Raw genomic sequence first — 54,824 nt, forward strand, 5'->3', positions numbered from 1 at the left:
GACACACTCACCAAACGTCACTGTACGCGTGTCCAGGTTTTGGATTTTCCCAGGAAACTCAGCCCCATTACATAACCACGTAAATCAATGGCGTTTGGACCTTTGAGCGACACTTCGCAACTATAGGTCTTGCCATCTTCAGGGTTATAAATCTCCCCGTCGCCCCACTGGTTATTGCCTTTATAAGTCAGGTTCGTTAACAATACTAAGTGCATAAGCGGGCGATTTCGCAGTTTTTCGTCAGGATTTTCTTTATCGACTTTTGGTTTTCCGGTGCCCGGCTCATTAGGTTCCAGCATCCAGACTAGTTTGCCATAGTATTTATTACCCTGTTTATAAATCTGAACCTGATTTCTCTTTTTGGAACTGAGCCATTTGCCTAAAAGCGCATCGGGATCGTCGGCTTTGGAAGCGAAGGAAGCCAATGAAAAGCAAACAATCAGGAGCAATGTGGTTAAGCGTAACGGGTTCATACGTGAGTGATTTTAGTATACAGGACTTTGGCAAAAAAAACGGGCCACAGTTTAATGAAGCGGCAAGATTAATTATCTCTCGCCGTTGCGATGGCACGGCTTTTTGCCAAAGTCGTGTTATATAAACGTATGAAAAGAGGTTTTGTCGATTGGCACGTTAAATAATTCGTTTACATACGCCATATCTTCAAGATATGGCGTATGTAAAACTGCCCCAAAATCGACTAGAATTAATGCATTTCCTTGAGTGAAATCCAGTATAGTCCGGCGAAAATTATACTAAAAAACGCACCGAAGGACGTATTTAAGGCAACGACACCTCCCAGAATTATCGGTAGAACAAGCCCAACAACGACTCCTGCCACATAAATCCAGAAGCCTACTCGTTGAAGCCGAAACATAAGTACAGCCCCAATGAGTGTGAGTAACGAATAACCAAACTGTGCAATGGCCAGTGACTTCACCTGAACAGGATCGCTGGGCGTGGGTGCATCGCCCGCCGAGCGATCTTCATAGTACGTGTCGACCTTTTTTTCTTTCTTAGGCTCTTTGCTGGAACCTTCCACGTAGGTCGTTTCAGATACGGCATCGGTCTGAAAGAATGAAACGGCCGAGTCGACTAAACCCCAGGCACAACTGAGAAATGTGAGGATGCAAAGGAGAGTTAAATATTGAGAACGCATAAGTAGCGCGGGTGGAAACCCGCTTTATATTCATCAAGCGCGGGTTTCACCCGCGTTACAAAAACCTTATTTTCGCGGCTGAGTTTCTTTTCAACAACGAAATCCAAATCTGATGACTCTGCAAGAACTAACCGAGCAAACTCGGAACAAAGTTACACACGCCGACAGTATCAATGCTACAGTTAAGCTTGTAACTGATCAGGGAGTTGTTTATATCGACGCTACTCAATCGCCTGTTACGGTCTCAAATGACGATAAACCCGCCGATTGCGAACTGCAAATAACGATCGATAATCTCGTTAAAATGAGCAATGGTGACTTAAATCCAATGATGGCCGTCATGATGGGCAAGCTCAAAATCAAAGGTGATATGGGCATCGCCATGAAAATGGGTCAGATTATGGGCTAGATTAAAGAGCGAAAGAGTGAATGAGTGAAAGAGCGAAATGAAGCAGTAGTAGATCTGATTTTATGACTTACTGCACTATAAAAGCTTGACAAATCGCTCTTTCACTCTTTCACCTTTATGTCTAAACCCTCTCGTCGTAAATTTCTGGAAGGTAGTGCAGTAGCCGCTGCTAGCTTCTTTATTGTGCCGCGTCATGTGCTGGGTGGAAAGCTGGCGGATGGCTCGCGGATTATTCCCCCGTCTGATAAGCTCAATATTGCCGCTGTAGGCTGTGGCGGTAAGGCCGATGTGAATATCCGGTTGGCCTACAATAATGGGTCCGATAACTTCGTAGCCTTGTGCGATGTCGATGATCGACAGGCGAAAAAATTCCGCGCTAAGTTTCCCAACGCTCCCTATTTTCAGGATTACCGCGAAATGTTCGATAAGGCGGGGAAGACCTTCGACGCCGTAATTGTCAGTACGCCCGACCATATGCACGCACCCATAGCAATGGCGGCTATGAAAATGGGCAAGCATGTGTACGTTGAAAAGCCGCTGACGCACGACATTTACGAGGCTCGGATGCTGACCGAAGCTGCCCAAAAATATAAAGTCGTGACTCAAATGGGCAATCAGGGGAGTTCGGGCGATGCTACACGCATCATCGAAACCGCTATCCAGAACAAAATGATTGGGCATGTGCATACGGTGTATTGCTGGACCAATCGACCCGTATGGCCGCAGGGCGTTAAGTCGCCGAGAGAGAAAGGCGAATCGCAGCCCATTCCGGCCGAAGTGAACTGGCCACTTTGGCTAGGTACCGCTCCAGCCCGTGATTATCACGAGGCCTACATGCCTACGCGTTGGCGCGGTTACTGGGATTTCGGAACAGGTGCGCTTGGCGATATGGGCTGCCACTTTATGGACGTTCCCTTCCGCGCGCTGAAACTCAAATACCCAACGTCTGTTGAGTGTAGTGTCGGTTCGGTTTATTCCGATTTTTTCAAAGAAGCATTTTATGACGATAGTTGCCCGCCCTCTTCAGCCATTCACCTAACGTTTCCATCGGAAGACAAGAAAGTGAAAGAGATTAAATTTTCGTGGTTCGATGGGGGTATTCGCCCGCAACTGCCTGAAGGCATAGACTATAACGATGTGTTCCGGGAAATTGACGGAGGCATGCTGTTTATTGGCACCAAAGGAATGCTGACGGGCGGGCTCTTTGGAAATGATCCTAAGTTATTGCCTGCCGACAAGTTTAGCGGTAAAGAATTGCCAAAGCCTGAAAAGCCATTGGTAGAGGGTAAAACAGAAGGCCATCAGCAACAGTGGGTAAAGGCCTGCAAACAGGGATTTGGGGCATACACATCCTCGTCATTCGATCAGTCAGGACCACTGACCGAAACCGTGCTGATGGGCAATCTGGCTACGCGCTCCTATCTGGCTCGCGAAGGAGGGAAATTCACGGGTCGTAAAAAACTGTTCTGGGACGGCGACAACATGAAAATCACCAATTTCGACTACGCCAATCAGTTTGTTCGGCGTCAATATAATGGTGGGTATACATTGTAAAGAGTGAACGAATGAATGAGTGAAAGAGTGGCTAGCGCGTGACTTTCACCGCACAGTCACTCTTTCACTCATTCATTCGTTCACTCTTTAAATAAATTCATACATTAGTGGTACCTCGGATCACTGATGAGACGCTTTCGCCAATTTGTATTTTCATTTCTGACCTGTTGTTTACTGGCTTTCCGACTAACGGCACAGCCATTGAGCAATCAGCCTGTCATTGCGCTACCTGAGCACGATGAGCGGGCGTCATTGAGTGGACGACTGGCTTATTTACACGATTCTTCACATACCCAGACCATCGCCGATGTTATCAAGCTGGCTGCTGGACCTGCTTTCCAGCCAATAACGTCGCCAGTTCCTAACTTCGGTATTATTACGGGTACAAAGTTGGCTGAACCAATCTGGATCAGATTTCGGCCCCAGAATCAATCGCATGAGGAGCAGAAATGGCTTACTGAAATCGATTTCTGGTGTTTCGATGAGCTTCAGCTTTTTGTGGTTGACGCCAATAATCAGGTGTTATCGACCTCACCGATAATGGGCTGGAAAGTACGGGCCGATCAACGAATCCGCTCTCACCGTCATTTCTGGTTTCCGTTTACCGTTCCTGCCCAGCAAAACGTAACCGTTTATTTGCGCGTTCTGAAACATCGGGGTACGCAAATTGTTCCCATCGAACTCGTTCGGGAATCGGCCTATAACTCATTTGTACAGCGTAGTTATTTATATTGGGGAGGAGTGCTGTTTACGCTGACGTTTGTGGCGTTTATGAGCCTGATTTTTTTTCTGACGACATTCGACCAAATTTATTCGAAGTATATTTTTTGTCTGTTGGGCCTCGTTGGATTTTTCTTTATCAACGACGGATTCATGAATCAGTTTGCGTTCGATGCGCAATTCTGGATGCCCAGGCAGAATGTTTACTTTTTGTTCCCGCTAATTCTGTTTTATTCCCAGCTGACCTTTGTTCGTACATTCCTGAGCCTTCGTAACACGCCATCACATCGTTGGCACATAATCGGGACGTGGGTTCTATTTGGGGGTGTCGCTTGCCTGATTGTCTTAACGGCGGAATGGTTTATTCCGCTGACGCCCACCCTGGAATTGATCATGATCCGGGCGTTTTCGGCACTTTACTGGCTCCCACTGCCCATTATTATCGCCTACATCGTCGTTAGCATCGTTCGAGGATATCATGTCGGCGAAGCCTGGTTGTATTCATTGGCTGTGTTGCCGTTTTATACGCTAAACCTCGCGCAGGTTTTTTCCAATTTTGGTGTATTGCCCACCTACGAGCCCGTTGCCAATTTTGCCTATTATGCACCAGCCGCTTTGTTTGAAGTGCTCATGTTAACGGTTGCCCTGGCTTATCGTTATAAAATGGACCGCGATCAAACCGAGCGCCTTGTCAAAGAAAGTATCGTTCAGCAGCAGCGGGCGTATCAGTCTGAAGTGCAGACGCTGGCCTTGAAAAATAGCTTGCTCGTCGAAAAAGAGCGCATTGCCCGTGATCTTCATGATAATGTGGGCGCGCATCTGGCGTTTATTGTAACAAACCTGACTCAGATTAGCGATCAGGCGGAGAAACAGTCGGTTAAAGATGGCAAGCAATGGGCGAGTCGACTACGGAACATTGTGATGCACACCCGTGAAGCTGTCAAACTCCTGCGCGAAACCATCTGGGCAATCCATCAGGAAAGTTTTACGGTCGAAGAGTTTGGCGAGCGACTTGATCAATATATCAATCGCTACTTTCATCAGGACGACGGCCTGAATGTTGATGTAGTGGTAACGGGTTCGCAAACGCAACGACTCTCCTCCACGCAGGTGCTGAATCTATTTCGAATTGTGCAGGAAGCATTGACCAATGTTGTCAAACATGCCCAGGCATCTACAGCTACGGTTCAGTTGCAGGTTAGCCCCAGTGGCCATATCAATCTACAGATTCATGACGATGGTCAGGGTTTTACGTGGGCTAATGGAACGGTTTCCAGCCACCATTATGGACTGCAAAATATGCAAACCCGCGCACAGGAACTAGGGGGTACATTCCGGGTTTTTGTGGATAATGGAACAACGGTCGAGGTCGAAATATGACGCCTGCATCATTTGCCTGCTGGCATTTCTTTAACCAGCACAAAATCCAGATAAGCCAGGTTTGAGCCTTTGTTATAGTGTAAGGTTAGCAGGTTAGGCCCGGCAACGGGGAAAGTAATCTCGCCTACTGTTGCCTGTGTCCAACGATGATAGTCGCCTGTGTTTTCAGGCATAACCAGATCAACCGCTTTTTGATTATTTAGCCATAACGACGATTTATTGTCTTGAAAACCGTAGACGGTGATGATTCGGTACTGGCCTGGCACTTGTACGTTAACGGTATAATTCGTCCATTCGCCATCTTCCTGCCAGCCAATGTACAACTGGTTCACTTTAGGGTCGACTTTGTTGGGGTGATTGAAATCGGCGAAGTCTTTCGTGAACGAAATATCGACACCTTCGTTTTCTCTAAAATGCACCAGGTATTCCGGAACACCTGGCCGTTGATGATCGGGTTTACGATTTAGCTCGCCACTGCCCTTATTGATCGGGTCTGTGTCATGATAAGCAACACCTTCGCCCCCCAGATCATAATATGCTAACTCAACCCGACCAGGGATTAACTGAGCACCCTTGGTATAGTCGGCATCTCGAAATGGCTTTCCTTTATATGATTTCGGGATTTGAGCTATAATCGATGACGTCGCGAGGAGCAATAGGATTGCTGTGTATAGGACTGCCCCATAGCGGCTCGTGGTATTGAACTGGCGTAAAGGCGGTAACTGGTCGTATTTCATGTGTAACAGAGATCAGTCTGGAGAAAAGGGCTAGTTTTTGCTGAGTGGCTTTACCGATACCTCCTTGAAGAAAACAACATCGTGCTCGCCGTGATTCTGTAAGCCTATATAGCCTTCATTGGGACGAAGACCACGGTAAGGCTCAAAATCGAATTTGCGCGCCGGAACAGGGTCGCCTTCTTTATAATCGGTCACTTTTACCCCGTTGACCGAGATGATAGTGCGCGGCCCGTCGAGCGTAATATCCATTGTATTCCATTCAGGACCAGGTTTTCCGGGTTTGGCGAGTGGTTTGTTTAATGAATAGAGCGTTCCTGTTATGTGGGTGTCATCTTCCTTAGAGGTTTCGGGGTGGTTGTCAATTTGCACTTCATAACCATAGTGAACGGGCATCCATTCTTCGCGAGGTTCGAGGGGTATTCGTATATAAACGCCCGAATTGCTATTCGTTTTCTGCATTTTGTAAACCACCCGAATGGTGCAGTTGCCGAATTTTTCTTTTGTCCAGTATAACAAACCCATACCACCATGCCCGCGAATGAGGCCATTTTCGACAGACATACTGCCTTTACCTACATGTTTCCAACCGGTTAAATTGATACCGTTAAAAAGCTGCCGCCAGCCGTTGGCTGTAGCGGGTTGGGCTTGCTGGCTAATTCCGGGTAATTCGCTACGAGTGGGTAGCGTAGCGGCCAGACCATAGCAAGCAGCTAAGAGTAGATTACTAATAATTAGCCACTGGTTGGCGATGCGGGTTTTCGTAGTCATAGGTAATAAGGGCTTTCTAATTTGTTGCTATCTACCAATGCCGGTTGATAAAAACAAAACCGGAAGCGGGCTCGTGGGTATAATCTACTCACATACAGACCTTACGTAGAGCTAACACCTTGAATGATAGCAACAAAAAGGCCATGCTTCAAGGTGAGCATGGCCTTCACGTTTTCTTAACCTAAACTCCATTGCAATGCTGCTATCCTATGAATTAGTACTGGCTGAGTGCATTAATGGAAACACAATGGTGTTAAGTCAACTACTATACCAAAAAGATAAGTAGTTGATATATAGGTAGATGTCGTTATTTGGTCGAAGCTGAAGTGTACGATTGTGGACACGGAACGTCCATTTTAGTACATGTGGAAGTACTTGGCTTTCTGAACTTATTTTTGCCTGACTTCCTGAAGCAATAAGTAGACTTCGGGCGGCCTTGCTGGACGGCCAGATGAGGCATATGTTTATGCCTGATTTGTTGTCAATTATACCATTTAATAAATCTATAGTGACTGATAAGTGAATTGCAGTCTAAACTAGAGAAGCATTCCTCATAATTAACTGTCATGCACACACGTAGTAGGCACTCAACTCTGTTAAACTACATTATCTATACACTGCTGGCTATGGCTATTATTACATTAGGTGTAATTGCCGCAATATAAGCCGCAGATTTTGATTAGATTACTTAGTAATTGATTGATTATGAGTATCTAATTATAATAAATTCAAGCGGCTCATTAGCTCAGACTTATTGGCGCGGCTTATAGGAATCACTTTCGACGCTACAACCAGGTTACTTTCTTCAATATCTACAATTTTATCCAGGTTGATGATGTAGGACCGATGGACGCGTAGAAATTGGGTGCCTAGTTTTTCTTCCAGCGATTTCATAGTCGTATAAACCACAAATGGCTGGCTATTGGTCTGGATTTTCACGTAGTCTCCTGTATTTTCAATGTACATGATGGAGTCGTAAGGTACGCGAACGTAGCGGCCATCACTCTTTACGTAGATGGCTTTCTTGTCGCCCATCTGGATTTGCTCCTGTTTTTTCTGGGCGGCCAGGGCCTTTTCAACGGCTAGTTTGAAGCGAAGCTGGGCGATGGGTTTTTTTAAATAATCGGTAACCTGATACTGAAAGGCATCAAATGCATAATCGGTTTTGCTCGTTGTCAGGATAACTTGCGGCATAGTGGGAAGCCGATCCAGTAAGTCAAAACCAGACAATTCTGGCATTTCGACATCCAGCCAGAGCAGATCGATTTCCTGATCGGCTAATACAGTCAATGCCTGAGTTGCGTTTTCACAAATAGCTATTATCTGCAATGACTCATGTTGCTCACAGAGTCGTTGCAATGCTTTACGAGCCATTGTTTCATCATCAACAATTATACATTTAAGAATCATACCTTATTAGTTGTCAGAAGGCGCTCCCACTCGATCTGTACCAGCGATTTTTTACTGAGTAGACTGTTATAGAACAAGCGCCAATAATTCCGAACCTGCTCGGGCTCGACTTTTGTAATGATTAATCTCTCCAACTGAGCCAGTGCGGTTTCCAGATCCGATAGACCAACCATACCCAGTGTAGGTCTTAATTTATGGGCCAGTTGGCGTCCTTCTTCCCAGCGTTGCTGCTGCATTAACTCATTAAATTCATTGAATTCGGGCAATATATCGTCTAAAAACGTCTCGAACATGCTGGTGGCATAATCTGCATCATCGCCATACAATTCGCTTAGTCGAGCTGTATCCAGCGTACTCGTAATCTGTATTGCTACATCATTCTGATCCATATGATTTAGCCTAATACTTGTAGTAATGATCATAAGTCTGCAATAAATTCATTTCCTACATTATAAGTATAATATTAGATACTAATGTAAATAATTATTGAGGTTGGGATGTGTTTTTAATGAGAATATATTATAAAAAATAGTGACTACTGGTTTTATTCCTGACAATCCGCTGCCACTGCGGGCAGTGGAAAAATCTCAGTTGAGGTATATTGATCGAGCGAAAAGAAACCAATAATTACCCAAAAACCGCCGATTTGTGCTATTCATCGAATACTAGTCACTAATCGATTACATAACTAGCAATTTTATTCCACTAAACTACATGTCTACAACTACAAAACGCATTTATGTCCACTGCATTAACCGACGAAGCGCTGATCCGGCAATACATGCCAGAGCATCCTAATCAATGTTTCGAAACCCTGTATAATCGGTACGCCAATAAAGTATATCGTCAGTGTTTATCTATTACTAAAGACACCGACAATGCCCATGACTTTACGCACGACATCTTTATCAAGATGTTCAGTAAATTAGATACTTTTCATGAACGGTCAACTTTCTCTACCTGGCTGTACTCAATTACATTCAATTACTGTGCCGGACAACTTCGTTTAGCCAAACGACTTCCCCTCTCGTCACTTGAAGAGACGGATGGCCCGGATACGGCAGTCGATAATCAGGAGACTCAAAATCAGGAACATTCGCTTCAAGTGCTTCAGCAGGCTATGACCAGTCTGTCAACCAATGAGCAGACGCTCCTAAAACTTAAGTATGAGCAAGGCATGCGGATTGAAGAAATTGCTGAGTTATACAATCTGAAGATCAGTACCGTTAAAATGAGAATTAAGCGAAGCCGCGAAAAGGTTTACCGATTGTGTGCGTACCAATAATTGCTGAGTAATTGGTTTGATTTCGGTGATCCATTGACAAGTAGTGAACTCAAGTATAGACAAGAACCACTGATAACAAGTACCATTTTTTATCAGAAACCCCTGTATTTCCAACCTAATGGATGTTTTCTGGTTAATACGAGAAACATAACGCTCTTTTTCTATGGCAAAACGTAAATTGGCTGCTAAGCCTACCAACGATGAGCCAATGGCTCATTTCAATGATGTATTTGCGCTAGATAATGTTATCCAACTGCGGGTAGCCGTTGACCAGGCAGTATACGGAGAGACGCCGGCAGATTTGTCTGACGATGTAAAGAGGGCTCAGGTTGTTGAAGGATTAACCACCCTTGGCCAGATGGGTCTTTTAACGGAGACTGATATTGAAGAGGCCAAGAAGAGCTACTTATAAGCTGATTAAGGCAAGGAGTATATCCTGTTTTTGGTACGGACTTTGCTTGCAATGGAGTATTTCCATGTTCCATTGCTGTTATGAAAATACGTATCATTGTTACCACTGATATTACGAAAACTGACCTGACCAATATAGGGGCCTGGGCGCTTTTACTGCTGCTTACAGGTCTGTTCTGGTATGGCATTGGTCAGCTTTGCTTCAAAGCCTTGTGGCTGTAGTTAACCTTGACAGCCTATAATCTTACCTGATATAAGCAGTATCCCATACTGTACTTTTGAGCAATAGACGCCTGGCTAGTAAGCATGTACACTGCTTTGCGCTATTGGGTGAATACCGCAATTCGCCAATTAATCATCTACCTGAGCCCAAAAAAACACTACATAAAACCAATTTCGTCAGCCTATACTGTATTACGGTTTGGTAGACGGATTGGAAAGTAGACTACTTTTTGGGGTAACAAACCGTTTTAATTGTATAATCGTAGGTTTTTATTGTAAGTTTTATTAATGTATTTGCGTATTCGGTAACTAATGTTTTACTTCAAATCGAAATAAATACTGCTACCGTACTACTACTAATAACTTACTATCCTAGAAATTATCTTAGTAAACCAAGTCCCTGCTAGTAATTGCTAGTGGGGACTTTTTTACGTTACGGCTGGTTATCAGCTGATTACAAAACCGACAGTCTAACTGTATAGTCAAAATTGAAGCGATACATAAGTGCTGCCTGTTGGGCTGTCTGGGTGAATACTGTGGGGTACTTCTGAATCAATAAAAATAATATCCCCAGCCTGGACTTCTTTTTCCCGTCCTGCAATATGCATTTGAACGGGATTCTCAAGAATAAGTATGACTTCAGCGGCTCGGTGCTGATGAACTGGTGGATGTTCTAAGCCAGGCTTGAGGGTCATCAACTGCATCGCCATGCGACTACTCATGATCGTAGGATAGGGGACCAGCTGCTGTTGACTGCCCTCACTGGTAGGAGTGGCGTCAATTCCCTGCCAGTCGACCCAGAAGGAGCCGCCCGCCAGCCGATACAAATCCAGGTCCGGAACTTCGTTGGAGGTGTACCTGAGTTGGTAATAAGTAAGCGGTTGGGCCGTTTTATTTTCCACTCGGTACTCATCACCAGGCATAACGATAGCCAGGCTGCCGGGATTTAGTGCCTTGTGTTTATCGCCCAACGATAGAGTAAGTTCACCCGATTTGACGAGCAACAGTACTTCTTCATCGAGCTGTTGGATCGGTTGTGCAGGCTGGTTGGGGCCTATTGTTATGGATTGAATGAGGAAGTGGGAGTAATCTCGGGTGGTTCCTTCGAATAAGATTTTCTCCTGATAATCAGTTGGTAAAAGCGTATACGAATAGACGTTTGATACGCTAGCCTGCGGGAATGCTGGAAAGTAGGCTAAAACACTGACCCAGAAAATCAGAAAGAATCTCATTGACAAGGGAACTACTGAAATTATCACCCGAAGGTACTACTCCTCTTCGTGTTTCTTCAGTAGTTGCACCACCTTTCCATTCTCAACAAGCTTGGTTTTCAAAATGGCCTGCTTCGGAATAGAAAATAGCAACATTGGCTGACTTGTAAACGATTGTGGATTGTGCGTTAGCGTTGTATCTGCCATACGAATGTACCGAATGGTTAGAACCGAATCCTGCACAAATACTTTACTGACAGACAATTTTGGTGGCTTGTTCGTTGGCGAAAGGGCGATGCCTATTACCATTTCTTTCGCGAAATTCACTACATCGGGGCGCTTACTGGTAGCGGCAGGTTTGAAAACCTCATCAAACGTTTCGGCCTGTTCAAATACAAACAAGGTGGGTTTTCCTTTATTGATAGGAGCGTCGTTACTCAGGAAATAGCCAGTAAGCAGTCGGTAAGTGAGATTTACCTGAGCGAGCGTAACTAAGCTAAAAATCAGACTGATAAAAAGAAAAATAGATAGGCGAAGAGGACGCTTAATTGATGGAAAAAGAGGCATGATAAGATACAAGCTTTACGGAAATCCTATTTCCTATTAACGCTCGATCGCTGTATCCGGTACATATATGAACAAAAAAAGATAAGTACTTTTTTCTGAGAAGACCTCATAACCAAAGGAAACCCAGGAAATGCCTTGGTCGGTGAGCAAACGGTGTAGGTGTAAATTGCTTCTTCCGAGGTCTATATCGATAATAAACTGAGCCAACCCGAAGTGTTGTGGATCGGGATAAGCGGCTGGGAATGAGGTCGTCTTCTAAGGTGTGCAAACTTCCGTGGGTCTGGCTGGCAATCGTGTAATAATCTGGTTGAAAAGCTAGTGTTGTATCGCTGCCTGTTGTTCCGCAAAGCACTACATGAACAGGTTTTCGAACGTTAGCCAATAAGGTCATGTCTTTAACGGCGCTCATGTTATCGGCAATCAGAATCAGGTGCTTTGCTTCGGGAAATGCCTGTTGGGCCTTTAAGAGCGCTTCTATATCGTTTTCCGCATCGTCTTTGTTTTGAATTGTATTTCGGGCAGTTTCTACCAAAACGGGTAACCCTTTCGTGGGGTTGAGTTCATGCGTAATGAACATACGGCCCGCTGGTCCACCCGGTCGGGTTTGCTGGCCCAGACTATCGCAGTCTGTAAAGAATACCAGCCCCTTTATGGCCGGATTTCGGGCATTTTTCTTAAACCAGGCGAATAGCTGAGTCGTGTAGGGGTACATGCTGGTTGTAAGATCGCAGACAACTACGGCCTCAGGCCATGCGTGTAGATTACGAGCCAATGCCTGATACGATGTTGAATCCGAGCCAAAATCGCCCGTTAGCATTTGTTGTTTTATCGTTGTCTCTTCCGGGCTGAACGCAACAGGTTGGCTATAGCGAATCTTGTCAGTTAAGTTAGTCGGCTGGCTTTTTAAGGCTGAACGGCTCAGAGGCAAATCGGGTAGGTGAACCGCTCCCGATTCGGTGCTCTGGATGGCTTTGGCCGGATTACTCTTCGATACGGTTAGTACTAGTTTGTGTTGAGCTAAATCATTTGGTAAAGAGCTGGCTGCAAACGGTATTGTCGTCGCTTGAGCATCCTCACGTTTCGTTGTTTTGTTCGTGCTTGTTGCCTTGTTTGCATCGGCGATTTTATCTGTTGGTTGCCGAAGAATAAACCAGCTAAGAAATCCCAATAGCAACAAACTCCCGCTTCCCCACACGCTCCAACGCATCCATCGCCGACGACGTAACGTGCGCTGTAACGCTACCCAATCGGTTGGATTGTAGTCGGGACGATAGGCATCCATTGACTGACGTACCCAGTCATGGAGCGGTTTATCGGTTTGTTCGCTCATGGGTAGTGGGAAGTTGGTTAATCAATGCCTGACGTAATAATCGGTTTGCTTCGGATAGGTGTGCCCTTGATGTGCTTTCAGCAATGTTGAGTTGGTCAGCAATTTCACGGTGCGAATAGCCTTCAAGAACGTATAAACTGAAGACCATACGGTATGGAGTTGGTAATTGATGCAATACAATTAGAATGTGTTCGACCGAAAGCTGCGAAAAAATAGCTTCTTCATTTAGATAAGGTTCTTCAAGGCTGTAGTCAACCGAATCGGTTGAGACTTCCAAAACCCGTTTCCGGTTTCGGCGGTAATAATCAATAGCCGTATTGACCATAATGCGCCGTAACCACGGTACAACAACGGCTTCATTTTTAAGTTCATCGATATGCCGAAATGCCTTCAGAAAACCATCGTTCAGCATTTCACGAGCGTCTTCCCGATCGCTGGCATAGGCCAGACAGACCGATAGGGCATAGCTGTAGAAGCGTTCATAAAACGCTTGCCTGGCAGCCTCCCGACCTCGTCGGCAGCCTTTGAGAATATCAGCTAATGGACGTTCTGTCAAGTCGAAAGAACCGTTGAGTATGAATTACTGGCAACCCAAATACGTATAGGTTTCGATAGTCGTTTCGTTCTGATCGCTGGCCGATGGATAGTTAACGACTTTGGTGACGTTTGTTGCATAGCCTTGTGCATTGGTTTGTACGGTCGATGTGCTTTGGGAATAGGGCTGCATGGTCTTGCTAACCGAATTCCAGAACGAGGTGTTTTGAGTAGCGGTTACGCCAGCTTGCCCTGAAAATATAGTGTCCGGGTCGGGAGCTGGAAACCCTTTGAAAAGCGGTAGCGACGATGACGCTGATTTGGCGTCGGTCCAGGTCTGGGTATCCGTTTGATTCAATTGCCCATCAATTACCTGATCCCGTTTAATAACCCGGTTTTTGCCATCGAACGATGTGCTTATAATCAGTTCATTGGTGCCAGAAAAGACCATTTTTGTAACGAGCCCATCTTGAATAGTGTACGGGTGATGGTCGCCCGAACTTGTTTTCTCGATGTAGTCAACAAGCTGATTTTTCTGGTATACGATAATTTGCTGATACCCATTTCCACCAGTAGGTTCGTTAATTATCCGCGTCAAATCACCATCCGAATCATACTCATACCGCATCGTTGAGCTGCTGTTTGACCCCGTATACGAGCCTTTGTACGTTTGTGCTACGCTAACGAGTCGGCCAGCGGTGTACGAGTAGCTTTTAACAATAGATACTAATTCGGTGGTTGACTGGTTATTTACCCCAATGCTTTTCGTTTGTCGTTCAGAATTCATGGCCGTCAAATAGCCATCCGCATTGTAGGTATACGTTTCGGTCGTGGTTCCATTCTGCGTCCCAATTGTTCCGGTCGTCGGTTTCCGGTCGATCGTTGAAACCACTTTGGCGAGATTCCCCGATTGGTCGTACGTATAGGTATTCTGCATCACTGTAGTGTAAAACTTGGACGATGCATTCGATGTGTATTGTTCGATTCGGCAACTGCTTTGCGGATTGGCGTCGCTTGAACTGTGGTTGCAGCCAGCACTTAACCAGCCGATAAATACGCTGGCCAGAAGCGTATACGAAACGTGAAGAGTCGTTTTCATAAGGGTTTAACGTTGTCTGTCCAAGAGAGATAGGGTCAGTAGCTGACCTGTAAAGGCATAGACGAACAACTCGTAGAAAACGCTGGCAGAAAATTTATTTTTTTATTGGATTGGGAAGGTAGACACATCCTTTCGTGGTGTCGGTTATAAGTAACCGACACCACGAAAGGATGTTGAAGAAAAACTAATTCTGAGAGGCTGTTGGCGTAAGCGGGTTATGGATATTCATACCGGCTACGTTGAAACAGGAGTTTTGATTATCGCTTTTACACTCAAACAAATCGAAGGATTCCACGCCCTTATCCAGCCGCTCGAAGTACAAGACAAACGGGACTTTTTCGTCGTTCCTAATCTCGCGGGAGTCGGGCGTCATGGGTATGCCTTCTGTTTTGAGGAGGGCATACGTCTTTTTCCCGTCGGCCGAAGCAAGCACTGCTTTGGGGTTGAACGAAATACTACTGGTTCCGAAGTAATTATTGTCGCGGGCGGTTCGGTCTTTGCCGAATGTCAGATATAAAACGGTGTAGCTGGCCGTCAACTTTATATCCGTCACCCGAATATCGGGGTCCTGCGAGTGCCCAAGACCACCCTGTGGGTCCGGATATAGCCGAGACTGCACAACCGCCATAGGCTGATTGGGCTGATAATATTCGGCACCGTCGGCAGGAGCATTAATTGCCGATGGTCGATTCGAAATGCAACCAGAAACGAGCAGAACGAGGGCGTAGAATGCTTTCATACAGGTAAATTACTGGCTTTCGACTGAATAACCAAGAACTCACTGCATCTGTTTTTCAACGGTTTCCATTGATAAGGCGTCCCAGATTCGATCATATACATCAATGGCCGACAAGGACTTGCCTACGTTTTTGCTACTAACAAATACCGGATGATATTCGGGTGGAGTATCCATTCGCCCGTGCGATCCTTTAACGAGTGTAGCATCCAGCGAAATTACATTCATCAGATACCGGAAGCCCAGCAATTTACGGCCAAGCTTATACCCCGCTTTGAGTTTGATAAACGGATTCGTTTGATCCATAAACATCTCAACCGGATCGTAACCTGGCTTTTGGTGGATGGCCACCAGCCGGGCATAATCTGGGGCACGAGCATCGTCGAGCCAGTAATAGTACGTAAACCAGCTTTCGGCATCGGCAACGGCAACCAGATCGCCCGAACGTTCGTGATCGATGTGGTATTTCTTCTGTTGCTCTTTATCCAGAACCAGTTCAATACCCGGCGTTTTTTCCAGTAATGTCCGTACTTTATCAAAAACCGACGGGTCGTTGATGTACACGTGAGCAATCTGGTGATCCGGGGTGGCAAAGGCAGGAGACGCTCCCGCATCGAACATTTCCAGACCGCGCTCTTCACGATAGCGAATCATACCCGCTTCGCGCAGAATTCGATTGATGTGAATGGGCTTGCTGACGTTCGTAATGCCGTATTCCGAAAGTACAATTACTTCGGCGCCTTGTTGCTCATAATATTGAATCAGATCGCGACAAACGTCGTCGATTTCGCGGAGGTCGTTTGCAATTTTTGAGAAATCCTGCCCGAACTTTTGCAGACAATAGTCCAGATGAGGCAGGTAGATAAGCGTGAGCGTTGGATTATGCCATTTATCGACCAGCATCGACGCATCGGCAATCCAGCGCGAGGATTTGATGGTTGTTGCAGGCCCCCAGAACTGGAACAAGGGGAACGTGCCCAGTTCTTTCTGAAGTCTGTCGCGGAGGTCGCCGGGATGGGTGTAGCAATCGGGGATTTTCAGACCATCCGACGGGTACTGTGGGCGAGGAGTTGCCGAAAAATCGGCGGTAGAGTACATATTGTACCACCAGAACATCTTGGAAATCGTGAAATTGGGGTCGATCTTTTTGGCGCGTTCCCAGATTTTCTCACCCGCTACCAGCTTGTTCGACTGTTTCCAGAATTTCACTTCCGAATCGGTGCGATCGTACCAGCCGTTGCCAACAATACCCGTTTCACTCGGCCATTTGCCCGTTACGTATGTAGACTGTACCGATGTGGTTAGCGCCGGTAGCATAGGATCAATGGTCGCCTGGTGTTTCTTAGCGAACCACTGTTTCAGAAAAGGCGTGTGTTCGCCAATCAGCGAATACGACAGACCAACAACATCGAGTACTACAGTCTTTTTCATAATGATAAATGATGAATGATGAATACCGCAAGGACATTCATCATTCATCCGCACGGGCGGCCCCGATTGATTTATACACCCATTTCATTTCCCGATCAATTGAGTCAACTAGACCAAGCTTTAAATCAGCTGGTAAAACGTCCCAGGTGTAGGTTTCTACTTCCATCTGGTTCGTGAATTTATTGGTGGCCTGCAAGTTAAGAACAGCCTGAATATCGTCCTGCGTCGATTTCAACACCCCATATTCCGAAATGAATATCGGTACGTGGAAATGGGCGCGCCATTCTACATGATTGTCATCAAAAGCAGCCAGCGCTTCGGGCAAATCAGCAAAACGTAACAACTCGCCCGACCGCGTACGCGCCACTACCTGATGCAGATAAGTTGGTTCATTGAATTGCGCAAAGGCTTGTTTTACCGTTTCGCGTCCTTCGGCATCGTCTGGGAATTCAGCTTTCAGGGCGGCACTGATCTGGACTTTGCCAACGCGCAAACCGTATTCCTTCAACTTGGCCAACACTTCGGCTGGTTTTTCATACCCAACAGCCACATGGCAAACATCGAAGCATAAGCGAACATGTTCGCAAATCGCGGTTTCGGCCTGTTCATCGGTTAGCCCAAACTGTTCGCTGATTTGATCGATGCCCATAGGCAACAGGTAATCGGTAAACCAGGTGATGAACTCGTCAGTTGTTTCGATTAAGCCGTCGGGTTCGGGTTCCAGATCAAGGTGCATCAACCGATCTGTTTGCTGGCGTAAGCGCATCAGATCGGCCACTACTTCAAGTATATTCTGGGTTGTTTGCGAAAAAATATAGTCGCGGGCAGCAGGCTGGTCCCACTCGAACCAATAGCGATACGAAAGGGGCGAGGTCGAAATGCCGCCCTGAATGGCATTGCCCAGCTCATCGACAGGGAGCAGAACCGATAAAATCCGAAATAACCGTTTGGTGTACTCAACCCGTGCTTCGGTTGTCCAGTCGGGGGCATGCACCTGATCTTTAACGATCGTATTGTGAAACCCACCGAACGGGAAACCGTTCATGGTAAACACATAACACTCGTTATTCGCCAGCCAGTGCTGAAAGGCAATTAAATTTTCGGGCAGTTCCAGTTCTTCACTGGCTATGTTAGACAAGCGTAGGCCAATTCCAAAAGGGGCGTCTGGCGACAACCGTTGCTTTAATTCTGGAATGGCTTTCTGTAAAGATGCGAAATGATCGGCCCACGTTTCGCCTGCATGGATGTTGGTACAATAGCCGAGGTGGCCAAGGGCAAGGTTATTCATACGAGTTGCGCCTGTTGTTCCTGTTCTTTGAGGGTAGCAATTGCCTGCCGAACGAGATCAGGATTCATTTCGTGGACTTCAACACCTCGGCCAATGGCTTCCAGGAGCATAATGGTAAGTTGACCACCCAGGTGCTCGCGGAATTCAGCCAGGCCCTTCAGTACTCCAGCGCTGTCGTTGGCATCGAGCATGGGTTGGTAGAGCGAAAAGCCAAGGGTGCGTAGCGTGGTCAGAATACGATGGGTATCCTGCTCTGTTAGCCAGCCGAGTTGATTCGAATACACGCTATCCATGGCAATACCAATGGCTACGGCTTCGCCATGTCGGAGCTCGAAATTGGTGAGCTGTTCCAGTTTGTGGGCGCTCCAGTGGCCAAAGTCCAGCGGACGGGATGATCCCATTTCAAATGGATCGCCCCCCGAAATATGCTCCAGGTGCATTTGGGCGCAACGGTGGATGAGGTAATCCATCGCTTCCGAATCGCGGGCCGCGAGTGCCTGTGCATTTGCTTCAATCCATTCGAAAAAGCTGGCATCTTTAATCAGGGCCACTTTAACGGCTTCTGCAATGCCTGATCGCCAATCCCGATCATCAAGCGTAGTCAGGAAAGAACTGTCGTTAAAGACCGCTACAGGTGGGACAAACGTGCCCAGAAAGTTTTTCTTGCCGCGATAGTTGACGCCATTTTTTACCCCAACGCCCGAATCATTTTGCGATAACACGGTGGTTGGAATACGGACGTGACGAATACCCCGATGTGAAATAGCCGCTGCGTAGCCAACTAAATCGAGAATGGAGCCACCCCCGATAGCGACGACATAGGAATGCCGATCAATACCGTACTTATCCACCGCATCCACAATCTTTTCCACATAGACTGGCTCATTCTTGGCGGTTTCGCCACCCGGAATGATTAATAAATCGGGGATAAGCTCAACTATATCAGTATGTTGGTCGAAATAGGTAGTAATCTCTGCTTGCAGAGTAGGATGGGCGTCGATAACCCCCGAATCAATGACGAAAAGAAGCTTTTTTCGAATATCACCCGTAGACTGCTGACTGAAAAAATCGGATAGCAGTGAGTTTGCTTTTTTGAAAAGCTGATTGGTAAAGAAAACAGTGTACGTAAACCGAACACTGAACGCCTGATGCAAATGATTCATGAACGAATAAAGGTAGTTGAGTACCACTGCCTTTATCTTTCAAAAATACAATCGAATCGCTAATGGTTCCTTATAAATGGCCAAAATAAGCGATTAGCGGGGAGCATGGGGCGCGGTGCAGGGAGCACGGAGCGTGGGGCAGGGATACCGGACTCTCAATAACCCGGCTCCACGCTCCGTGCTCCCTGCTTATAAATACAGCACTTTGTATTTAAAGGCACCATGAAGTCGCCAGTAAACTGATAAAAATGGCGTGGCCAGCGCCGTTAGTACGGCATGTTTAACGGTTGTCGAATTAAGTGGCGATTTGGGTAGATGCCTGATAATTAAGTAGGTGGATAGCAGCGCCCAGATGCCTAACCCAATTAGAGCGATAACAAAATGCCCGGTTACTAATCCAGCCAGCCCACTGCTGATACTGATGACAGATGCGTAATATTGAAGCACCTGCCGACGGAAGGAGGGAATACGCTCCCGAAATAAATTGGGATGGCGTTTATACAGTAAGGCATCGTAACTATTATTGCGCTCATCGCGTAAGAGTCCGTACCAGGGGCATGGACGAATATGATGCACAACAACGGCCTCGGTACATTTCCCAATCGGAATACCTGCCTGAATAAACTTGAATTGTAGGTCGCTGTCTTCGCGCCAATCGGTATCGAATGCTTCCTCGAAACCATTGACTCGCTCGAGTGTCGATTTTCGGCAAAAACAGTTCGATGACATAAACTCGGCCCGCTTTAAGATCGTAGCCGTTCGGTCGAGTGGAGTGGGCTGATTTGGTAAGTAAACCCGTAATTGACCGCTCATGACCTGTGCCCCACGCTGAAAACATAGGAGAGCCGAGGATAGCCATTCGGATTCGGGCAGGCAATCGTCGTCGGTAAAGGCAATGATGCGCCCACGGGCTGCTCGCCAACCCCGATTTCGGGCAGCAGCGGGGCCACGCCGTTCGGGCTGACCGAGGTAACGGACTTCGATTGGACCACCGTCGCGGGCTACCTGTTTCGCAAAAAGCTGAACAGCGGTTTCGGTTTCGGGCGAGTTTCCCTCATCGACCACAATAATTTCGAACTGGTCGCGCGATAGCCGCTGACGCCCAAGTGAATCGAGACATTTAAGAAGCAGGGCCGGTTGCTGATAGGTTGGGATCACAACCGAAAATTCAGGTAGCATACAACTGGTAATGAAAAGGTATATAAGCTCAGTAGTTATTTGTTGGATTACAGCCTAATCAACGCCTTGCAAAAACCTGACCAAAATTGGTTAACGAGTATCGTCTAGTTCCGGGCTGAGTTCTAAGCGATTGGCAGATAAATGATTATATGCTTATCATTGGTTTTGGCTGGATCAGTTGCCGGAGAATTAATGGTTGTTCTTCTTGATGGTTCGACCGTGGGTTTATCTTTGTAACATCAACTTCTTTAGTCCTTGTTATGTCTCGCATTGCACTTATTACCGGCGCCACTTCTGGAATTGGCCGCGCTACCGCCGAAGCTTTTGCCGACCTTGATTTTCGACTGATTCTCTGTGGACGGCGGCAGGAGCGCTTAGATGAATTACAGGAACGCCTGAGTCAGCAAACAGCCGTTACAACGCTCAATTTCGACGTGCGTAACTGGCTTGAAGTCGACGACGCTATTCGTAGCTTACCTGAAGAATGGCAGGCGATTGATATTCTGGTGAATAGTGCGGGGAATGCCCATGGTCTATCGCCGATTCAGGATGGATCGCCCGAGGATTGGGATATGATGATTGACGGAAACGTGCAGGGCCTGCTTTATGTCTCGAAAGCGGTTATGCCGGGTATGGTAGAGCGTCAGCGGGGCCATATTGTTAACCTAAGTTCGGTAGCGGGTAAGGAGACCTATGCCAATGGGGCTGTGTATTGCGCTAGTAAAGCGGCCGTTGAAGCACTCAGTGCAGGTATGCGACTCGACTTGACCCAGCATGGTATTAAAGTGACGAATATCGCTCCGGGCGCTGTTGAAACAGAGTTTTCGGTCGTGCGTTTCAAAGGCGATGCCGAGCGTGCCGCTAAAGTATACGCCGGATTTACACCGCTCACTCCAGAAGATATTGCCGATACGATTGTTTATGCAGTAACGGCTCCGGCCCATGTTACGATTGCCGATATGACGATTTTAGCCGGGGCACAGGCAGCAGCAACGACTATTTATCGGAAATAATTAGGTTAATGCGTTGCTAAAAAGCCGCGTCGCAATTCATCAAAAACAACTGCGACGCGGCTTTTTAACAACACTCTCTACAATGTTGAATTTGTACTTTCTGTATTTTAAGTGTAATTTAATTTTGTTTGGTGGTATTGTGTAGTATACTGGTGTTTTAGTGTCTAACGATACAAAATGATAACGTGACAATGAAAACGGCCAGCTTCATTTTTCTGTTTTGCCTGATGACTTTTTTAGGGCAGGCTCAATCAATTCCAACCAAAATCTATCTTGTTAAAAATGGAGCACAGACGTTAGGAGGCATTCAGTTTTATACGACCCTTAACCCCAGCAAGCCCATCAAGGTAAAAAATAATGGTTATGTCCTGATTGAAACAGATGCGGACAGTCTGGGAATTATTCGGGAGTCACCTTATGCTGAAAATGATTATCAACCGCCTGTTTCAAGCCCGAAACGGAAGCCAGTTTTTATTAAGTTTGAGCCAGGGAAATCATATTATTTTAAGATGGGTTCGGCTGCATACAGCACTCATTTCGACGTAGAGGAAATGACTGAACGCGCTTTTTGGCTCTATATTGGACTGAATGACCTGACGGACAATGTTACTCGATATACATTGAGTAGGGCAGTTGGTTTAGTAAAAAATCAATAATGACGTACTGACCTATATGGCAACGAAACGAATTCAACTGACTGTCGATACACCTTGTCAGCAGCGTTGGCAGGACATGACACCTATCGAAACAGGCCGTTTTTGTGATAGCTGCCAGAAAACGGTCATTGACTTTTCCGGCATGACCGATCAGCAGATTGTTAGTAGTATAAGTCGGTCGTCAAGTTCAACCTGTGGCCGTTTTCGGGTAAGTCAACTCGACAGAACATTACAGGCTCCTACACCTGCGGCTCATTCCTCAGGGCGCTTTTTTAGCCTATTAACCGCAGGTTTGTTAGGCTATCAAACGGTTCAGGCTGATGCCCATTCAACACTTGCTCGTCCGTCAACTTTACAAACCGAGCAACGTTCTGTTGCTACAGCTGATCAACCGTCGACTGAAGTCACTATAGTTACAGACTCGTCGCGGGTAATTACAGGCCGGATAGTGGATAATGTGACGAAAGCAGGTCTAGGTGGAGCTTACGTTATTATTAAAGGAACATCCAGAGGGACTAATACCGATTCGACGGGACATTTCCAGGTGGTAGTACCAACGGAAATCAAAAATGATCTAATTACTGTGATAATCGGTTCTATCGGATTTATAACTCAGGAAATACAGCTACCCCCAGATCGAACAGCGCCCCTCTCAATAGTGCTATATGAAGATCAAAAGATGCTGGGAGAAGTGGTTGTTGTTGGCGGATACAAAGTCGCTGGAGAGCAGAAAAAAGCTCCCCTCTTAAAACGGCTACGAAATCGTCGGCGTAACGGCCACTAGCGTTTTCAATATGTCTGGTTCAACCCGATGGCCACCGTCAAAAGCAGTAATTTGTAAGGTAGGTATATCGGTTTGCAATCGGGTTAAATACCCATTGATATCGTTCAGTTCTACAAGGTATTCGTCCTGCCGACCATATATATAATGGGTTTCGGTCGTTTCAAGTGTAGCTGGGTTAATAAGATCGGCAAGGCCATGAGGTAAATAACCGGCCCATAAAATGAGTCGATTAGCATGAACATGTTGGGTATTCAACCATCGACAGGCCGTAGCGGCACCTTGCGAGAAACCTAAAACCGTTATTTGTAAACCTGTCTCGTCGGGTTTCAGACCGTTTAGAACACGGTCATAAAGCGAGTTCAGATAAAGAACATAATCACTGATTTCATAGTCCCGATCTTCGCGGGTCATCCAGGAAGCGCCAACTCGCTGATAGTTGCTATCGGTATACGACCGAGATAATCCTTCCGGTACAACAACGAACGTTTCGCCATCATCCAGCCCCGTAAACTTTCGGCCGAAATACTGCGCCAGTTGCCCAAAGCCATGCAGGCAGAACCAGATAGTTTTCGTCTGCTCTGTTAAAGAGCCAATTGTATAATAACGGGCCGTTCGTTGAACAGGCAGGTGATGTTCGGTCATGATTGTCAGTTGATTATTTCCAGGGGAACAGCATACAGGTTGTGGTAGCATGGGCGTAGAGTTTGCCTTGTTCATCCACGATTTTACCTTCTGCGGTGGCTATCGACCGGCCTGCATGTATGAGTGTGCCAATAGCCAGCACTTTGCCTGTCCGGATAGTTAATGGGCGGATAAAATTAACTTTCAGCTCAAGGGTTGTGTAGCCTGTTCCGGGCTGTAATGTCGAGTGAATGGCGCAGGCTAAGGCTGAGTCAAGCATAGTACAGAAAACACCGCCATGTACCCCGCCAATTGGATTATAATGGAACTCCTGTGGCACAATCGAGAAAATAGCCTTCCCTTCTTCAACCGATTCCAGACCCATGTCCAGCGTGTGGGCAATGGCCGGAGGAGGATACAGACCGGTCATAATTCCCTGCAAGTACTCCATGCCCGATAAGGTAGCGCCGACTTTAGCGCCAATGGTCTGATCTTCCCACGAGTAGGTTCGTGTACGTTGCGTTTCGTTTTGCTCTGTTGTCATCTTATCGTCGAAATCGTGATTGTTGTTTCTCGTTTTTGCGTTGTTCGTAATGCGTTTTATCGGCGATGTAACACAAGCGTTCGAGTTCGGCGTGCACAACGGATTGTTTATCGAGCCACTGAATGTTGAACACATGCTCCGTCTGACCATTAGTCGCTACTTCGGCCCGAATAGTTTCGAGTTGCTCATCCGTGATTTCAAAACGGGCATAGAGCGTACTTCGACCGGGTTTGCGAAATCGAATGCTGGCCGATTTATCCCAGACAACGTATTGATTGCCCAGAATACGAAGCAGCATAACCATGTAAAATGGATCGGTGGCAGAAAATAGGCTGCCGCCAAAGATGGTTCCTACGTAGTTGTAGGTCCAGATATTACGGCGCAATCGAACGTGGACTTCCCGCCAATCGCTCGACCAGAACAGGATTTTACCGCCTGTTCCAAAAAACATCGGATACCAGTTCAGCCCTGTTCGAAAGAGCCACGATTTGGCTGACTCCTTGCGGTTAGTTTGTAGGAAGGATGGTTTCATTTGTGGCTAACTCTGGCGCAGGTATTTACCTGTGCCTTTAATTTAGCCAGCATTCGCTGGCGCTCCGTCAATCTATGGGCCAGCGAATGCTGGCTAAATTAAAGGCACGAGTAAATACTCGCGCCAGTCGCTTATGGCTTAACTGACTACAGAAAACGCTTGCCCTTTTTTGATCGCCTGAGCGATTTGGCCAGAATGATAAGAGTTATGATGCATTAGAAAGACCAATACCTGCATACGAGGCACTTCGCCAAAAGGCGAGGAGATGATTTCGGTCCATTGCTCGTCACTGGTTTGTTGAATCTGTTTCGCAATCATCGCGAAGCTATCATTCACCGTTTGTTGAATTGACACTAAGTCAAACAGTTGACCTTTGTCGGAAATACCGCCACTAGCTTGAATGGGAATACTTACCTCGCGCCCAAAAAGTAAGCTGGCCATCCGTTGCATCGACTCAGCCATGTGTAAGGCAATAAAACCTGCCGAAGCCGTTTCAGGTGTTAAGCGGTTATGATAATTATCGAGGGTTAGCTTCCGAATTGGTCCTTGGGCTGAAACCTGGTTCATCTGCCAGATTTGAGATAAGAGTTCAGTTTTCATTTTTGTAATGCGATTACTTTATCAGAAAAAGTCGACAGGCCCTGAACTGCATCTAGGCCAAGTGTGTCGTGAACTTGTAGGTTTAGGGCTTTCCAGATTTTATGGCATCGTTTGGCTAACAATCGTCCTTCTTCTGTCAGAAACAGGCCGTGACGCAGGTCGTCGGTCAACCAGCCTTTTTTTTGTAATAGCTGCACATCCCGGCTCATGGCCGATTTCTCAATCTGCAATCGTTTCGACAACACGGCTTGCCGTACCCCTGGCTGTGGGAAAATGTGCATCAGCAAACCCGCCTGCGCGAACGTAACCCCCTCTTGCGTGAAGGCATCGTTGTAGTGGCCGGTTATAATCCTGGCTAACATTCGCAAGCGACCCGCAATGCAGTAGGTTTCGGAGCTCATGTTGTAAAGGTTAGAAACGAAAGTTGTATATGCAACTTAGAGAGATTAAAAATATAGCCTGTTCATTCATAACAGGCTAGTTAGTAATGTATTACGATGAACGTTTTCTCGATACAATCAATGTGGCAAACCGTCTTCTGATAAATTAAGCATCCTGCGCATTTACAGGCTCATTAGTTGTTTCGTCCAAAGCAACTCCTTGTATGGGGTGCTGGCTCCAGTAGGTGGCTAGTAAGGAGCCGTTTGTGTTCATAATAGGGCCAAAGAGGGCAGGGGCGAGACCTACCGTGGCTACTTTACCCAGTTGTACGGCAATACCCGAGGCTAGTCCCGCATTTTGCAGACCTACTTCGATCGCTATTGTCCGGCAGCTTTGCTCATCCATACCAAACAAACGCGCCGACCAATACCCCAACATAAAACCGCAAAGGTTATGCGCTAATACGCAAAATACGAGTATCCAGCCTACACTTAATAAACTGTCGCGCCCGGCGGCTGTGATAACGGCAACAATGAGAATAATGCCACCCATCGACATTAAAGGCATAATGCGGTTTAGTATCACTGCCGATTTGCGAAAAATGCGATTCAAAATCAGCCCTACTATGATTGGGGCGATAACGATCTCCATAATCTCAATCATCATTTTTAGGAACGAGATTTCGATGAATTGACCGGCCAGTAATTTCATCAGCGCAGGCATCAGCAAAGGCGCTAACAGCGTTGACATAGTTGTGACCGTAATGGATAAAGGCACATTAGCTTTGGCAATGAAACACATTACGTTGGAAGCTAAACCACTAGGTGAGCAACCGATAAGCACCACACCCGCTGCAATTTCGGGCGGGAAACTAAACGTATTTGCCAGCGTATAGCCTAACAACGGCATAATCAGGAAATGGCAGGCTACGCCGATAAATACAGCGCGTGGTTGCTGAATAACACCCTCAAAATCTTTAATCGACATGGTAGCTCCCATGCCCAGCATAATGATTTGCAGTAACGGAACAATTAGCTTTTTCAAGGGGAAATCGCCAATGTTAAGGAACAACCCTGGAAAGGCGAAAGCTATCCCGACAAATGCAATCAGGAGCGCCGTAAAAATAAGATTTTGATAAGACGAGCGATCGTTGGTTTCAGCTTTCATTTACTGACGAATGAATAATGTAAAATGTACAATGAAAAGCTGATTTTATGAAAAACATACCTGCCTCCATTATTCATTTTACATTATGCATTATTCATTAACGCAGTGAAGCAAATACGCCCTCTTTCAGTGAATAGGTCGACGTTCTGATTTGCGAAATACCGTACGTTTTGAGTACATAATCAATCAGGCAAACGGCGACCACAATCATATCGACCCGCAGTTCGATCATACCCGGAATCTCCATTCGTTTCGCGTGATTTTTCGTGATGAGTAATTCGTAGGCACGATAAAACTCTACGATTGGTAACGTAAACGCAGCCTGATTTGGATCGGGCAAGTGCCCTTGCTCGTGCATATACCACATATCGACCAACGTATCAAATGAACCTGACGAACCAACTAACACGGCGGGTTGATACTGATGAATGGCGTTCGCGAGTGGCAGCAGTTGTTCCTGAAAGTAATCGTGTAACCGACGAATGTTGGAAGGGCTGATGGGATCAGTCGTCATGAATCGTTCTCGAAGCCGTTGTCCACCGATTTCGAAGCTTTGCTTCCAGAAAATCCGGTTTTGATTCCCCAGAATAAATTCGACGCTACCGCCACCAATGTCGATGACTAAAGCTGTTGAGTCATCTAACGCACCAGCCGCGCGGATACCCTGATAAATATAGGCCGCTTCCTGATCGCCCGAAATAACTCGAATGGGAATACCTGTTTCCTCTCGAACCCGATCAATAAACTCCTGTTGATTACGAGCTACTCGAATGGCGCTTGTTCCAAGAGCTACTACTTTTTCGGGAGCTATGTTATGTTGATCGAGCACCTGTCGAAAATAGGTCAGTACGCCCAGCGCACGCTCTATGCCTTCTTCGGTGATTATCCCTTTATTGATACCCGCCTGACCAATTTTAGCTGGGAGGCTTTCGCGGAATAGGATTTTAGGTGTATTGCCTTCTATTTCAGCGATGAAGAGATGGAACGTGTTGGTGCCTAAGTCAATAATGGCTTGTTTCATAATTGCAAATCTATTACATCTGCATTATGCCGCAAACTAGGCTGGAAAGGCCGTTTTTAGGCCTAAGCAAGCGAAACAGTAAGCAAAACGCTAAAAAAAATTAAGCGTCAAGTACTGCCAGCAATCCGCTTGCATTAAACTTTCCCAATTTTTCGATCAATGCAGTATTTGATTGGGCTAGTTGAGCTAATAGCTTCGCTTGGTCGTCAATCTGCTTTTTCTGTTCTGCAATAGTTGCCTTTAATTCTTGTATGTATTTTTCTTGACTTCCAGTTTTTTCTTGAATAATGTCAAGACTTTCCTCCTTTACTTGGATTACCTCGTTTATGTCTACGCCTATTATTTGGCAGTATTTTTCTAATGTTCTGGTGCTTAGTGATTTGCGCTTATAGGTGTCATATACCCCAGCGCGAGTAATTCCAATTTCATCGGCTATATGCTTCGCCGATATATTCTTTTTATGAGCCAACTCTTTGAGTCTTTCGCCCATATGTGCTGATATTGCTTGCATGTTTTAAAAAATATATAAGTAAAAACTTGACAAGTAAAAGTAAAAACTGTTACTATTGCACATCATTTGACACTAAAGTACAGCCAAAAGCTTAATTCTGTACGAAAATATTTAGTGTAAGGCTATCAAAAACAAAGTGTAAAGCTGTGAACGCAATAGCTCCCTCCCCTCCCAAAATTCCTACGATTAGCTCTAATCGCGCTCTTTATCAGCGGTTTATGGATTTGCCGCGCTCCGAACGTGACAAAATGCAAGCCGAATTAGAAGCCATTAAATTATGGTGGCATTTTAAAAGTTTCTTGACTGTTGAAGGCAACGACTTAGGCGATGCTAAAGCAAAAGCTATAACCATTATCGGTTATTACTTGGGTGTATCCCTGCATGAGTTTTCAAGCAACAATCTGGATTTCCAGCCTTACGAAGTCTTTTCGGCAAAACGCTATCTCTTAACCGATAAGACGAAATAAACGCACTTACAAACCCCTACCCAATAAACCCAATGAAAACCATTCGCATCACGGTCGAAGAACCGAACTACCCGATTACGTTCATTTCTGTACATAACCAGACTATTAGCAGTTTCAACGGGATTCCCGAACCCATTGGCGTACATGCGGCCATTAACTACCGGGCCAACTGTGACGGGGACTTATTGCCCTTTCTGGTAGAACGCCCGACCTACTTTACGCCGGCACGTCTGCGGTGTCACCTTCCCTATTTCCGCAATTGTCAACAGTTATTCTAAGCCCTTACCCCAATGGTTAAGATACGGTTGTGTTCCGAAGACGCCGACGAACTAGAAAAGGCTGTAGACTTTTTCACGTCGGTTTTCCCCGATATGCGTTTTTCTGCCGTCCGCTTGGGCGGTAATCCCAAGTACAAAGACGACCCCAAGTATTTCAGCTACGGCGAACCCCGGATTAAGGATAAGAAGCCAGTAAAGGTTGATTTTCAGATAGCCCGTAAAATGTTCCGATAGCTATGGTAGGCACCTTCATTTTAAGACGCTACTACTCTGACCCTGAACTAGCCATAGTAGCCAACAATAGCCGGGTGTTATTTCTCTCTCTTCGGTATGGGTTGGATATAGACGGCGATATAGATGAACGCCCGGACATATTCAGGCAGGTAGCATTTGAAGACTTACCCGAACGCTTACGAGATGATTTATACTTCGGTGGACGCTACACGAATCAGGAGGGTGAACGATTCTATCAAATCAACAACACGCCCACATGATAGCCGCCTTTATCGTCCTCGGTATCACTTTCATTGAAGTAGCCGCCCGATGGGTTGAGCGGCTACGTAACCCGTAACGGTTAGACCGGGTTCGATTCCCGGACGGGTTCAGCACGTAGGATATTCCGCAAGTAGTTTCTGACGGTTCTACCCGGATAACGTAGCGTGTGCTTATGCTGGAGCAACCCGGCGCGTATGATAGCTTGAAGCCTACGCGCCGGGTACAAACAAGAATGATAAGACAGTCATTTGAACTTGCACCAGACAAGCCGACGTAGGCAAAACCGTCGTAAGGCGAAGCCTTACAACTGCTCTCCCATCAAACGGCTATGGCAAAGATTAAGAGACAACAATTCACCTTCAAGGAACAACGGCGTTTGGTAGACTCCTACATCATGGCTTTAAACGCCAAACAACGGAAGCATTACGAAACCAACCTTCACGAGTTCCCGCGCGAGAAGGACATTAAAATGTTACTGGAACTCTCCGAAATGCTCAAAAATCTGGAATACGTCGGCACTTGGGACGGTGTAGCCCCGGCCATTCAAACCAACATGTTTGCATGAGACAGAACCTAAAACAACAGCTTACTAACCGGCTGTCTTCGACGCAAGACACGTTCCGAGCAACGTTCCAAAATTCGGCTCATATCAAGCTGACCCAAACCATTCTATTCGAGCGGATTGGCGACGTGTGGTCGGCTGATATACTGTGCAAAAATCTACGCTTTAACGTGGGTAAGATCACGAATACGGGCCTACATCTATACAGTTACGTAGCCGGGTGTAAAGTCTCGCTAGTCCTACCGTTATCGCTCCTAATGACCATTCAGCCAACCCAATAAGGCCATTTACTAACGACCTGAAATTTAGCCTGTTGGCTCTCTCTCGATAAATTTAGAAACATCTTTCAGGATTTCCCCTGACTCACTCCCCCCGAATGACTAAACTTTCCCCCACTGTTGCGACTCAACTGACGCGGCAAAACCGTTTCGGCTATACTGTCCGAAACAAACAGGTTCTTAACAACAGGCTCAAGGCTCAAATTGATGACTTTCTAAGTGAGTACGACATACAGCTACCCGATAGCAAGACCGCTCACAATGCCAATGCCCGCCACATCTACCAGCGTGACCGCTTCGGCGATGAACTCGAAAGCCGTTTCGAGCAACTGGTAAACCTTCGCTATGCCGTAGGAGACACAAAGGGTTATTATGCCCGATTCCAGAACGGCGGGGCCGAAAAACTGCAACCGTTGGCCTTCTGGTATAGTAAGCACCGCTTAGACAACGTTTGGAACTGGCGCAAATCCCAGATTATCCGTAACCGCTATTATCGTTTTTTAGAAACAGCCACCGACGAAGCCGGGGTTTTACTACTGGATTACTATAAGCCGGTTCACATGGTACTGACGGTGCCCCACGAAAACGGCCTATGGAAAGGTAAACGCTTCTTTGCGAGGGAATTAATCAAAGCCTTTACCGCGATGCGTAAAGAACCGGAATGGAAACAATACGTGTACGCCGGGGAATATGGCATTGAGGTCAAGCGGTCGAAACACGGGCACGGGCTTCATATTCACCTACATAGCTTCATTTTACAGAATCCGGCTTACAGTGTAGAGCATGTACGGGCGGTGATAGATCGGCTATGGCGAAAGCAGACGGGCAACGAGTCTACCTATTCCGGTATCCACTATGAAACCCTGTACACATGGAAACGGGACGGAAAAAACAACATCATTTTAGATAAGAAGGGCAACCCGATCAAAGACTATATTCAGCCGGGTCAATCTGACCTAAATCACTACTTATCAGGCGTTTTAGAGTGCATCAAATATCATTTTAAGCCCGATTGTATCCAGACTAGAGAGGGGAAATATGATATAGAGTTGATAGACGAAATCCTGTGCAACACTAAAAACCTACGGATGTATAGCCGGTTCGGCGCTTTTTACCGGCAATCACTTCTGAATTTCAATGTGTTACAGCAAACCGAGCCGGAAGAGCAACCGACCGGATTTATGGAAGCCGAAGACTATGACGCGTGGAAAGATGAATACGACGCGAATACAAGTGTAGACGGAGTAGAGGAACGCATTATTAACCCCTTCACGGGTCAACCCGCCCGGCGATCTGAATTTGATATTGCGATTGGTAAGCCTACCGATTTGCAGTACAAGACCAAAGACGGGCCAAATGCCTATGAAGGCTATTTATACAAACGAGACAGTAGCCTATTCCGAATTGCCCCAAAACTCTCGCTAAAAGAGGTCATTAAGTATGACTTAAAAGGACAGTTAGAACTTAGGGACTATAATCAAGTCCGGTACACACGCGCCGAACTGATGCACCATAGGGCCAACCAATACCCAATTTAAAATTAAATCCGTATTCCATGAACACAGACAAACAGTCTAGGCATAAAACCTTATTGGGTTGGGCCGACCAATTTCCACAGTACAAAGGCTATGAGAATAGGCCGTCTTTCTTTTCGGAAACCTTAACCCGTGACAATCTCAATCCCAAGTTTTTAAAGATAACTGACATTAACCCGGCAGTCGTGATTTTTACCGATGCCTTAAACCTTCCAGCCGGTTCGTTTAGCGATGTTGATTTATACCAACTCATGCAAGCCTATTTGACCGACCCGGTTAAACGTCAACAAATAAATCAGATAGTAAAACCCTAAACAATTTAAACGCAACAATCACCATGCAACGAGTAATGTTAATCGGTAACGTTGGACAAGACGCAACCATCAAATCAGGGAATGGTAACGAGTTTATTACCTTTTCAGTCGCCGTTAATGAGCGGTTTAAGAATAGGGACGGTATCGAGGTGGAACAAACGCAATGGTACAACTGCCTGTATCAACCGAAGACAATGGCCGTAGCTCAATATCTGAAAAAGGGAACACGGGTGTATGTCGAAGGTAAACCCAATGTCAGCACCTACAAAACCAAGAACAATGAAACAGGGATTGACTTCGGCATTCAGGTTCGAGGGCTGGAATTATTGAGCGCGGCCAACGGTGAAAACCTAAAACCAGAAACCCAAAATCAGGACTCGAAACCGCAGGACTCTACCCCGCCAACATCAGCGGGCGAATCTGGCAGCGATGATTTGCCATTCTAGTTAAATAGTCTTGTGTAAAGCGGACTTTTAAGAGGACTTTGCACAGGACTATACAGAGGACTATACATATAGATTACAACAGAGACCGTCCAATATTAGACGGTCTCTGTTGTAATCTATATGTATGTGATAGATAATAAACGCTTATAGAATGCAATAAGATACCCTACCGTTAAGTCATTTCAGTAAACTACCATAAGTATCCTAGCTACATAATTCCCTTATTTTAGAGCAAGGCAAATATCTACTATGTGCCAGTGGTGCTAGGCACTATTTAAATACTTAAAGTGCAAATTTTTATAATGAGATTATATAATGAAAATGACTGATCTGTTTCTGGGCAATATTAATATATTATCTTTTGCATTTTTAATAAGCATTATATGTTTATACATTACATTAAAGAATCTTCAAAAAAAGAATTTAGACACAGTAGATCTATTCTTATTCTGCTTTTTTCTTTTTCTTTTTATACATTTTTTTTATTATATATATCAAAATTTGCATTCAAACAAAGTTCAATTAATTAAGAGTGATCCGTTTATTGTAATAACAAATTTATCGTTTTCGAAAATCAATAAATACAAAAGCACATGGTCAAGTCAGTTTTTGCTAGATACAGTTATCTTATATACTATTTTTTATGTATCTATAATAAGTTCACATGCTCGGCATTATTTCCGTTATAGATTCAATGAAAGAAGTGGATTTTTAGTAAACAGTAAATATATTACCGATTTTATATTTTATATAAGAGTATTGTTCATATACTCAACTCAAGTACTTTGGTTAGTAATTTTATCTTTTTCAACCTATCTACCATTTTATTATTTAGAGAAATATTTCCATTTAAGAAATCAATATTTGTTTGACTTCCTAGAAAAAAGTCAAACAAGTTTAACAATAACAGCTTTAAACGGAAACTATGCTGCATTTACAATAGCATTTATTATTTCATTAGTATTTTTAATATACATTGGAGAATCTTTAGTATATAGATTATTTATCCCTGTGTCACTATTCTTGTTCTTATTGCTTGTGAAATATTTCCTTCACCTTAATGGTTTAATTTTATATAGTGTAGCTATTGCAGTTTCTTTTACAATTACTCTATTATATTTAAATTTTGAAATTATATATGAAGATTATTCATGGAAGCATTTTTTAAGAGCAGGTGTATTGTTTATAGTTACAGCTACTTCTATTATCTTTTTTTTCAATGATTTAGTTTCAAATTATATATTATTAATAATAGCCATAATTTTAGCATACTTCTTTTTATTCTTCATGAATGGCTTTCCAGTGTATAGGACTATTCTTGCAACATCTGTATTGTTTTTTGGATTATGGATTAGCTTCTCTGGAGTATTTAATGGAATATATTCTTATTTGTCTGCACAGAGTATAGAAGATTGGTTTAAAAATGAAATTAGTAGTGGACTATTAACATTACGAATATCAAGCTTAGTTATCCTATTTGATCTAATAAGATTTTTATTTTCAGAAATATTTAACCTACAAATAATGTTTTATTGGTTAGGCTTGAAATTTGTAAGGCGAGACAAATTGCACATTGGAGTAAATGTGTTTAGTTACATGAATTATTCTACTGTTTATTTTGCTCAAATAGGATTCTATGTACTTACAATGTTGGTTCTTTGGCATTTCGCAAAAATATCCTACCAAAGTGTAATAGTAAATTTATTAAACTGGGCACTCTTTTTTATTATAGATGACTGGACAATTATATATAATTACAGTAAAACCTTCAGAGGAGTTAGATTAATAGATAAAAGGAAAGTTGAGTTTTTTAATGTATTAATGGTTATTATGGCTCTCATAACTTTATACGAGTCTAAATCTTGGGATTATATATCAATATATGCAATTGTTGCTTTTGCGCTCACCGAACAAAAAATTAATAATGTTTATAAAATCGAAAGTATTTGACAATTTATTTTTTCACCATTCTTTTGGTTAAATTGATTCGCATAGAAATCTAGATAGCCCACATAAAAAAGCCCGTTCAGAAATGAATGGGCTTTTTTTACGCGTCAAAATAGTGTGTAACTCCTTCACAAATAGCGTGTAACCCGTTCGTGTAAGCTATAGGGAACCCGGAATTTTGTAGGGATATGGCAGACCTGAACAAAATATACAACGGCTATGTAGAGACGCTTTCCTCGTTCATCCCTTTTGAGGTTTGTCACGGGGTTAACGGCCCATTTGGTGTTTGTATTGGAAGTAAGGAGACGGTCAACTTGGTCGAGAAATTCCCGGAACAGTACAAAGACTTTAAAGACGCGATTGACCAATTCAACGCGGATTCTCAGTCAACCGTAGATGGGGTAAAGCTGGAATACACGACCGACCAAAACCGCACGGCGTGGTTAGCCGACCGAATTAAAGCCGTTGACCTGCGGACGAATTTTATTCGAGATCGGACGGACATGCTCAAGGCTACTATTGTGGCGAATGGGGGCAGTGTCGATAATGTCGTAGGAGACGCCATTTTAACGATTGGCGCGGCTGTTATTCCCGTAATCGGGGCGGCTGCCAAAAAACTAATCGACTCGGTTAAGAAAGCCGACCAAGCCGAAATACTAGCCACTACACAGGCAATCTACAACCGCTACGTACAGGACATTACTGACTTAGCGGCCATTAAAAAGCAACTGCTCACCGAATATACGGCGGCATCCAATACGGGTACAGGTTCAGGTACTGGCACCGGCAATACACCAGCTCCGGCAGCATCGGCAGCAGTTCCAACGGTTTATTACTGGTATGGCGGGGCCGTGCTGTTGGTCTTATTGCTCCTGTATATGACTAAGAAACGAAATCGCAAACGCTAATGAAAAAGTCGTTTATACTCATTGTTCTGATTGTCATTTTGGCCTTGTGGGTTCTCTACAAAGTCAATACGGCCCAACGGCTAGACTATCAGATTGGCTTGCCCAAACAAATCAGTTTGCAAAGCGGTCAACTCTCATTCCTGCTACCGATGCGGGTCATTAACCCATCGGGCGGCACGATCAATTTAAAGGGCGTTCAGGCCGACGTGAACACCGCTGGGCAATACTTGGGCCGGGCTACAATTGATAGCCCCGTCACCATCGGGCCGCGCTCGGAGACAGTTATTAACGTGGCCGTGGGGGTTCAGTACTTCGATTTGCTCAATGCGACCAAAGGCGTGATTACGGCCCTGACGGGTGGCAAGGTCGGACTCGAAATCGACGGACTTATCTACGCCGAAGGGTTCCAAATCCCCATCAAAAACAGCTTTGACTTTACGCTACCAAAATTTTAAACGCGAACCACCATGTACGACAATACCGAACCCGTAGCGGGCAAAACTTACTCCGATGATTGGTGGGCCGGGTGGCTGGATAAGCAACTAAACGGCGTGTCAACGACCGACATTAGTTCGTATCTGGATGATATGGGCGTTGACCTAACCAGCGACCTATACACCGATTATTCGAGTGCGATTACCGACTCGAAAATGCTGTCCGACTTTACAGCTGCCAAAACAGCCGCCCAAAAGTCGGGGAATACGAAGCTAGTCAACACGCTTGATCTGGTCTTCAAGTACGGTGAAAAAGCAGTAGCCGCGTTGGTCGCTGCCGGGGTGTTAGACGGGCCGTCACTCGCTCAAGCGGGCTACAGCAATGTCAGTCAGGATGCAAACGGTAAGATCGTGATTGGTCAAACCACCACCCCAACACAGGCCGCACCGTTGCAGTCAAGTAAAATTTTCGGATTGGATTTTTCCAGCCCGACCGTGATTATGGTCACGTTTCTCGTGGTCATGTTTCTAATCTATTTCCTGTTTTTTAATAAGCCGACACCGGCCCGGAAATAGAGATAACTGTCAGTAAATCAGAACAACTAAACAACAAAAACGAATGTCAACAGTAATTTCACAGTTAGGGCAACAGGCCGCAACCCTGCCCATTTTCGAGGTCGCTATCGACTCGAAAAAGTATATCATGGGATGCGACGGGGGTAATGTTATGGTCTTCAAGCCCCGCGCTTGGTTAGCCAACATGGGCTTTGCTACCGATCTGCAAGCCAAGTATGAGAATGCCGCCGACAGTGTTCTCATTTCGGCACTCAGCTTAAACGCAAACAACGCGACCACCTTAGACGGTCGATTCCCGGCGCAAGCCAATTTAGGGGATGGTGTCAAATGGGTCGAAGGCTTTGACACGGCAACGGGCTGGGCATCTGGTTTTCCGAAAAACGGTAAAACGGTTGGCACCACATCGGGCACGACTAGCGGCACCACCAGCGGCACCACATCAGGTACCACCAGCGGTACAATGTCGGGCACCACCAGCGGTACGACCGACACCCCCGTCATTCAGTCGGCTTCGACTACCGACGAAATCAGTTCGTTTCTGTCGAAATATTGGTGGGCGGTGCTACTGATCGCGGTGGCACTCCTCTGGAAACCCGTCATTGCCCCCGCGTTGGGCATGAAGACAAGCCGTCGCCGTCGCTAGGCTATACCCCTTAAACGAATAAAACCCCCAAACGGGCGGGTAGGCTGGCAACGGTTTACCCGCCCAATGCCAAACTAAACAAATCACTATACCAATGAGCAAAGCACCGAAAAAGCCAAAAAAGTCAGCCCCTATTTCGTCTTGGGAAAAGTACGATGTTAAAAAAGTACAGTTCGACAAGGACAAGAAAAAGAAAGACACGCTGATTAAAAAGCACAGTAAATAAGTCCTACCCTAACCGGCCTAGTGTCGGTTAGGGTATTACGCTAATCCGTTCTACCCATGCAAACCGAGCAATCCATACTGACCCAATTACGGCAGGACGCAACCCCGTTTTGGTATCTCTATGACGGCCAAACCGTCACGGCTCGAAATGGCGAAACGGCGGATATAGACGAGTCATTACAACGGCTTAAAGGGAGTTTGGCCGAACTGCCCCCCGGCACGTATCGCCTAAAAGCGGCCAACAACAAGAACAAACACAACGGGGCCGAATGGCACGATATAACCATTCACCCGCGTACCCAAACGCTCCCTAAAATGACCGGCCAAAGCACCAACGCCTACGGTATCGCTGACCATGTGTTAGCCAAGATTCAGGAAGACACCGAGCGAAACTTTATGTTCAAACAGATGTACCAAAAGTTCATGGACTTTGACCGAGAGTGGCCGGAATTTAAAAAGCAGCTCGAACAACTCCGCAAGGATTTCTACGAGGACGAGAACGGCAACGGGATTCCCGATTTTGCCGAAACCATGACGAAGGTGGCCAATGCCGCCGATTCGGCCAATGCCGTGAAGAAAGTATTTACAGGAACCTCATTTTTTGGCGATTAACCATGAAAACGCAAGCCCAACCCCAAACAAAGCCACAGGCACAGCCGCTAACAAAGCCCCAAGTAATCGAAATCAACGAAGAGACTACTACCGCGATGTTAATCCGGTTATTTGTAGCCCTTCGCAAAGCCTTTGCCACCCCGGAAGACCCCGGCGTCGTTCGCGCTTATGAACTCATTGAGATGCTGGCCGAAACCGCCGAAAATGACGGCGAAGTATTCCGAACCATTCTCACCGAAGACAATATCAAAGCCTTTACGGCCCTCAAAAAGAAGGGAGACGCGAAGGGCGGAAGCATCGGAATAACCGATTTGGTCCAAGCCTTCCCGGCCATTGGCGGGGCACTCAAAGGCGGCATGTTGAAAGGATTTTTAAAGTAAGATTATGGCAGTTCGAGAGGATTTGAAAGACGTAAACAACGGCCAATACAATAACGTGTTGCTGTTTTTGGCACTCGGTGTATTGCTCTACATCGTGGCGCGGGGTTGGCAACAAACAGTCCAGGAATCCACGAGTGATTCGATTGGTTCGGACAAAACCCTGATGATTGCCCAACAATTACGGCAGGCGTTTATTCCGCTGGGATTCCCGGTAGGCATGGGTTTTGATGGTACGGACGTTCCCGCCGTCATGAGTCTTGCCGCCCAAATCACCGATTACGAAGCCGTCGCCAAAGCTTACCGAACGCTGTACAACGCGGACTTATCAAATGATCTGTCGGAGGAATTGAGCATTGCCGATCTGGCGAAGTTCTGGAATTTGGTGAATGCCAAGAAAACCACCACCGGCAGTACCACCACGAGCGGAACGACGACCACCGGCAACACGGGTACCACCAAAGCCACCACCGGCACGGGCGTAGTGGTTACGGTAGGCACCGAAACCCGCGTCACCAGCCTCGTGAATAAAACGGCGGTGGCGACCCAAGCGGTCAACATGCGCTTGTATAAAGAACCCGCCTACGCGGGCGATACAGCGGCCAAAGGCGATAAGGTCGGCACCTACGCGGGCGAAGCCGATCTGACCATCAACGGGGTTAAGGGGCGTTTTGCGCACATCAAAAAAGCCGCTGTTTGGGGTTTGTACGACGTGGATTACTGGGTACATAAAGGCTCCTTAACATTCCTCTAATGGATACACGGGTAATAGCTGGGTTACTGACTCTGTTGGCGCTTGCCGTCGTCTTGATTCGGCAGAGACTACGGGCGGTACTGGCTTGGCCCCTTGCCGGTACGGTTCGGATTACATCGGCCTTTGGCAATCGGGTTACCCCTACGGCAGGCGCGAGTACGGACCATACGGGCATCGACCTTTCCGCTCCGGTGGGTACGCCCGTGAAGTGCCCGGCAGACGGCACCGTCACCAACGTATATACTACGGGGTCAGGCGGCAACCAGCTAACGATTAAGCACGATAACGGCCTAACCACCGGCTACGCCCATTTGAGCCGCTACGGGGTCAAATCAGGCGACAAAGTACTAGCCGGGCAACTAATCGCCTACACCGGCAACACAGGGACGACCACCGGGCCGCACCTGCATTTTTCAGTCAAAGACAATACGGGCCAATTCGTTGACCCACTTAACTACTTAGCGTAATGGCACTCGCTTACGAAGAATTAGTACCCACGGCCTACCGAGCGGCCTTTGTGGCCAAAGTCGGTCAGATAGCCGTGCGGTTAGGCATGCCCGCCGATTGGTTAATGATCGTGATGCGGGTGGAAACGGCGGGCAAGTTTAGCCCGTCGATTCGCAATTATGCCGGGTCGGGCGCGGTGGGTCTGATTCAGTTTACCGAGACGGGTATAGCAGGCTGGGGCATAACGCTTGACCAACTGGCCGCGATGGATGCCGTTACCCAACTGGATTACGTCGAAAAATACGTTCGGCAGTACGCGGCCAAAATCAGCAACGTCTACGATCTGTACATCAGCATTTTTGCCCCGGCTTATTTGGGTAAACCGGATAGTCAGGTAGCCTATACGGCCTATTCGTCTACGGCAGTGGGTAAACGGCAATACGAACTGAATAAGGTCTTGGACAAGGACTTAGACGGTAATGTCACGATTGGCGAAATCAAAGAAGCCATTTCGCGCTACGTTCCGGCTGGCGTGTCCACGGGCACCGTAAACGGTAATTTCATCGCCCTTGCTCTTGTCTTCATCGTTGGATTTCTCATGTTAAAACGCAATACCTAAATGGCTAAAACTTACACCGAAATTACCGAAGACGGCACCTTTAAAGTCGCTTCCAAAGCTACGGCAACCATCGTGAACACCGGCACGTCTGCCGTTTTCGTCGTCAATAATGACGACACCACGTCTTTACAGGGGCTACCCGAACGCGTACAGGAAGTGGTGTTAAAAGCCCTGCATAGTATCGAGCCGGGCCAATCCCTGAAAGTATCGAGCGGTAATTATCGGCTCACGTTCGAGATGCCCATTAACTGTTCGGCGGTCGTGGTGGCCTAATCGCACGACCAACCTGCAAGACCTTTAAACAACAAATCTTATGTTCAAAAACTTAGTCAGACGTAGCAAATTTCAGCGCATTCTAGTCAGTAATAATGCGCCCGTTACCCTTCCCTTACAGGCGGACGAAATCTTAATTTCTTTACACGCCGGGGGGCCAACGCCCAACCTGCAACAAGTGGCCGTTGTGCGGCAAACTGAGCGCGACGCCCGCGACGTATTGCCCTACGGCGAATACGATGCCAGTACGTATCTGAACGCCAAAATCAGCGGATTGGGCGAACGTGTCTCGCTGGCGGCACGGCCAACCAGTACCGCCAATGCCACCCTTGCCAGTAACTCCCCGGCTGGTGTTGATCTGATGTGTGGCTTTGCAGACACGGTGACGTTTAAAACCGTGGGTAACGATGTGGGGTCGGTGGTCGTGCTGATTGAGTGCATCAATCTTGTTCCCGTAAAATAAGATGGAACGCATTGATTTAGATGCTCTTGACCGCGAGATAGCGGGCGAAATGGAAGCTGTTCAAACCAAACAAAGACGGTTTGAACAGCTTCGACAGCAAGCCGAAGAACAAACGCGGGTCGAAAAGTTGGGGCAAATCGAACAGTTAATTGCCGATGCTAAAGCGTTCCGGCTTGAAGCCAGTCAAAGCCCCTCCGAAGCCGAACGGGCAACCTTGCGCGGCTACGCCAAATCGTGCGAAGAAACAGCCGCCGAAATCCGGGCCGAATTGGGCATGGAGTCAGAACCGGCTACACTTCAGCCCGAAGTCAATGAGCCGCACGGGGCATGGGTCAGCCGCCAAATCTGGGGAAATTTCAACTTATCGTTATTGTCCTTATCTGCATGGTTCATTCTCTATTTTGTGGGCGAAGCGAACACGGGCACCGTGGGCTATGTGGCCCAAGTCTTGTGCAAACCAGCCTTTCACGCCTTCATGCTCTTTGCCGGGTTGCTGTTCGTGTTTTTGGTGGTGCGTCGGTATTTCTACACCGTGACCGAATACCTGAACCAGAAGGCAGCGGGCGAATCCTTCGAGCTGGATTTTCGGGAATGTTCGGCCTTTGGGCGGCTGTTTTTTGTGCTGGGCTTATTGTACGTGATTACGCAGTTTTTAGCGTCGATTTACCAAGTGACCCTTTAACGCCCGATAAGGTCGTCAACGCGGCCAAAGCCGAACTAGGGGTACACGAAATCAAGGGCAACAACGATGCCCCCCGGATTGACGACTATCGGTCTACGACATTGGGCCGCAAAGTCAAGGGGTGGCGTGACCCGTGGTGTGCGTATTACGTCTGTTGGGCCTATAAAACCAACGGGGCCAAAATCCCGCCAACCTGCAAGAATCCCGCCCAAGCCGCCCAATGGTTCAACGACCCCAAGCGGTTCGTTTACTCCAAACGGAAAATACTACCCGGCAAGCCCCGCCCCGGTGATGTGGTAGGGTATCGCTTCAAATCCGGCAGCATCAGCCACATTGGTATTATTGTCGAATGGCCCGATGGCAAAGACTATTATATCAGTATGGAGGGCAACACCGGCACGAGTTCAACCGTCTACCGCGACAACAACCGCAATGACGCGGTACGCATGAAACGTAGACCTAAATCACTGGCTTATGTGGTGGCTTCGACACTATACGACTAATACCCGCGATGTGCTGTTTCTGTTCGGCATTTGCCTACTGGTCGGCCTTCATTACACCATGCTGGCCGTGGGTGGCTGGTTCGCCCTGTACTTTTTATGGATGCTGTTTGACACGAGCCTGTTTTTATTCATTGGGTTTGTGTGCTTATGCTACCTGTGTCTGATCAGCTATTTCTACGCATTCAAACATGATTAATTTATCAGAGCCTTATAACCACGCAGTCTACCAGCGTGATAATCAGAACCGGGCTAAAATCCCGGTGGTTGGTTCCGGGGTCAAGGCGGGCGGCACCGTAACTGTAAACCTTACCCCGGCCAATGGCGGCACGGCCACGAGCGCCGTTTTTGTGGCCGATGCCAACGGGAATTATTCGGGTGGCATCGTGGCCGAAGGCGGTTGGTACAACCTGACGGCAACGGACGGAATCGACACGGCCAACCGCAAAGTCGGCGCGGGCGAAGTGCTTGTTTGTTGGGGGCATTCGTTCATGCAAGCCACCAACGGCCCTGCCGGGACAAATGAACGAGTCGTTACCCTAACCGATCTAATTGACGAAACCAATTATCAGTTTGACACGCTGACGGGCATGGTCGGCCCGTTTCTGGTGGGTGGTGCCGGGCCGTGGGCGGTCTTTGGCGACAAACTAGTGACCCGGTTAAACGTGCCCGTTTTGCTCTATAATACGGCCTTTGGTGGGTCGAATATTGAACAGAACTGGAAAGTGTTAAAGGGTATCCCCTTCGAGCATCAGTTTATCAATTATAGTAAACGGATGCCCTATCACCCGTTAGAAAAAGTGATGGGCGATTATATCCCCCAAACGGGTATTCGGGCGATCTTGGCCGAACACGGCTATAATGATGCCGCTGTTGCCCCGGCTTCATTTACCGAAGAATTAAACTTTGTCATCGACTACACCCGGAATCAGTTCGGGGTTCCTGACTTGGCTATCGTGATGGTCAAAGAGGAAACGTCGGGCCGAACGGATCGGCTGGGGAGTGCGGCCATTGGGCAAGCACTCGCTAACTTCATTGCGACCAAACCGAATCTATGGCAAGGGCCGGATTTTAACGGTTCAGAGTGGAATGCCCCCGAATTGCATCAGGAAACCGCACATTTAACCAATGCCGGAAACCTGCTGTTTGCGTCCGAATGGGATGCGAGTTTAACGACGGCTTTCTTTTCGGGGTCTATCCCCTATCTGTCTCGCGTCGATGTGGCTATACCCATCAGTGGTACCGACACTGACACAATTCAGTACGCGATTGAACCGGCACCCACGCCCGCCAATGGGAATATTAACTACATCATTTACGGGCTGGCGGCTCTATTGGCATTGGGGCTTTTGACTGGTCGGTATCGCGCCAAATCTATTCTTGGGCTACTGATTTTAGCCGGGGTCTACTTCTATCGAATCAGGCAATAAGTGAACGGATTAATTTGGGTAAGGGCATAATACCCGGACGTATTGCGCCGGGTATTTGTTTTAAACGACGTGAGCAATGAACGCACAACAATTAGTCAACAGTGGCTTGTTTGAGATCGTAACCACTGAGGGACGGGAAACGCTGATTTTAAAGAAGCCCGTTCGTATCGTACTGCCGAAAACGATTCTGAACCAGTTAGCCAACATCTACCCCAAAGACCACGAAACGGGCGGCTTTCTGTACGCGTCGGTGAATACCACGACGGGAACATTAACGGTGGTACAGGTTGCTCCTTTACCCAATCAGTCCACGAGTGATACCACATTCCAGGCATCGGGCACCGACTACCAACGGGGCATTACTACCGCCCTGCAAAACGACCTGTTACCGCTTCGATTTCATACGCACCCGGTGCAAACCATGAACAGTTTGTACAATATCCAAAGCCTTAATTTTTTCCAGAAAACCAGTTCGACCGACCGGCATAGTAGCTATTTGCCGATCTCGCTAAATGGTCAAGCTATGGTCTTACCGGACTGTCTGGTATCGCCCAATGACCGGGACGGAAATAGTATCCGGTTCAGTATCTATAATGGGTTCGTGGCACCGTCTTCGTTTGCGGCCTTATTGCCGAATGAGCAAATTTTTATCGGGCTGGTGGTGCTGGTATTGGTGGTGGTTTGGGCATTGCTTGGCTACAAAAAGGCTCTCAGCGGCCTACTCGTTTGCGGTATCATTGGGGCAATCGTCTTTATCCAAGAGAAGCGGCCAACCTACACCTATACGGACACCGAATTAACCATAACGATATGACACGAGACTTAATACTACTGCTATTGATTCTGTACCTGTTTTACCGGCTGAACGAGCAGAATAAAACGATTACCAAACTAGCCGCCCAATGGGGTAACGGGGTGCCTGACCTACATCAACTTTATACCGAGGGTATGGAATGAACTACTTTGAAAAACTCGAACAACAGTTAGAAAAAACGGTGGCTAGTATTCGCGCTGATATAAAGCGGCTACGAGAAGGGTTAGACCGGAATGGGTTACGCTTTGCCGATTATGCTACCCTTGCGCAACTCGAAGACCGATTGAGCGCGTTAAGCGAATTTGCCACCAATGCCGCCCTAACCAGCCTTGCCGGTGAGCTGGCGAAACTAAAGCGAATCGTTGCCATTAATGCCGCCGACCCGAATCTATTGTTTGGTGGGCGGTTTATTACCAACACCAATGACGACGAGCAATTTAAGCCCAATCAAGGGCCGATGCGGGAATTTTTCGCCAACGGGGTACGAGGCATTGAGTTCTACAATCAGAGCAACACGCCGACGCTGATACAGGGTACATTATACGTCTGCAACGACGTTCCCATCAATCCGAACCTGTTGTATCGACTCCGTTTCGATATGCAGGGGATAAATTACACGGGGTCAATCAAACCCTACTTTCATATTCTGGATGAATCGGGGAATGTGTTTGATGGCATGTACATCAACGGGCAAAACCGATTCCCGAAAGGCAAGTTGGTTAATACCATCGCGGTCAGCAATAGCCTGTACACGGTGGATTTTGTCTTTGGCGGCATTGGCACCGTGGCCAATGCACAGTTTCAGGTACAGAGTCGCAAAATCCGGTTAGCCTTTCAGGTCAATTTTGAATCAATGGCCGACGTGTTACGGGTCAGTAATTTGTCCATTGTGCCGGTCGATCAATACGTACTAATTCCCATTAATCAGGCGGCATCGGTTCCGGCTGGTGTGCTGATGCAAGACCAAGCCAACAGCCGCCTAGCGATTAAAGACAGTACGGGCCAACTCAAATACATAGCACTCACTTAAACAATAAATACCATGCAAGTAGAAGACCACGAGTTAGAAGCAATCCCCGGTGAACCCCAACAAAAACGGTGGTTCCTTCGGGCTGTTGTTGATCTGCTGATTAATGTAGGCGACGAATTACTAGATAAGGTAATTACTCACGTTAAGGAAAAACGAGCCGAAAAGGCTTCGGGTATAGACTCTTAAACTAGCGTGAGCGATTCACAAAAAACGCCCGACCAATTGGCCGGGCGTTTTTTGTGAATGAGGTTTGGGTATATCGCGAAACGAGTGTTTAAATGGGACTTTTCATCAAGAAGTTTTTAAATACTCACATTTTCACGAATATCCGACAGGTACAATATGTAGTCAATGAATGGCTGATGGAATACGATACCGAATGACCTCATCAGGTCTTGAAGTTTATAAGGGTAGCTAAATATCGACAGGCATCTTAAATTTCAGTCAATACAAGCTCGCCAAACGGAGTAAGGACAGATTTACTTCAACTCCTGACACGACTCCATAGTTATAGTCAATACTACTATCAATTGATCTGGGGCGACTAACAGGTTGGATACAAACATGACAAAACTAGCTCGCTTGCAATGCATTTCAAATTTCTCTTACTTGGACTTGAAATAGTGCTTAGTTCGATTAATTCAAAATCAGTGCATAGTAATAGTTATTGAGTCCAGTCAAATTGATTGTATTAATCAATTTATCTTTGAGGGCATTTGACTTGGTAAATACATAAAAGTATGATTGACGTTGTCGCAGGAATTGTTTGGAAAGACGGACAAGTTCTACTTGCTAGACGGGGTAAACAGAAGCATTTGGCAGGTAAATGGGAATTTCCAGGAGGCAAAATAGAATTTGGTGAGTCTGCTGAAAATGCATTAGAAAGAGAATTAAGCGAAGAGTTGGGGATTAGTACCAGAACTGGGAACTACTTCGATACTAGTGTTCATCAATATCCGACTGTTTCTATTAAGCTACTTGCATATAATTCAATATATATTTCAGGGATAATAACTTTAACAGATCACGATCAAGTTGAGTGGGTTAGTGTTGATAAATTGCTTGAGTATGATTTAGCCGAAGCCGACATTCCGTTAGTTCATAAATTAGTGGGAATGTATAAGACATAGCGTAAGAATAACCATTTAGCTCATATGTATATATCCGCACAAACGATAGATGATTTAATGTATTCAGTTCTTGGCAAGCTCTTAGAAAGGGAGGCTAACATTTTTTCGTCTCGCTCAAAAGGAATGAACTCCACGAGTGAGTTAGGCCCTAGTAGTGAAATAATAGGCGCTTTGCTTAACCTCAAAGACCCAAGACAACGATTAAGCAGAGATGAAACTAAAGGTACTGTCTTTAGCGCACTAGGTGAACTACTGTGGTATCTCTCTAGGAGCAATAATCTTGATTTTATATCTTATTATATTAAGAGATATAAAAGCGAAAGTGAAGATGGAAAAACTATCTTTGGTGGGTACGGTCCACGCTTATTTGATCTAAGGGGACTCAACCAAATTGACAATATTTTGAGGCTTTTAAAGGAAAAGCGCACCTCTAGGAAGGCAGTTATTCAACTTTTTAATGCAGAAGATCTAGTCGGAAAGCATCCTGAAATCCCCTGCACCTGTACATTGCAGTTTCTTATTCGTGATGATCAATTGCATATGTTTACTACGATGCGTTCTAATGATGCATTTGTAGGACTGCCTCATGATATTTTTGCTTTTACGATGATCCAGGAAATTATGGCTCGATCATTAGATGTTGAACTTGGGGAGTATAATCATGCCATTGGTAGCTTGCATTTATATGCGAAGGATAGAGATGGAGCTAAAGAATATCTAGATGTAGGCTTTCATTCAACAAAGTTCCCAATGTCTGCAATGCCTAAAGGAGACCCTTGGAACGAAATTTATAAACTATTAACTATAGAAGAAGATTTACGTAACGGAAAAGAAATACAGTTAGCTATACTAGAAGAATTAAATCCTTATTGGTGTGATCTTGTGTATATTTTACACGCTTTTTCACTTTCAGGAAAAGGAAAACTATCTACTAATGATGATGAAATTAAAGACTATATCGATCAATTAAAATTTACAAATAGCCAGCTAACAGATAAGTCTTATGCCATTTATATCAATAAAAGGCTGAGTATTCTTGAAAGTAAATTAGGTCAATAATGCCATGAGAGAGAAAAATAAAGACTTAGCAAATGAACTAAAAGAGAAGTTAATTGATTTCGGCCACCATATTCCTATGCCTGGGATCAATAACACTAAAAATCTAGAATGTTTAATTAAACAAATCGTTGACAGTGTAAGACGTATAAAATATATTGCCACAATTAAGAAAAAAGTCTATGAATCAGGACAAATTTCCGACCCTAGCTTTATTTTTTTCGATCCAATAAAAGCGGCTATTTGGCACAAAAGCCAAGGCAATATTGATGAAGCTTTTTGGCTCATTTTTCTATTTGTTCATTTTGGTAAACACTCTATAAACGAATGGAAGTTAGTCAAAGATATTTATGGGCAATTGGAGAGTGGGCAATTATGGGACTGGACGGCGATTAATAATGAGCCAAATCTTTTCAGGATATGGCTTAATCAAAACCAGGAAGCTCTAAAGGGAGGACGGTTTGGTAATCATAGAAAATATGAATCTCTAGATGCATTTAAGCCAACAGGAACAGCTTCAATAATAGAAAGTTATGTCAACTGGATAAGCGCTTATGGATCTCATAATCAAATGATTAATGCCGCAATAGATAGTGTAGGGAATGACGAAGAGACTTTATTCAATCACCTTTATAAATCAATGAGAGCTGTTGTTAGATTCGGTAGAACGGCTAAGTTTGACTACTTAACAATGATCGGTAAATTAGACCTTGCTAAAATAACGCCGGGTTCTGCCTATTTAAATCAAGCAACAGGGCCGCGCCGTGGAGCCAGTTTATTATTTGAAGGGTCTACTGATGCAAAAATTAGCGCGAAAGTACTTGAAGATAAGTTACGGGAATTGAATGCTTATTTAGAATTATATTATGGTTGGCAAGTACTCGAAGATTCTCTATGCAACTGGCAGAAAGATCCTTCTTCTTACGTATATTTTAAAGGATAAATTTTCTGTGGTGTTGAGATATATACATCAACACCACATATGTATCTTAGATTACTTATTCAAAGGGAATGTCCTCTAAATCATATCTTTTTTTGAAATTATTTAAGTAAGCTTTACTTATGTAATTAAAGTGTTGCATTTGACCAACTACAATACCTGGAGAAACTCCAACTTCATTTGCAAAAGCTATTATCTTACGTGTATTCCCCGTTAGGTTTTTCAATTGACCATGAAATCTTTTGGGAATAAGTATTTCGCCTGCAAAATCATTAGCCTCATTTTCCTGTTCTTCGACGGTTGAGTTTGCAGCGGCTGCTCCCTCATCATTTATTAATCCATCAACAAGAATACCTTTATTTTCGTGTAAAAGAAGATGACCTACCTCATGAAAAAAGGTAAACCAGAATTGATCATCTGAACGGTATCTAAAACTTAGTACTAATAGTGCTTTATCTTTTGAAATAAATTTAATCGCACCATATGTACTAGTTTTTTTAGGAGTGCGAACGATTGCCACAGCTACGCCACACTCAGCACAAATTGCTTTTAGCTTAGGAATGTAAGTCTTTGGTTTTTTTTCCTTAGTCAATTTACGGAGTGATTCAATTGCTCCTTTTAAAGCGTCTCGATTCCAAGGTTTACAGTTAATTGACTCTGCAATTTTTTCGCCTTGTCTTAACCAACAAGTTATAGGGATGAGTTTAGATTTGAATGTTGGTGAAGATCTAAATGATACTGTTTCTCTAATATGTGATCTATATTGTTTATTCCATTGATTTACATTTTCAATATTGAAGAACTTCAAACAGCTCTCAAGCCTATTATGAGTGTCTTGTATCCAACCCATCTCGACCATCTCTTTAAATGGAATATCTTTGAGCCACTTTTCTTCATTAACTTTATCTATTGATAAAAGTGATTCTCTGTACTGTTTTTCTCTATTAAGCCAAAATTGCTCAGAAGCACCTAAGATGTTTGACAACTGGAATGCAGTTTCTGTGGTTATAGGTTTACTTCCATAAATAAGCTGATGAACGCGATCAGCAGATTGACCCATTTGCTCTACAAATGTTTCGGTAGATATTTTTCGCTCACGTAAAATATCTAAAATTGTATCCCCGGGTTTGGATGCCCAATTTGGTTGGAAAGAACTCATAGGGTGATGGTGTACGGTTCGATACGTAATAATTTTATACGGTTGACAGACTCTTTATTTATTTCTCCTTGTGCATTTTGAGTCATTTTCTTATTAACCGAAGAGAAATAAAGTACGTAATCGTCAGTTAAATTGATTCTAAAGGTAGTATCATCAAGTTGTGTTAGTTGGCCGATTATAATATCATTAAGCGATGTTGCAGCCTGAAAATCAGCAATCCTTTTATGTATCGCGTGTGCAATTGAATCGCTAAAAATCTCATTAGTTACATCATCATCTTCGCAAATTAATCGCAACTCTGGGTCATTATATGTCACTTCCACCGGCTATGGAAACTATTATTTTAATATTGTGAATAAGAAGTTGAACAATATTAAGATAATTATTTTTTCAACCAATAAAAGCGATATGAGTTTATAGAAACTTTGTTAAAAAAGAAGATGAACTTTTCATTCGTAAATTTCAATTTAATAATCGGAGCAAAAGGCAACCCCCTAAAACATACACACAAATCATTGATAATCAGTTGTTTAACTAAAAAAATGTATTGTTGCCCCAACTAAAAGGGGCCGCAAAGATAGGTATTCCTTTTAGAAGCGTATAGGGACAGAATAATTGATATTTCACATAATTATGAGGTGGATAATATTGTTCTGACAAAGGCCCAAACAAAACAATACTACTTTGCTATTAAATCATCATTCTTGAGTTAGCTAGTACATTTCGAATAAACCAGTTACGAAGTGCTCTACTCCTGGTCAATATAAAGTCAGATTAACGACAAACTGCCAACCTTTTGCAGACGGTCCAGATTTTGGCTATCCCTACTTAAGAAGGCATCCCCCAGCTGCACATTCAAGAGCTATTGAATATTTCATCCACTTAACTTGGCTAAGTCTTATTGAGGCGGAAAGACCATATCTTAGTGCAACAGAGCTCACTTAGACCTGTAGATTATCCGCCACTTACCCTTGCATAAATGGCATGTACCATAAATAGAGCCTTGGCGTTTACGTCACAAGGTTGAGCCAACAAGCGTTGTCGTAAAATCCATCTCAATAAACGCCCTATTTAGAAGATATTAAATATTAATACGTGTTTACCCCAAATAGCTTCTCAAGAACGTCTCAAATCGCTATCTCATAAATCAATGTCTCATTTTGCCCCATACTGACTGAGTATGTGAGAAAGTGTCATAACACCGTATATTTATAATGATAAAAACGCCCGACCAATTGGCCGGGCGTTCGTGATTGAGCGGGTTTGAGGTTAATTCTTTACTCCCTTTTTTTACCATTAATGGCAATTGTTTGCTTTGTCGTTTTCCCGACTTCCTTAGTGATACCCTCTAAGGTCATTACTAAATCACTTCCTACAATAGTCCCACTTCCATCTATTTCGGTGTGAACTGGAAACCCGTCTATAGTCTGGTCTACTTTATAGGTGTCAAGTTTAAAGTTTCCATTTTCTCCCATAGTTGCCGAAAGTGTAATGGTTGACAATGCTAATACTAAACCATTGCTTTTCCCTGATTTGGTAACGAGCATTATATCTGTGTTCTCATTACTGATAGTTGGGTAGGTTATCTTTCCCTTTATATCGTAACTTCCTACATATTGATCTAGTGGGTTAATATTCTCTTTTTTGCAACCAATAAAGGCAAGTAGGATAAAGCCAAAGGCTAATAATGGAGCTTTCATATCTATTAGGGTGAATGAGGTTGAACGTAAGCCATTGACGTTAGTAGAATTAAAAAGTAACTATTTTCCTTCTTTCCATTCACCTGCTATTCGCCTTATTGAGAATTTACGGTACTTTTTCACTTGACTGGTTGTCGTATGTCCTAGCATACCAGCTAAATTCTCATCACTCATTTTCATGTTATTACTACAGTCATCGGCAAATGTGTCTCGCGCCATGCCGAACGTGATTTTTTTAGTTATGTCTACCGATTTGGCCGCTTTGCGAAGCTGTTTGGTTAGGGCTTCATAATTTGTAAAAGGCAATCGGTCTAATCCGCCATATTTCGCAACTAGTAAGGATGCCTTTGCATGATAGGGGATATATGCAGCTTCCTCTGTTTTTTGCCGTAGAACATACAGGTAGTCAATCTCATCTGTATCTATCTGTAAAGCGTCGGGAGTGATATTTTTTCCATCCACAAAGTGCAAGCCCGTATAACGTAAGAATAGAAAACAGTCTACGGCTCTTTGCTGTGGATCGGGGAAAGTTGCTGATTCTAATTTTTTACATTCTGAGGCAGATAAAGGTTGTGGTTTTGGGGCAAGGGCGGGTTTGATTTTGTAGTAAAGTGCTGGTGCTTTGGTAATTAATTCGTTCGCCATTGCAAAGCGAAGGATTTGCTTAATGTAGCCAATACCAAGATTTATTGATTTTTGCTTGAGTGGTTTTATTGAGCGATTTGCAAAGTATGTTTCATAACCTTGTAGCCATGTTGCGTTAATCTGTTCGGGATTCTCCGAAACCTTATTATTCTTTAAGTAATCGTTTAAGTAGGCTAAATACGTCCTATATGTCTCAAATGTGCCCTCACTTAGTTTCTTACCTTTTCGATTTCGGCCAAATTTTTCTTGGTATTCAGTATGCTGCTTGGCGATTTTAGCTAATGATATAGGGCCGCTTTGTTCGCGAAGCCATTCGACTCTAATGGCTTCGGCAGTAACGTCTTGCCTGGTTGCCTTTAGGTTATTTTTTATCTCTATAAGTGTATTTTTTACTGAGATAAGTTCTTCGTTTAGAGCTGGTGCTGTTGGCCCAACAATCAGTTGTTTCTTGCTATCCCAATCGGATTTTATAACCTGAATCCCTGTAGATAGTGGTTGTGAGCGGATTTTGTTAATTGTGACGGTGAAATAGATAATGCCCTGTTGGCTTGTTGTTTGCTTGGTTTGTTGCTTACGAAACCAAAATCTAGTTCTCATTTTAATGAACATTTTGTCACTGGGTTTTAAGTGAACCCATGTGACGTTTGCGTAAATAATGTAGATAAAACAGTAAGCAAAACGATGGCGTTGAGTATAAACGACTTACGTTTTTGCTTGTAACTTCCTGTTTGCCTGCTTATTTGCTACGCCTAAATTTGGACGGCCCGATCAAATCTATTACCTTTGCGACCCGGTTTTTAGCTAAAACACAATATTTACAATGCTTATCATTAACGTAAAAGACAACGAGTCGATTGACAAGGCCCTGAAACGCTTCAAAAAGAAGTTCGAAAAGACGGGTGTGTTACGGCAGTTGCGCTCGCGGACAGCTTTCCAGAAACCATCGGTAAAGCGTCGCACAGAGATTATTAAGGCTACGTACAAAGAAAGAATGTACGGCAACCACACCGAGCAATAGGATTTTAATCCGCCGGTGGTGCGTAGTTGGCCGAAATAATTCGTTGAATGCGCAGTCAGCGATAGTAACAGTCAACTAAGACATAAAAGCAGCAAGCAGGGATGTTTGCTGCTTTTTTATGACCAATTGTCTGAACCGGGATTTTAACAAGATTAAAAAGATTCTCAAGATAGAACTAGTGACTAGATACTGTAAATTCTGAAAATCTTTTTAATCTTGTTAAAATCCCGGTTCAGACAATCAGAGTAATCAAATGAATCAGCTAAATCCCGGTTCAGACTTCCTCCAACACATTCGTTACGAAAAACGGCTGAGCCATCATACGCTTACGGCTTATGCGAACGACCTGGAGCAGTTTACTTTATTTCTGGCGACGGAATGTAATGTCGATCAGCCGGAACGGGCTGATTTTCGGCATATTCGGTCGTGGATTGTGAGTCTGGTTGAGGCCGACATAGACAAGTCGTCGGTGAATCGGAAAATTGCCACGTTACGGAGTTTTTACAGTTTTCTAGTTCGTCGGAAGGTGATTGAGTTAGACCCGATGACGAAGATTCAAGCGCTGAAAGCTAGTAAACGGTTGCCGCAATATGTCGAAGAAAAGCCAATGGAGATGCTGCTCAACGACATCGAATTCCCCGATACGTTTGAAGGCATCCGCGACAAACTCGTACTCGAACTACTCTACGGCACCGGCATTCGATTGAGCGAGCTAACGAGCCTGAAAACCGCTGATGTGAATCTTTACGACAAAACCATTCTGGTACTGGGGAAACGCAACAAGCACCGAATTATCCCGCTAACTCAACCCTTGTTTGAGCTTATACAGCAATATAATCAGTTGAAAGAAAAGGAGTTTTCGGGTCTGGCCGATCAAACCGTTTTGATTGTCAGTGATAAAGGTGTGCCTGCTTACCCGGTTCTGATTCAGCGAATTGTGAAGCGGAATCTTGCGCTAGTTACCACGCTGGAAAAGAAAAGCCCGCACGTATTGCGACACTCGTTTGCCACGCATCTACTCAATCGGGGCGCTGATTTGAACGCCATCAAAGATTTATTGGGGCATAGCAGTCTGGCGGCCACTCAGGTTTATACGCATACCAGTCTCGAACAACTCAAGAAAACCTACGATCAAGCGCATCCGAAGGCCAAAAAATAAAGAAAATCATTTCCTGAATTCCTGGTTTACTTACCTTTTATGTTCCTAGAAAAGATCAAATCTGCCGAGTCAGGCGTGTTACTTTACGGCATCACTCCCCCAAAAGTTGGCACTACGCCGGAACGTGTTGCTGAGATTGCCCAAAAAACAATTGAACGATTGACTACCCTCGATATCGATGCACTCGTAGTGTATGATGTACAGGATGAGTCGGCCCGGACAAAAGAAGAAAGGCCTTTCCCATTTTTAAATGCGCTTGATCCGCTTGATTTTGCCTCTACACACCTAGGCTCGTTAAACATCCCAAAAATAATCTACCGACCTGCCGGAAAATTTTCTCCTGTAGAGCTATCGGATTGGCTGGAAGAACTGCACCGTCAGAGCTTCTATCCTGTTTTTGTTGGTGTACCAGCACCAGATTTTCCGGTAAAAACTAGCCTGCCAGAAGCTTACAAAATCTGGAGCAAACATCAGGATACATCCGTTAT

General features: G+C 45.2%; 73 protein-coding genes (1 of these 73 cut by a window edge). 45 read left to right on the plus strand and 28 right to left on the minus strand.

The window, feature by feature from the left end:
* Nucleotides 1-17 precede the first annotated feature (17 nt).
* Both ACYVGR_RS20175 and ACYVGR_RS20180 read right to left on the minus strand, forming a co-directional pair.
* Nucleotides 18-473 (minus strand): DUF2147 domain-containing protein, encoded by a 456-nt coding sequence (locus ACYVGR_RS20175; RefSeq protein ID WP_460959980.1) that lies wholly within the window; start codon nt 471-473, stop codon nt 18-20.
* A gap of 230 nt (nt 474-703) precedes the next feature.
* A complete protein-coding gene (locus ACYVGR_RS20180) occupies nt 704-1,156 on the minus strand; it encodes a hypothetical protein (protein WP_460959982.1) in 453 nt (150 codons plus the stop codon).
* A gap of 112 nt (nt 1,157-1,268) precedes the next feature.
* Between ACYVGR_RS20180 and ACYVGR_RS20185 the strand changes: the two genes are divergently transcribed.
* From ACYVGR_RS20185 to ACYVGR_RS20195, 3 genes are all read left to right on the plus strand, one after another.
* Nucleotides 1,269-1,565, plus strand: a complete 297-nt coding sequence (locus ACYVGR_RS20185; RefSeq protein ID WP_460959984.1) for an SCP2 sterol-binding domain-containing protein — start codon at nt 1,269-1,271, stop codon at nt 1,563-1,565.
* Nucleotides 1,566-1,682: 117 nt separating this feature from the next.
* A complete protein-coding gene (locus ACYVGR_RS20190) occupies nt 1,683-3,119 on the plus strand; it encodes a Gfo/Idh/MocA family protein (protein ID WP_460959986.1) in 1,437 nt (478 codons plus the stop codon).
* Between the two features lie 126 nt (nt 3,120-3,245).
* A complete protein-coding gene (locus tag ACYVGR_RS20195) occupies nt 3,246-5,219 on the plus strand; it encodes a sensor histidine kinase (protein ID WP_460959987.1) in 1,974 nt (657 codons plus the stop codon).
* A gap of 8 nt (nt 5,220-5,227) precedes the next feature.
* On the opposite strand, the gene ACYVGR_RS20200 is transcribed toward ACYVGR_RS20195, so the two are convergent.
* The 4 genes from ACYVGR_RS20200 to ACYVGR_RS20215 form a co-directional block, all read right to left on the minus strand.
* A complete protein-coding gene (locus tag ACYVGR_RS20200; protein ID WP_460959988.1) occupies nt 5,228-5,956 on the minus strand; it encodes a hypothetical protein in 729 nt (242 codons plus the stop codon).
* A 30-nt stretch (nt 5,957-5,986) separates the two neighbouring features.
* Nucleotides 5,987-6,724, minus strand: coding sequence for a 3-keto-disaccharide hydrolase (locus tag ACYVGR_RS20205; RefSeq protein WP_460959990.1), 738 nt, complete (start codon nt 6,722-6,724; stop codon nt 5,987-5,989).
* 717 nt (nt 6,725-7,441) lie between these two features.
* Nucleotides 7,442-8,134, minus strand: coding sequence for a LytR/AlgR family response regulator transcription factor (locus ACYVGR_RS20210; RefSeq protein WP_460959992.1), 693 nt, complete (start codon nt 8,132-8,134; stop codon nt 7,442-7,444).
* Nucleotides 8,131-8,523 carry an Hpt domain-containing protein gene (locus ACYVGR_RS20215; RefSeq protein WP_460959994.1) on the minus strand — a complete coding sequence of 131 codons (393 nt, stop codon included), beginning with the start codon at nt 8,521-8,523 and terminating at the stop codon, nt 8,131-8,133. The genes ACYVGR_RS20210 and ACYVGR_RS20215 overlap by 4 nt, the downstream gene beginning before the upstream one ends.
* Before the next feature lie 350 nt (nt 8,524-8,873).
* Here ACYVGR_RS20215 and ACYVGR_RS20220 point away from each other — a divergent pair, with 350 nt between their 5' ends.
* The 3 genes from ACYVGR_RS20220 (at nt 8,874) to ACYVGR_RS20230 (ending at nt 10,052) form a co-directional block, all read left to right on the plus strand.
* The gene (locus tag ACYVGR_RS20220; protein ID WP_460959996.1) at nt 8,874-9,419 is read left to right on the plus strand and encodes an RNA polymerase sigma factor; all 546 of its coding nucleotides are present in this window, start codon (nt 8,874-8,876) and stop codon (nt 9,417-9,419) included.
* A 163-nt stretch (nt 9,420-9,582) separates the two neighbouring features.
* Nucleotides 9,583-9,831, plus strand: coding sequence for a hypothetical protein (locus tag ACYVGR_RS20225; RefSeq protein WP_460959998.1), 249 nt, complete (start codon nt 9,583-9,585; stop codon nt 9,829-9,831).
* Between the two features lie 80 nt (nt 9,832-9,911).
* A complete protein-coding gene (locus ACYVGR_RS20230; protein WP_460960000.1) occupies nt 9,912-10,052 on the plus strand; it encodes a hypothetical protein in 141 nt (46 codons plus the stop codon).
* Between the two features lie 482 nt (nt 10,053-10,534).
* On the opposite strand, the gene ACYVGR_RS20235 is transcribed toward ACYVGR_RS20230, so the two are convergent.
* The 10 genes from ACYVGR_RS20235 to ACYVGR_RS20280 form a co-directional block, all read right to left on the minus strand.
* Nucleotides 10,535-11,284 (minus strand): cupin domain-containing protein, encoded by a 750-nt coding sequence (locus ACYVGR_RS20235; protein WP_460960002.1) that lies wholly within the window; start codon nt 11,282-11,284, stop codon nt 10,535-10,537.
* 36 nt (nt 11,285-11,320) lie between these two features.
* A complete protein-coding gene (locus ACYVGR_RS20240; RefSeq protein WP_460960004.1) occupies nt 11,321-11,830 on the minus strand; it encodes a hypothetical protein in 510 nt (169 codons plus the stop codon).
* A gap of 106 nt (nt 11,831-11,936) precedes the next feature.
* Nucleotides 11,937-13,160, minus strand: coding sequence for a hypothetical protein (locus ACYVGR_RS20245; protein WP_460960006.1), 1,224 nt, complete (start codon nt 13,158-13,160; stop codon nt 11,937-11,939).
* Nucleotides 13,141-13,716, minus strand: a complete 576-nt coding sequence (locus ACYVGR_RS20250) for an RNA polymerase sigma factor (RefSeq protein WP_460960008.1) — start codon at nt 13,714-13,716, stop codon at nt 13,141-13,143. The genes ACYVGR_RS20245 and ACYVGR_RS20250 overlap by 20 nt, the downstream gene beginning before the upstream one ends.
* A gap of 24 nt (nt 13,717-13,740) precedes the next feature.
* Nucleotides 13,741-14,793 carry a hypothetical protein gene (locus tag ACYVGR_RS20255; protein WP_460960010.1) on the minus strand — a complete coding sequence of 351 codons (1,053 nt, stop codon included), beginning with the start codon at nt 14,791-14,793 and terminating at the stop codon, nt 13,741-13,743.
* A gap of 184 nt (nt 14,794-14,977) precedes the next feature.
* On the minus strand, nt 14,978-15,532 hold the full coding sequence (locus ACYVGR_RS20260) for a hypothetical protein (protein ID WP_460960012.1): 555 nt from the start codon (nt 15,530-15,532) through the stop codon (nt 14,978-14,980).
* A gap of 39 nt (nt 15,533-15,571) precedes the next feature.
* Nucleotides 15,572-16,960 carry an alkaline phosphatase family protein gene (locus tag ACYVGR_RS20265; protein WP_460960014.1) on the minus strand — a complete coding sequence of 463 codons (1,389 nt, stop codon included), beginning with the start codon at nt 16,958-16,960 and terminating at the stop codon, nt 15,572-15,574.
* 40 nt (nt 16,961-17,000) lie between these two features.
* Nucleotides 17,001-18,248 carry a metabolite traffic protein EboE gene (eboE, locus tag ACYVGR_RS20270; protein WP_460960016.1) on the minus strand — a complete coding sequence of 416 codons (1,248 nt, stop codon included), beginning with the start codon at nt 18,246-18,248 and terminating at the stop codon, nt 17,001-17,003.
* The gene (locus ACYVGR_RS20275; RefSeq protein ID WP_460960018.1) at nt 18,245-19,411 is read right to left on the minus strand and encodes a 3-dehydroquinate synthase; all 1,167 of its coding nucleotides are present in this window, start codon (nt 19,409-19,411) and stop codon (nt 18,245-18,247) included. Before ACYVGR_RS20275 ends, eboE begins: the two co-directional genes overlap by 4 nt.
* A gap of 189 nt (nt 19,412-19,600) precedes the next feature.
* Nucleotides 19,601-20,590 carry a glycosyltransferase family 2 protein gene (locus tag ACYVGR_RS20280; protein ID WP_460960020.1) on the minus strand — a complete coding sequence of 330 codons (990 nt, stop codon included), beginning with the start codon at nt 20,588-20,590 and terminating at the stop codon, nt 19,601-19,603.
* Between the two features lie 260 nt (nt 20,591-20,850).
* On the opposite strand from ACYVGR_RS20280, the gene ACYVGR_RS20285 reads away from it, so the two are divergent.
* From ACYVGR_RS20285 to ACYVGR_RS20295, 3 genes are all read left to right on the plus strand, one after another.
* Entirely contained in the window at nt 20,851-21,603 is a 753-nt protein-coding gene (locus ACYVGR_RS20285; RefSeq protein ID WP_460960022.1) for an SDR family NAD(P)-dependent oxidoreductase, read from the plus strand.
* Between the two features lie 191 nt (nt 21,604-21,794).
* On the plus strand, nt 21,795-22,259 hold the full coding sequence (locus ACYVGR_RS20290) for a hypothetical protein (protein ID WP_460960024.1): 465 nt from the start codon (nt 21,795-21,797) through the stop codon (nt 22,257-22,259).
* Nucleotides 22,260-22,275: 16 nt separating this feature from the next.
* The gene (locus tag ACYVGR_RS20295) at nt 22,276-23,043 is read left to right on the plus strand and encodes a carboxypeptidase-like regulatory domain-containing protein (protein WP_460960026.1); all 768 of its coding nucleotides are present in this window, start codon (nt 22,276-22,278) and stop codon (nt 23,041-23,043) included.
* Here the strand turns inward: ACYVGR_RS20295 and ACYVGR_RS20300 are convergent.
* The 8 genes from ACYVGR_RS20300 to ACYVGR_RS20335 form a co-directional block, all read right to left on the minus strand.
* On the minus strand, nt 23,014-23,685 hold the full coding sequence (locus tag ACYVGR_RS20300) for an alpha/beta hydrolase (RefSeq protein ID WP_460960028.1): 672 nt from the start codon (nt 23,683-23,685) through the stop codon (nt 23,014-23,016). The two genes, ACYVGR_RS20295 and ACYVGR_RS20300, sit on opposite strands and share 30 nt — an antisense overlap.
* Before the next feature lie 13 nt (nt 23,686-23,698).
* Nucleotides 23,699-24,208, minus strand: a complete 510-nt coding sequence (locus tag ACYVGR_RS20305) for a PaaI family thioesterase (protein WP_460960030.1) — start codon at nt 24,206-24,208, stop codon at nt 23,699-23,701.
* Nucleotide 24,209: 1 nt separating this feature from the next.
* Nucleotides 24,210-24,740 carry a DUF4442 domain-containing protein gene (locus ACYVGR_RS20310; RefSeq protein WP_460960032.1) on the minus strand — a complete coding sequence of 177 codons (531 nt, stop codon included), beginning with the start codon at nt 24,738-24,740 and terminating at the stop codon, nt 24,210-24,212.
* Nucleotides 24,741-24,878: 138 nt separating this feature from the next.
* On the minus strand, nt 24,879-25,340 hold the full coding sequence (locus ACYVGR_RS20315) for a DinB family protein (protein ID WP_460960034.1): 462 nt from the start codon (nt 25,338-25,340) through the stop codon (nt 24,879-24,881).
* Nucleotides 25,337-25,741 carry a MarR family winged helix-turn-helix transcriptional regulator gene (locus ACYVGR_RS20320; protein WP_460960036.1) on the minus strand — a complete coding sequence of 135 codons (405 nt, stop codon included), beginning with the start codon at nt 25,739-25,741 and terminating at the stop codon, nt 25,337-25,339. Before ACYVGR_RS20320 ends, ACYVGR_RS20315 begins: the two co-directional genes overlap by 4 nt.
* Nucleotides 25,742-25,886: 145 nt before the next feature.
* Nucleotides 25,887-26,888, minus strand: coding sequence for a bile acid:sodium symporter family protein (locus tag ACYVGR_RS20325; RefSeq protein ID WP_460960038.1), 1,002 nt, complete (start codon nt 26,886-26,888; stop codon nt 25,887-25,889).
* Between the two features lie 97 nt (nt 26,889-26,985).
* Entirely contained in the window at nt 26,986-27,909 is a 924-nt protein-coding gene (locus ACYVGR_RS20330) for a Ppx/GppA phosphatase family protein (RefSeq protein WP_460960040.1), read from the minus strand.
* A 100-nt stretch (nt 27,910-28,009) separates the two neighbouring features.
* Nucleotides 28,010-28,420: a helix-turn-helix domain-containing protein gene (locus tag ACYVGR_RS20335; protein ID WP_460960042.1), complete on the minus strand. Its 411-nt coding sequence runs from the start codon at nt 28,418-28,420 to the stop codon at nt 28,010-28,012.
* 146 nt (nt 28,421-28,566) lie between these two features.
* Here ACYVGR_RS20335 and ACYVGR_RS20340 point away from each other — a divergent pair, with 146 nt between their 5' ends.
* The 33 genes from ACYVGR_RS20340 (at nt 28,567) to ACYVGR_RS20500 (ending at nt 48,658) form a co-directional block, all read left to right on the plus strand.
* A complete protein-coding gene (locus tag ACYVGR_RS20340; protein ID WP_460960044.1) occupies nt 28,567-28,887 on the plus strand; it encodes a hypothetical protein in 321 nt (106 codons plus the stop codon).
* 32 nt (nt 28,888-28,919) lie between these two features.
* Nucleotides 28,920-29,165 (plus strand): hypothetical protein, encoded by a 246-nt coding sequence (locus tag ACYVGR_RS20345; protein WP_460960046.1) that lies wholly within the window; start codon nt 28,920-28,922, stop codon nt 29,163-29,165.
* A 12-nt stretch (nt 29,166-29,177) separates the two neighbouring features.
* Nucleotides 29,178-29,399, plus strand: a complete 222-nt coding sequence (locus ACYVGR_RS20350) for a hypothetical protein (protein WP_460954622.1) — start codon at nt 29,178-29,180, stop codon at nt 29,397-29,399.
* A gap of 2 nt (nt 29,400-29,401) precedes the next feature.
* On the plus strand, nt 29,402-29,659 hold the full coding sequence (locus ACYVGR_RS20355; RefSeq protein WP_460960048.1) for a hypothetical protein: 258 nt from the start codon (nt 29,402-29,404) through the stop codon (nt 29,657-29,659).
* Between the two features lie 329 nt (nt 29,660-29,988).
* On the plus strand, nt 29,989-30,225 hold the full coding sequence (locus ACYVGR_RS20360) for a hypothetical protein (RefSeq protein WP_460960050.1): 237 nt from the start codon (nt 29,989-29,991) through the stop codon (nt 30,223-30,225).
* Complete coding sequence (locus ACYVGR_RS20365; RefSeq protein ID WP_460960052.1) at nt 30,222-30,503, plus strand: hypothetical protein; 282 nt, start codon at nt 30,222-30,224, stop codon at nt 30,501-30,503. Before ACYVGR_RS20360 ends, ACYVGR_RS20365 begins: the two co-directional genes overlap by 4 nt.
* A gap of 95 nt (nt 30,504-30,598) precedes the next feature.
* The gene (locus ACYVGR_RS20370) at nt 30,599-32,038 is read left to right on the plus strand and encodes a hypothetical protein (protein WP_460960054.1); all 1,440 of its coding nucleotides are present in this window, start codon (nt 30,599-30,601) and stop codon (nt 32,036-32,038) included.
* Nucleotides 32,039-32,055: 17 nt separating this feature from the next.
* Nucleotides 32,056-32,349, plus strand: coding sequence for a hypothetical protein (locus ACYVGR_RS20375; protein ID WP_460960056.1), 294 nt, complete (start codon nt 32,056-32,058; stop codon nt 32,347-32,349).
* Nucleotides 32,350-32,372: 23 nt separating this feature from the next.
* Nucleotides 32,373-32,795, plus strand: coding sequence for a single-stranded DNA-binding protein (locus ACYVGR_RS20380; protein ID WP_460960058.1), 423 nt, complete (start codon nt 32,373-32,375; stop codon nt 32,793-32,795).
* An 864-nt stretch (nt 32,796-33,659) separates the two neighbouring features.
* Complete coding sequence (locus tag ACYVGR_RS20385) at nt 33,660-34,745, plus strand: hypothetical protein (RefSeq protein ID WP_460960060.1); 1,086 nt, start codon at nt 33,660-33,662, stop codon at nt 34,743-34,745.
* Nucleotides 34,746-34,930: 185 nt separating this feature from the next.
* Nucleotides 34,931-35,650 carry a hypothetical protein gene (locus tag ACYVGR_RS20390; protein WP_460960062.1) on the plus strand — a complete coding sequence of 240 codons (720 nt, stop codon included), beginning with the start codon at nt 34,931-34,933 and terminating at the stop codon, nt 35,648-35,650.
* Nucleotides 35,650-36,105 carry an LEA type 2 family protein gene (locus ACYVGR_RS20395; RefSeq protein ID WP_460960064.1) on the plus strand — a complete coding sequence of 152 codons (456 nt, stop codon included), beginning with the start codon at nt 35,650-35,652 and terminating at the stop codon, nt 36,103-36,105. The genes ACYVGR_RS20390 and ACYVGR_RS20395 overlap by 1 nt, the downstream gene beginning before the upstream one ends.
* Before the next feature lie 12 nt (nt 36,106-36,117).
* Nucleotides 36,118-36,660, plus strand: coding sequence for a hypothetical protein (locus ACYVGR_RS20400; protein ID WP_460960066.1), 543 nt, complete (start codon nt 36,118-36,120; stop codon nt 36,658-36,660).
* 43 nt (nt 36,661-36,703) lie between these two features.
* Nucleotides 36,704-37,303, plus strand: coding sequence for a hypothetical protein (locus ACYVGR_RS20405; RefSeq protein ID WP_460960068.1), 600 nt, complete (start codon nt 36,704-36,706; stop codon nt 37,301-37,303).
* Between the two features lie 94 nt (nt 37,304-37,397).
* Complete coding sequence (locus tag ACYVGR_RS20410) at nt 37,398-37,529, plus strand: hypothetical protein (RefSeq protein WP_460960070.1); 132 nt, start codon at nt 37,398-37,400, stop codon at nt 37,527-37,529.
* A 56-nt stretch (nt 37,530-37,585) separates the two neighbouring features.
* Nucleotides 37,586-38,140 carry a hypothetical protein gene (locus ACYVGR_RS20415; protein WP_460960072.1) on the plus strand — a complete coding sequence of 185 codons (555 nt, stop codon included), beginning with the start codon at nt 37,586-37,588 and terminating at the stop codon, nt 38,138-38,140.
* Nucleotides 38,141-38,142: 2 nt separating this feature from the next.
* A complete protein-coding gene (locus ACYVGR_RS20420; protein WP_460960074.1) occupies nt 38,143-38,520 on the plus strand; it encodes a hypothetical protein in 378 nt (125 codons plus the stop codon).
* Nucleotides 38,521-38,524: 4 nt separating this feature from the next.
* Nucleotides 38,525-39,271, plus strand: a complete 747-nt coding sequence (locus tag ACYVGR_RS20425) for a hypothetical protein (RefSeq protein WP_460960076.1) — start codon at nt 38,525-38,527, stop codon at nt 39,269-39,271.
* On the plus strand, nt 39,271-39,738 hold the full coding sequence (locus ACYVGR_RS20430; protein WP_460960078.1) for a M23 family metallopeptidase: 468 nt from the start codon (nt 39,271-39,273) through the stop codon (nt 39,736-39,738). Before ACYVGR_RS20425 ends, ACYVGR_RS20430 begins: the two co-directional genes overlap by 1 nt.
* On the plus strand, nt 39,738-40,337 hold the full coding sequence (locus ACYVGR_RS20435; protein WP_460960080.1) for a transglycosylase SLT domain-containing protein: 600 nt from the start codon (nt 39,738-39,740) through the stop codon (nt 40,335-40,337). The genes ACYVGR_RS20430 and ACYVGR_RS20435 overlap by 1 nt, the downstream gene beginning before the upstream one ends.
* Entirely contained in the window at nt 40,338-40,610 is a 273-nt protein-coding gene (locus ACYVGR_RS20440; RefSeq protein WP_460960082.1) for a hypothetical protein, read from the plus strand.
* Nucleotides 40,611-40,650: 40 nt separating this feature from the next.
* Complete coding sequence (locus ACYVGR_RS20445; RefSeq protein WP_460960084.1) at nt 40,651-41,073, plus strand: hypothetical protein; 423 nt, start codon at nt 40,651-40,653, stop codon at nt 41,071-41,073.
* 1 nt (nt 41,074) lies between these two features.
* Nucleotides 41,075-41,755: a hypothetical protein gene (locus ACYVGR_RS20450; protein WP_460960086.1), complete on the plus strand. Its 681-nt coding sequence runs from the start codon at nt 41,075-41,077 to the stop codon at nt 41,753-41,755.
* A gap of 101 nt (nt 41,756-41,856) precedes the next feature.
* Entirely contained in the window at nt 41,857-42,258 is a 402-nt protein-coding gene (locus ACYVGR_RS20455) for a CHAP domain-containing protein (protein ID WP_460960088.1), read from the plus strand.
* Entirely contained in the window at nt 42,230-42,454 is a 225-nt protein-coding gene (locus ACYVGR_RS20460; RefSeq protein ID WP_460960090.1) for a hypothetical protein, read from the plus strand. Before ACYVGR_RS20455 ends, ACYVGR_RS20460 begins: the two co-directional genes overlap by 29 nt.
* Nucleotides 42,447-43,685: a sialate O-acetylesterase gene (locus ACYVGR_RS20465; protein WP_460960092.1), complete on the plus strand. Its 1,239-nt coding sequence runs from the start codon at nt 42,447-42,449 to the stop codon at nt 43,683-43,685. The genes ACYVGR_RS20460 and ACYVGR_RS20465 overlap by 8 nt, the downstream gene beginning before the upstream one ends.
* A gap of 76 nt (nt 43,686-43,761) precedes the next feature.
* Nucleotides 43,762-44,499: a hypothetical protein gene (locus ACYVGR_RS20470; protein WP_460960094.1), complete on the plus strand. Its 738-nt coding sequence runs from the start codon at nt 43,762-43,764 to the stop codon at nt 44,497-44,499.
* On the plus strand, nt 44,496-44,642 hold the full coding sequence (locus ACYVGR_RS20475; RefSeq protein ID WP_460960096.1) for a hypothetical protein: 147 nt from the start codon (nt 44,496-44,498) through the stop codon (nt 44,640-44,642). The genes ACYVGR_RS20470 and ACYVGR_RS20475 overlap by 4 nt, the downstream gene beginning before the upstream one ends.
* Entirely contained in the window at nt 44,639-45,529 is an 891-nt protein-coding gene (locus ACYVGR_RS20480; protein WP_460960098.1) for a hypothetical protein, read from the plus strand. Before ACYVGR_RS20475 ends, ACYVGR_RS20480 begins: the two co-directional genes overlap by 4 nt.
* A gap of 12 nt (nt 45,530-45,541) precedes the next feature.
* Nucleotides 45,542-45,715: a hypothetical protein gene (locus ACYVGR_RS20485; protein WP_460960100.1), complete on the plus strand. Its 174-nt coding sequence runs from the start codon at nt 45,542-45,544 to the stop codon at nt 45,713-45,715.
* Nucleotides 45,716-46,269: 554 nt separating this feature from the next.
* Complete coding sequence (locus tag ACYVGR_RS20490; RefSeq protein ID WP_460960102.1) at nt 46,270-46,659, plus strand: (deoxy)nucleoside triphosphate pyrophosphohydrolase; 390 nt, start codon at nt 46,270-46,272, stop codon at nt 46,657-46,659.
* 24 nt (nt 46,660-46,683) lie between these two features.
* Nucleotides 46,684-47,718 carry a thymidylate synthase gene (locus ACYVGR_RS20495; RefSeq protein WP_460960104.1) on the plus strand — a complete coding sequence of 345 codons (1,035 nt, stop codon included), beginning with the start codon at nt 46,684-46,686 and terminating at the stop codon, nt 47,716-47,718.
* 4 nt (nt 47,719-47,722) lie between these two features.
* Complete coding sequence (locus ACYVGR_RS20500) at nt 47,723-48,658, plus strand: alpha-glutamyl/putrescinyl thymine pyrophosphorylase clade 3 protein (protein ID WP_460960105.1); 936 nt, start codon at nt 47,723-47,725, stop codon at nt 48,656-48,658.
* A gap of 55 nt (nt 48,659-48,713) precedes the next feature.
* Here ACYVGR_RS20500 and ACYVGR_RS20505 read toward each other — a convergent pair whose 3' ends face one another.
* The 4 genes from ACYVGR_RS20505 to ACYVGR_RS20520 form a co-directional block, all read right to left on the minus strand.
* Nucleotides 48,714-49,814 (minus strand): ImmA/IrrE family metallo-endopeptidase, encoded by a 1,101-nt coding sequence (locus tag ACYVGR_RS20505; RefSeq protein WP_460960107.1) that lies wholly within the window; start codon nt 49,812-49,814, stop codon nt 48,714-48,716.
* Nucleotides 49,811-50,137 (minus strand): hypothetical protein, encoded by a 327-nt coding sequence (locus ACYVGR_RS20510; protein WP_460960109.1) that lies wholly within the window; start codon nt 50,135-50,137, stop codon nt 49,811-49,813. The genes ACYVGR_RS20505 and ACYVGR_RS20510 overlap by 4 nt, the downstream gene beginning before the upstream one ends.
* A gap of 954 nt (nt 50,138-51,091) precedes the next feature.
* Complete coding sequence (locus ACYVGR_RS20515; RefSeq protein WP_460960111.1) at nt 51,092-51,514, minus strand: hypothetical protein; 423 nt, start codon at nt 51,512-51,514, stop codon at nt 51,092-51,094.
* Between the two features lie 60 nt (nt 51,515-51,574).
* Nucleotides 51,575-52,768, minus strand: a complete 1,194-nt coding sequence (locus ACYVGR_RS20520) for a tyrosine-type recombinase/integrase (protein ID WP_460960113.1) — start codon at nt 52,766-52,768, stop codon at nt 51,575-51,577.
* A gap of 211 nt (nt 52,769-52,979) precedes the next feature.
* Between ACYVGR_RS20520 and rpsU the strand changes: the two genes are divergently transcribed.
* The 3 genes from rpsU to ACYVGR_RS20535 form a co-directional block, all read left to right on the plus strand.
* The gene (gene rpsU, locus ACYVGR_RS20525; protein WP_093830837.1) at nt 52,980-53,177 is read left to right on the plus strand and encodes a 30S ribosomal protein S21; all 198 of its coding nucleotides are present in this window, start codon (nt 52,980-52,982) and stop codon (nt 53,175-53,177) included.
* Nucleotides 53,178-53,430: 253 nt separating this feature from the next.
* Complete coding sequence (locus tag ACYVGR_RS20530; protein ID WP_460960116.1) at nt 53,431-54,336, plus strand: tyrosine-type recombinase/integrase; 906 nt, start codon at nt 53,431-53,433, stop codon at nt 54,334-54,336.
* Between the two features lie 39 nt (nt 54,337-54,375).
* Nucleotides 54,376-54,824: the 5' end (the start) of a methylenetetrahydrofolate reductase gene (locus ACYVGR_RS20535; protein WP_460960118.1), read on the plus strand. The gene runs 517 nt beyond the window's last position; 449 of the gene's 966 nt are visible here — the first part of the coding sequence; its start codon is at nt 54,376-54,378; its stop codon lies off the right edge, out of view.

The organism is Spirosoma litoris, from assembly GCF_054776755.1.

Coding starts and splice junctions, on each gene's coding strand:
- ACYVGR_RS20480 (WP_460960098.1), top strand. CDS start 44,639: ATGAACTACTTTGAAAAACTCGAACAACAGTTAGAAAAAACGGTGGCT.
- ACYVGR_RS20515 (WP_460960111.1), bottom strand. CDS start 51,514: ATGAAAGCTCCATTATTAGCCTTTGGCTTTATCCTACTTGCCTTTATT.
- ACYVGR_RS20285 (WP_460960022.1), top strand. CDS start 20,851: ATGTCTCGCATTGCACTTATTACCGGCGCCACTTCTGGAATTGGCCGC.
- ACYVGR_RS20300 (WP_460960028.1), bottom strand. CDS start 23,685: ATGACCGAACATCACCTGCCTGTTCAACGAACGGCCCGTTATTATACA.
- ACYVGR_RS20315 (WP_460960034.1), bottom strand. CDS start 25,340: ATGAAAACTGAACTCTTATCTCAAATCTGGCAGATGAACCAGGTTTCA.
- ACYVGR_RS20175 (WP_460959980.1), bottom strand. CDS start 473: ATGAACCCGTTACGCTTAACCACATTGCTCCTGATTGTTTGCTTTTCA.
- ACYVGR_RS20330 (WP_460960040.1), bottom strand. CDS start 27,909: ATGAAACAAGCCATTATTGACTTAGGCACCAACACGTTCCATCTCTTC.
- ACYVGR_RS20365 (WP_460960052.1), top strand. CDS start 30,222: ATGAGACAGAACCTAAAACAACAGCTTACTAACCGGCTGTCTTCGACG.
- ACYVGR_RS20295 (WP_460960026.1), top strand. CDS start 22,276: ATGGCAACGAAACGAATTCAACTGACTGTCGATACACCTTGTCAGCAG.
- ACYVGR_RS20220 (WP_460959996.1), top strand. CDS start 8,874: ATGTCCACTGCATTAACCGACGAAGCGCTGATCCGGCAATACATGCCA.
- ACYVGR_RS20475 (WP_460960096.1), top strand. CDS start 44,496: ATGACACGAGACTTAATACTACTGCTATTGATTCTGTACCTGTTTTAC.
- ACYVGR_RS20255 (WP_460960010.1), bottom strand. CDS start 14,793: ATGAAAACGACTCTTCACGTTTCGTATACGCTTCTGGCCAGCGTATTT.
- ACYVGR_RS20420 (WP_460960074.1), top strand. CDS start 38,143: ATGAAAACGCAAGCCCAACCCCAAACAAAGCCACAGGCACAGCCGCTA.
- ACYVGR_RS20290 (WP_460960024.1), top strand. CDS start 21,795: ATGAAAACGGCCAGCTTCATTTTTCTGTTTTGCCTGATGACTTTTTTA.
- ACYVGR_RS20450 (WP_460960086.1), top strand. CDS start 41,075: ATGGAACGCATTGATTTAGATGCTCTTGACCGCGAGATAGCGGGCGAA.
- ACYVGR_RS20430 (WP_460960078.1), top strand. CDS start 39,271: ATGGATACACGGGTAATAGCTGGGTTACTGACTCTGTTGGCGCTTGCC.
- ACYVGR_RS20335 (WP_460960042.1), bottom strand. CDS start 28,420: ATGCAAGCAATATCAGCACATATGGGCGAAAGACTCAAAGAGTTGGCT.
- ACYVGR_RS20180 (WP_460959982.1), bottom strand. CDS start 1,156: ATGCGTTCTCAATATTTAACTCTCCTTTGCATCCTCACATTTCTCAGT.
- ACYVGR_RS20310 (WP_460960032.1), bottom strand. CDS start 24,740: ATGAAACCATCCTTCCTACAAACTAACCGCAAGGAGTCAGCCAAATCG.
- ACYVGR_RS20240 (WP_460960004.1), bottom strand. CDS start 11,830: ATGCCTCTTTTTCCATCAATTAAGCGTCCTCTTCGCCTATCTATTTTT.
- ACYVGR_RS20205 (WP_460959990.1), bottom strand. CDS start 6,724: ATGACTACGAAAACCCGCATCGCCAACCAGTGGCTAATTATTAGTAAT.
- eboE (WP_460960016.1), bottom strand. CDS start 18,248: ATGAATAACCTTGCCCTTGGCCACCTCGGCTATTGTACCAACATCCAT.
- ACYVGR_RS20400 (WP_460960066.1), top strand. CDS start 36,118: ATGTACGACAATACCGAACCCGTAGCGGGCAAAACTTACTCCGATGAT.
- ACYVGR_RS20485 (WP_460960100.1), top strand. CDS start 45,542: ATGCAAGTAGAAGACCACGAGTTAGAAGCAATCCCCGGTGAACCCCAA.
- ACYVGR_RS20435 (WP_460960080.1), top strand. CDS start 39,738: ATGGCACTCGCTTACGAAGAATTAGTACCCACGGCCTACCGAGCGGCC.
- ACYVGR_RS20390 (WP_460960062.1), top strand. CDS start 34,931: ATGGCAGACCTGAACAAAATATACAACGGCTATGTAGAGACGCTTTCC.
- ACYVGR_RS20225 (WP_460959998.1), top strand. CDS start 9,583: ATGGCAAAACGTAAATTGGCTGCTAAGCCTACCAACGATGAGCCAATG.
- ACYVGR_RS20305 (WP_460960030.1), bottom strand. CDS start 24,208: ATGACAACAGAGCAAAACGAAACGCAACGTACACGAACCTACTCGTGG.
- ACYVGR_RS20445 (WP_460960084.1), top strand. CDS start 40,651: ATGTTCAAAAACTTAGTCAGACGTAGCAAATTTCAGCGCATTCTAGTC.
- ACYVGR_RS20520 (WP_460960113.1), bottom strand. CDS start 52,768: ATGTTCATTAAAATGAGAACTAGATTTTGGTTTCGTAAGCAACAAACC.
- ACYVGR_RS20495 (WP_460960104.1), top strand. CDS start 46,684: ATGTATATATCCGCACAAACGATAGATGATTTAATGTATTCAGTTCTT.
- ACYVGR_RS20405 (WP_460960068.1), top strand. CDS start 36,704: ATGTCAACAGTAATTTCACAGTTAGGGCAACAGGCCGCAACCCTGCCC.
- ACYVGR_RS20230 (WP_460960000.1), top strand. CDS start 9,912: ATGAAAATACGTATCATTGTTACCACTGATATTACGAAAACTGACCTG.
- ACYVGR_RS20380 (WP_460960058.1), top strand. CDS start 32,373: ATGCAACGAGTAATGTTAATCGGTAACGTTGGACAAGACGCAACCATC.
- ACYVGR_RS20200 (WP_460959988.1), bottom strand. CDS start 5,956: ATGAAATACGACCAGTTACCGCCTTTACGCCAGTTCAATACCACGAGC.
- ACYVGR_RS20395 (WP_460960064.1), top strand. CDS start 35,650: ATGAAAAAGTCGTTTATACTCATTGTTCTGATTGTCATTTTGGCCTTG.
- ACYVGR_RS20210 (WP_460959992.1), bottom strand. CDS start 8,134: ATGATTCTTAAATGTATAATTGTTGATGATGAAACAATGGCTCGTAAA.
- ACYVGR_RS20370 (WP_460960054.1), top strand. CDS start 30,599: ATGACTAAACTTTCCCCCACTGTTGCGACTCAACTGACGCGGCAAAAC.
- ACYVGR_RS20235 (WP_460960002.1), bottom strand. CDS start 11,284: ATGAGATTCTTTCTGATTTTCTGGGTCAGTGTTTTAGCCTACTTTCCA.
- ACYVGR_RS20195 (WP_460959987.1), top strand. CDS start 3,246: ATGAGACGCTTTCGCCAATTTGTATTTTCATTTCTGACCTGTTGTTTA.
- ACYVGR_RS20260 (WP_460960012.1), bottom strand. CDS start 15,532: ATGAAAGCATTCTACGCCCTCGTTCTGCTCGTTTCTGGTTGCATTTCG.
- ACYVGR_RS20185 (WP_460959984.1), top strand. CDS start 1,269: ATGACTCTGCAAGAACTAACCGAGCAAACTCGGAACAAAGTTACACAC.
- ACYVGR_RS20425 (WP_460960076.1), top strand. CDS start 38,525: ATGGCAGTTCGAGAGGATTTGAAAGACGTAAACAACGGCCAATACAAT.
- ACYVGR_RS20190 (WP_460959986.1), top strand. CDS start 1,683: ATGTCTAAACCCTCTCGTCGTAAATTTCTGGAAGGTAGTGCAGTAGCC.
- ACYVGR_RS20440 (WP_460960082.1), top strand. CDS start 40,338: ATGGCTAAAACTTACACCGAAATTACCGAAGACGGCACCTTTAAAGTC.
- ACYVGR_RS20265 (WP_460960014.1), bottom strand. CDS start 16,960: ATGAAAAAGACTGTAGTACTCGATGTTGTTGGTCTGTCGTATTCGCTG.
- ACYVGR_RS20360 (WP_460960050.1), top strand. CDS start 29,989: ATGGCAAAGATTAAGAGACAACAATTCACCTTCAAGGAACAACGGCGT.
- ACYVGR_RS20460 (WP_460960090.1), top strand. CDS start 42,230: ATGTGGTGGCTTCGACACTATACGACTAATACCCGCGATGTGCTGTTT.
- ACYVGR_RS20215 (WP_460959994.1), bottom strand. CDS start 8,523: ATGGATCAGAATGATGTAGCAATACAGATTACGAGTACGCTGGATACA.
- ACYVGR_RS20320 (WP_460960036.1), bottom strand. CDS start 25,741: ATGAGCTCCGAAACCTACTGCATTGCGGGTCGCTTGCGAATGTTAGCC.
- ACYVGR_RS20470 (WP_460960094.1), top strand. CDS start 43,762: ATGAACGCACAACAATTAGTCAACAGTGGCTTGTTTGAGATCGTAACC.
- ACYVGR_RS20350 (WP_460954622.1), top strand. CDS start 29,178: ATGGTTAAGATACGGTTGTGTTCCGAAGACGCCGACGAACTAGAAAAG.
- ACYVGR_RS20280 (WP_460960020.1), bottom strand. CDS start 20,590: ATGCTACCTGAATTTTCGGTTGTGATCCCAACCTATCAGCAACCGGCC.
- ACYVGR_RS20465 (WP_460960092.1), top strand. CDS start 42,447: ATGATTAATTTATCAGAGCCTTATAACCACGCAGTCTACCAGCGTGAT.
- ACYVGR_RS20275 (WP_460960018.1), bottom strand. CDS start 19,411: ATGAATCATTTGCATCAGGCGTTCAGTGTTCGGTTTACGTACACTGTT.
- ACYVGR_RS20410 (WP_460960070.1), top strand. CDS start 37,398: ATGAGCAAAGCACCGAAAAAGCCAAAAAAGTCAGCCCCTATTTCGTCT.
- ACYVGR_RS20375 (WP_460960056.1), top strand. CDS start 32,056: ATGAACACAGACAAACAGTCTAGGCATAAAACCTTATTGGGTTGGGCC.
- ACYVGR_RS20500 (WP_460960105.1), top strand. CDS start 47,723: ATGAGAGAGAAAAATAAAGACTTAGCAAATGAACTAAAAGAGAAGTTA.
- ACYVGR_RS20355 (WP_460960048.1), top strand. CDS start 29,402: ATGGTAGGCACCTTCATTTTAAGACGCTACTACTCTGACCCTGAACTA.
- ACYVGR_RS20490 (WP_460960102.1), top strand. CDS start 46,270: ATGATTGACGTTGTCGCAGGAATTGTTTGGAAAGACGGACAAGTTCTA.
- ACYVGR_RS20325 (WP_460960038.1), bottom strand. CDS start 26,888: ATGAAAGCTGAAACCAACGATCGCTCGTCTTATCAAAATCTTATTTTT.
- ACYVGR_RS20345 (WP_460960046.1), top strand. CDS start 28,920: ATGAAAACCATTCGCATCACGGTCGAAGAACCGAACTACCCGATTACG.
- ACYVGR_RS20415 (WP_460960072.1), top strand. CDS start 37,586: ATGCAAACCGAGCAATCCATACTGACCCAATTACGGCAGGACGCAACC.
- ACYVGR_RS20245 (WP_460960006.1), bottom strand. CDS start 13,160: ATGAGCGAACAAACCGATAAACCGCTCCATGACTGGGTACGTCAGTCA.
- ACYVGR_RS20530 (WP_460960116.1), top strand. CDS start 53,431: ATGAATCAGCTAAATCCCGGTTCAGACTTCCTCCAACACATTCGTTAC.
- ACYVGR_RS20505 (WP_460960107.1), bottom strand. CDS start 49,814: ATGAGTTCTTTCCAACCAAATTGGGCATCCAAACCCGGGGATACAATT.
- rpsU (WP_093830837.1), top strand. CDS start 52,980: ATGCTTATCATTAACGTAAAAGACAACGAGTCGATTGACAAGGCCCTG.